Origin of the sequence: Providencia sp. wls1922, assembly GCF_009706505.1 — a bacterium.
Taxonomy (GTDB): Bacteria; Pseudomonadota; Gammaproteobacteria; order Enterobacterales; family Enterobacteriaceae; genus Providencia; species Providencia lanzhouensis.
This window is the reverse complement of sequence record NZ_WLUG01000037.1, coordinates 1-55,374: the sequence shown is the minus strand read 5'-3', so window position 1 is coordinate 55,374 and position 55,374 is coordinate 1. Positions and strand designations below refer to the sequence as shown.

General features: G+C 42.7%; 48 protein-coding genes. 26 read left to right on the top strand and 22 right to left on the bottom strand.

Annotated elements, in window-relative coordinates; translation table 11 throughout:
• Window positions 1-169: 169 nt before the first annotated feature.
• Both GKR71_RS02515 and rdgC read right to left on the bottom strand, forming a co-directional pair.
• Window positions 170-679, bottom strand: coding sequence for a GNAT family N-acetyltransferase (locus GKR71_RS02515; RefSeq protein WP_108479236.1), 510 nt, complete (start codon window positions 677-679; stop codon window positions 170-172).
• Between the two features lie 236 nt (window positions 680-915).
• Window positions 916-1,821: a recombination-associated protein RdgC gene (gene rdgC, locus GKR71_RS02510; protein ID WP_036953781.1), complete on the bottom strand. Its 906-nt coding sequence runs from the start codon at window positions 1,819-1,821 to the stop codon at window positions 916-918.
• Between the two features lie 176 nt (window positions 1,822-1,997).
• Here rdgC and mak point away from each other — a divergent pair, with 176 nt between their 5' ends.
• Together mak and GKR71_RS02500 are read left to right on the top strand one after the other, a co-directional pair.
• A complete protein-coding gene (mak, locus tag GKR71_RS02505) occupies window positions 1,998-2,906 on the top strand; it encodes a fructokinase (RefSeq protein ID WP_036953784.1) in 909 nt (302 codons plus the stop codon).
• Window positions 2,907-3,542: 636 nt separating this feature from the next.
• Complete coding sequence (locus GKR71_RS02500) at window positions 3,543-5,492, top strand: bifunctional 2',3'-cyclic-nucleotide 2'-phosphodiesterase/3'-nucleotidase (protein ID WP_181478013.1); 1,950 nt, start codon at window positions 3,543-3,545, stop codon at window positions 5,490-5,492.
• Between the two features lie 264 nt (window positions 5,493-5,756).
• Here the strand turns inward: GKR71_RS02500 and GKR71_RS02495 are convergent, their stop codons facing one another.
• From GKR71_RS02495 to sbcD, 4 genes are all read right to left on the bottom strand, one after another.
• Entirely contained in the window at window positions 5,757-6,056 is a 300-nt protein-coding gene (locus tag GKR71_RS02495) for a hypothetical protein (RefSeq protein ID WP_036953789.1), read from the bottom strand.
• Between the two features lie 451 nt (window positions 6,057-6,507).
• On the bottom strand, window positions 6,508-7,107 hold the full coding sequence (locus tag GKR71_RS02490; RefSeq protein ID WP_036953792.1) for a nitroreductase family protein: 600 nt from the start codon (window positions 7,105-7,107) through the stop codon (window positions 6,508-6,510).
• 216 nt (window positions 7,108-7,323) lie between these two features.
• Window positions 7,324-11,007, bottom strand: coding sequence for an AAA family ATPase (locus tag GKR71_RS02485; RefSeq protein WP_230085009.1), 3,684 nt, complete (start codon window positions 11,005-11,007; stop codon window positions 7,324-7,326).
• A 2-nt stretch (window positions 11,008-11,009) separates the two neighbouring features.
• Window positions 11,010-12,224 (bottom strand): exonuclease subunit SbcD, encoded by a 1,215-nt coding sequence (gene sbcD, locus GKR71_RS02480; RefSeq protein WP_154633902.1) that lies wholly within the window; start codon window positions 12,222-12,224, stop codon window positions 11,010-11,012.
• A gap of 333 nt (window positions 12,225-12,557) precedes the next feature.
• On the opposite strand from sbcD, the gene phoB reads away from it, so the two are divergent.
• The 3 genes from phoB (at window position 12,558) to brnQ (ending at window position 16,413) form a co-directional block, all read left to right on the top strand.
• A complete protein-coding gene (gene phoB / locus GKR71_RS02475) occupies window positions 12,558-13,247 on the top strand; it encodes a phosphate regulon transcriptional regulator PhoB (RefSeq protein WP_036953802.1) in 690 nt (229 codons plus the stop codon).
• 23 nt (window positions 13,248-13,270) lie between these two features.
• Window positions 13,271-14,590, top strand: coding sequence for a phosphate regulon sensor histidine kinase PhoR (gene phoR, locus GKR71_RS02470; RefSeq protein WP_036953805.1), 1,320 nt, complete (start codon window positions 13,271-13,273; stop codon window positions 14,588-14,590).
• A gap of 494 nt (window positions 14,591-15,084) precedes the next feature.
• Window positions 15,085-16,413, top strand: coding sequence for a branched-chain amino acid transport system II carrier protein (brnQ, locus tag GKR71_RS02465; RefSeq protein ID WP_036953807.1), 1,329 nt, complete (start codon window positions 15,085-15,087; stop codon window positions 16,411-16,413).
• 74 nt (window positions 16,414-16,487) lie between these two features.
• Here brnQ and ggt read toward each other — a convergent pair whose 3' ends face one another.
• The 3 genes from ggt to GKR71_RS02450 all read right to left on the bottom strand — a co-directional run bounded on the left by ggt (window position 16,488) and on the right by GKR71_RS02450 (window position 19,888).
• Window positions 16,488-18,254, bottom strand: a complete 1,767-nt coding sequence (gene ggt, locus GKR71_RS02460) for a gamma-glutamyltransferase (protein ID WP_154600150.1) — start codon at window positions 18,252-18,254, stop codon at window positions 16,488-16,490.
• 213 nt (window positions 18,255-18,467) lie between these two features.
• On the bottom strand, window positions 18,468-19,070 hold the full coding sequence (locus tag GKR71_RS02455) for a peroxiredoxin C (RefSeq protein WP_036953813.1): 603 nt from the start codon (window positions 19,068-19,070) through the stop codon (window positions 18,468-18,470).
• A gap of 206 nt (window positions 19,071-19,276) precedes the next feature.
• Entirely contained in the window at window positions 19,277-19,888 is a 612-nt protein-coding gene (locus GKR71_RS02450; RefSeq protein ID WP_154633901.1) for an acyl carrier protein phosphodiesterase, read from the bottom strand.
• 193 nt (window positions 19,889-20,081) lie between these two features.
• Here GKR71_RS02450 and queA point away from each other — a divergent pair, with 193 nt between their 5' ends.
• The 19 genes from queA (at window position 20,082) to GKR71_RS02355 (ending at window position 38,567) form a co-directional block, all read left to right on the top strand.
• Entirely contained in the window at window positions 20,082-21,164 is a 1,083-nt protein-coding gene (queA, locus tag GKR71_RS02445) for a tRNA preQ1(34) S-adenosylmethionine ribosyltransferase-isomerase QueA (RefSeq protein ID WP_154633900.1), read from the top strand.
• A gap of 75 nt (window positions 21,165-21,239) precedes the next feature.
• Window positions 21,240-22,367: a tRNA guanosine(34) transglycosylase Tgt gene (gene tgt, locus GKR71_RS02440; protein ID WP_036953825.1), complete on the top strand. Its 1,128-nt coding sequence runs from the start codon at window positions 21,240-21,242 to the stop codon at window positions 22,365-22,367.
• 216 nt (window positions 22,368-22,583) lie between these two features.
• The gene (gene yajC / locus GKR71_RS02435) at window positions 22,584-22,916 is read left to right on the top strand and encodes a preprotein translocase subunit YajC (RefSeq protein ID WP_006657183.1); all 333 of its coding nucleotides are present in this window, start codon (window positions 22,584-22,586) and stop codon (window positions 22,914-22,916) included.
• 27 nt (window positions 22,917-22,943) lie between these two features.
• On the top strand, window positions 22,944-24,791 hold the full coding sequence (gene secD, locus GKR71_RS02430; protein WP_071992161.1) for a protein translocase subunit SecD: 1,848 nt from the start codon (window positions 22,944-22,946) through the stop codon (window positions 24,789-24,791).
• A gap of 10 nt (window positions 24,792-24,801) precedes the next feature.
• Window positions 24,802-25,770, top strand: a complete 969-nt coding sequence (gene secF, locus GKR71_RS02425; RefSeq protein WP_036953831.1) for a protein translocase subunit SecF — start codon at window positions 24,802-24,804, stop codon at window positions 25,768-25,770.
• A 116-nt stretch (window positions 25,771-25,886) separates the two neighbouring features.
• Complete coding sequence (nrdR, locus tag GKR71_RS02420; RefSeq protein WP_006662792.1) at window positions 25,887-26,336, top strand: transcriptional regulator NrdR; 450 nt, start codon at window positions 25,887-25,889, stop codon at window positions 26,334-26,336.
• Between the two features lie 5 nt (window positions 26,337-26,341).
• Window positions 26,342-27,457, top strand: coding sequence for a bifunctional diaminohydroxyphosphoribosylaminopyrimidine deaminase/5-amino-6-(5-phosphoribosylamino)uracil reductase RibD (gene ribD / locus GKR71_RS02415; RefSeq protein WP_036953834.1), 1,116 nt, complete (start codon window positions 26,342-26,344; stop codon window positions 27,455-27,457).
• 102 nt (window positions 27,458-27,559) lie between these two features.
• Window positions 27,560-28,033 (top strand): 6,7-dimethyl-8-ribityllumazine synthase, encoded by a 474-nt coding sequence (gene ribH / locus GKR71_RS02410; RefSeq protein ID WP_036953837.1) that lies wholly within the window; start codon window positions 27,560-27,562, stop codon window positions 28,031-28,033.
• Between the two features lie 70 nt (window positions 28,034-28,103).
• A complete protein-coding gene (gene nusB, locus GKR71_RS02405) occupies window positions 28,104-28,520 on the top strand; it encodes a transcription antitermination factor NusB (RefSeq protein ID WP_036953841.1) in 417 nt (138 codons plus the stop codon).
• 129 nt (window positions 28,521-28,649) lie between these two features.
• Complete coding sequence (gene thiL / locus GKR71_RS02400; RefSeq protein ID WP_036953844.1) at window positions 28,650-29,621, top strand: thiamine-phosphate kinase; 972 nt, start codon at window positions 28,650-28,652, stop codon at window positions 29,619-29,621.
• A gap of 10 nt (window positions 29,622-29,631) precedes the next feature.
• Complete coding sequence (gene pgpA / locus GKR71_RS02395) at window positions 29,632-30,141, top strand: phosphatidylglycerophosphatase A (RefSeq protein ID WP_108479247.1); 510 nt, start codon at window positions 29,632-29,634, stop codon at window positions 30,139-30,141.
• A 759-nt stretch (window positions 30,142-30,900) separates the two neighbouring features.
• Window positions 30,901-31,440, top strand: a complete 540-nt coding sequence (locus GKR71_RS02390) for a fimbrial protein (protein WP_154633899.1) — start codon at window positions 30,901-30,903, stop codon at window positions 31,438-31,440.
• A 63-nt stretch (window positions 31,441-31,503) separates the two neighbouring features.
• Entirely contained in the window at window positions 31,504-32,232 is a 729-nt protein-coding gene (locus tag GKR71_RS02385) for a fimbrial biogenesis chaperone (RefSeq protein WP_154600155.1), read from the top strand.
• The gene (locus GKR71_RS02380; protein ID WP_230085008.1) at window positions 32,213-32,779 is read left to right on the top strand and encodes a fimbrial protein; all 567 of its coding nucleotides are present in this window, start codon (window positions 32,213-32,215) and stop codon (window positions 32,777-32,779) included. Before GKR71_RS02385 ends, GKR71_RS02380 begins: the two co-directional genes overlap by 20 nt.
• An 11-nt stretch (window positions 32,780-32,790) precedes the next feature.
• The gene (locus GKR71_RS02375; protein WP_230082534.1) at window positions 32,791-33,327 is read left to right on the top strand and encodes a fimbrial protein; all 537 of its coding nucleotides are present in this window, start codon (window positions 32,791-32,793) and stop codon (window positions 33,325-33,327) included.
• A 56-nt stretch (window positions 33,328-33,383) separates the two neighbouring features.
• Window positions 33,384-34,136: a fimbrial biogenesis chaperone gene (locus tag GKR71_RS02370; protein WP_108479251.1), complete on the top strand. Its 753-nt coding sequence runs from the start codon at window positions 33,384-33,386 to the stop codon at window positions 34,134-34,136.
• Window positions 34,127-34,876, top strand: coding sequence for a fimbrial biogenesis chaperone (locus GKR71_RS02365; protein ID WP_036953857.1), 750 nt, complete (start codon window positions 34,127-34,129; stop codon window positions 34,874-34,876). Before GKR71_RS02370 ends, GKR71_RS02365 begins: the two co-directional genes overlap by 10 nt.
• Entirely contained in the window at window positions 34,866-37,448 is a 2,583-nt protein-coding gene (locus GKR71_RS02360) for a fimbria/pilus outer membrane usher protein (protein WP_230085007.1), read from the top strand. Before GKR71_RS02365 ends, GKR71_RS02360 begins: the two co-directional genes overlap by 11 nt.
• 15 nt (window positions 37,449-37,463) lie before the next feature.
• A complete protein-coding gene (locus tag GKR71_RS02355; RefSeq protein ID WP_036953860.1) occupies window positions 37,464-38,567 on the top strand; it encodes a hypothetical protein in 1,104 nt (367 codons plus the stop codon).
• A 66-nt stretch (window positions 38,568-38,633) separates the two neighbouring features.
• On the opposite strand, the gene dxs is transcribed toward GKR71_RS02355, so the two are convergent.
• From dxs to xseB, 3 genes are all read right to left on the bottom strand, one after another.
• Window positions 38,634-40,499: a 1-deoxy-D-xylulose-5-phosphate synthase gene (dxs, locus tag GKR71_RS02350; RefSeq protein ID WP_036953864.1), complete on the bottom strand. Its 1,866-nt coding sequence runs from the start codon at window positions 40,497-40,499 to the stop codon at window positions 38,634-38,636.
• 174 nt (window positions 40,500-40,673) lie between these two features.
• Window positions 40,674-41,591 (bottom strand): (2E,6E)-farnesyl diphosphate synthase, encoded by a 918-nt coding sequence (gene ispA / locus GKR71_RS02345; RefSeq protein WP_036953867.1) that lies wholly within the window; start codon window positions 41,589-41,591, stop codon window positions 40,674-40,676.
• A gap of 3 nt (window positions 41,592-41,594) precedes the next feature.
• Window positions 41,595-41,846 (bottom strand): exodeoxyribonuclease VII small subunit, encoded by a 252-nt coding sequence (gene xseB / locus GKR71_RS02340; RefSeq protein WP_036953869.1) that lies wholly within the window; start codon window positions 41,844-41,846, stop codon window positions 41,595-41,597.
• Between the two features lie 223 nt (window positions 41,847-42,069).
• Between xseB and thiI the strand changes: the two genes are divergently transcribed.
• On the top strand, window positions 42,070-43,521 hold the full coding sequence (gene thiI, locus GKR71_RS02335; protein ID WP_154600158.1) for a tRNA uracil 4-sulfurtransferase ThiI: 1,452 nt from the start codon (window positions 42,070-42,072) through the stop codon (window positions 43,519-43,521).
• A 54-nt stretch (window positions 43,522-43,575) separates the two neighbouring features.
• On the opposite strand, the gene yajL is transcribed toward thiI, so the two are convergent.
• Both yajL and panE read right to left on the bottom strand, forming a co-directional pair.
• Entirely contained in the window at window positions 43,576-44,169 is a 594-nt protein-coding gene (yajL, locus tag GKR71_RS02330; protein WP_132496187.1) for a protein deglycase YajL, read from the bottom strand.
• Window positions 44,132-45,043, bottom strand: coding sequence for a 2-dehydropantoate 2-reductase (gene panE / locus GKR71_RS02325; RefSeq protein ID WP_036953879.1), 912 nt, complete (start codon window positions 45,041-45,043; stop codon window positions 44,132-44,134). Before panE ends, yajL begins: the two co-directional genes overlap by 38 nt.
• A 174-nt stretch (window positions 45,044-45,217) precedes the next feature.
• On the opposite strand from panE, the gene GKR71_RS02320 reads away from it, so the two are divergent.
• A complete protein-coding gene (locus GKR71_RS02320; RefSeq protein ID WP_036953882.1) occupies window positions 45,218-45,709 on the top strand; it encodes a YajQ family cyclic di-GMP-binding protein in 492 nt (163 codons plus the stop codon).
• A gap of 76 nt (window positions 45,710-45,785) precedes the next feature.
• Here the strand turns inward: GKR71_RS02320 and GKR71_RS02315 are convergent, their stop codons facing one another.
• The 8 genes from GKR71_RS02315 to ampG form a co-directional block, all read right to left on the bottom strand.
• A complete protein-coding gene (locus GKR71_RS02315) occupies window positions 45,786-47,147 on the bottom strand; it encodes an MFS transporter (protein ID WP_036953884.1) in 1,362 nt (453 codons plus the stop codon).
• A 350-nt stretch (window positions 47,148-47,497) separates the two neighbouring features.
• Window positions 47,498-48,385, bottom strand: coding sequence for a heme o synthase (cyoE, locus tag GKR71_RS02310; protein ID WP_036953887.1), 888 nt, complete (start codon window positions 48,383-48,385; stop codon window positions 47,498-47,500).
• A 12-nt stretch (window positions 48,386-48,397) separates the two neighbouring features.
• A complete protein-coding gene (locus tag GKR71_RS02305; protein WP_006657209.1) occupies window positions 48,398-48,730 on the bottom strand; it encodes a cytochrome o ubiquinol oxidase subunit IV in 333 nt (110 codons plus the stop codon).
• On the bottom strand, window positions 48,731-49,345 hold the full coding sequence (locus tag GKR71_RS02300) for a cytochrome o ubiquinol oxidase subunit III (RefSeq protein WP_036953890.1): 615 nt from the start codon (window positions 49,343-49,345) through the stop codon (window positions 48,731-48,733).
• Window positions 49,335-51,326 carry a cytochrome o ubiquinol oxidase subunit I gene (gene cyoB / locus GKR71_RS02295; protein WP_036953892.1) on the bottom strand — a complete coding sequence of 664 codons (1,992 nt, stop codon included), beginning with the start codon at window positions 51,324-51,326 and terminating at the stop codon, window positions 49,335-49,337. Before cyoB ends, GKR71_RS02300 begins: the two co-directional genes overlap by 11 nt.
• A gap of 4 nt (window positions 51,327-51,330) precedes the next feature.
• Window positions 51,331-52,323 carry a cytochrome o ubiquinol oxidase subunit II gene (gene cyoA, locus GKR71_RS02290; protein WP_036953895.1) on the bottom strand — a complete coding sequence of 331 codons (993 nt, stop codon included), beginning with the start codon at window positions 52,321-52,323 and terminating at the stop codon, window positions 51,331-51,333.
• A gap of 426 nt (window positions 52,324-52,749) precedes the next feature.
• Window positions 52,750-53,523, bottom strand: coding sequence for a nucleoside-specific channel-forming Tsx family protein (locus GKR71_RS02285; RefSeq protein ID WP_036953898.1), 774 nt, complete (start codon window positions 53,521-53,523; stop codon window positions 52,750-52,752).
• Between the two features lie 277 nt (window positions 53,524-53,800).
• Window positions 53,801-55,327, bottom strand: a complete 1,527-nt coding sequence (gene ampG / locus GKR71_RS02280) for a muropeptide MFS transporter AmpG (RefSeq protein WP_036953900.1) — start codon at window positions 55,325-55,327, stop codon at window positions 53,801-53,803.
• Window positions 55,328-55,374 lie beyond the last annotated feature (47 nt).

Sequence of the window (55,374 nt, the reverse complement as noted above, 5' to 3'; positions counted from 1 at the left end):
GGCTTCATTCGTTAGCCCTAGTCACATACTTGTGTATGCTCCTAGGGTCTAACGCATTTGCCGTCTTGCGATAGCACAAACTATTTAGCGTATTTCAGTGATACCCTAAAATATTAAAGCTACCTATCAGTCGTGAAATTACAACTGATTGTTATAGGTGATAGTTCGGTTACTCATCCTGCCAGCTCGCAATATCCAGCACAAGCTCGCACTCATCATCGATATAGCCACCTGTCGGAATAAAGCCAAGTTTCTGATAAAACTCAAATGGGCTCTCTTCTCCTTCACCGCAACTATTATACAGCCGTGGGTAACCTTTCTTTTTCAAGTAACGGATCACTTGAATTAACGCCTCACGACCAAATCCTAATTTTTGGTAAGGCTCGGCTATCATAAATCGCCATAGCATAATGCCATCGTATTCAAGCTCATCATCATCTAGCCCAGAATGCAGCATAATGAATCCTACAGGGATATCATCCGCATAAATGCCTCGATACCAAGCACAGTCAGAGAATTGCGCCTCAACCATGGAATAGGCATTATCTGCCACCATGCTACGCTGTGCTTCACTGAGTGTATGGCTCAGCAAACAGATTTCCGAAAAGTTTTCAGCTGTTACCTTCTGCAAGGAGACAACGGAATTTTCATCCACTTCTGGCTCGATGAACTCTATCATAACCATTCCTTCGCTCGAATATTGACCAAAGCTTCACGAGGAAGCTGCTTGTGTTGTTATTATTGAATAATCAAAATTGCTACTGATTTGTTACATGGATGTAATTTAATCAACCAGAGATCGAGGAGGCAGTCAATGACTTAATTGTGGCTATGCAAGCGGGGTCTAAAAAGAAAATGGCAACTTGCGTAAATGCCCGTTGCCATCGTGAAGTCAGGATAAAAAGCTAAATAATATTAATGTTCGGCTTCACCGCCCAGAACATCAATTAGGCGAGCGATTAAGGCGCTGAGTTCGCCTGTCATCAGAATATAGTCAGCATCAAATTTCTGAGCAAAATCTTCTCTAGGAATATCGTCATTTTGTTCTTTTAGTTTTTCACTGAATTTCAGTTTCTTCAGAGAGCCATCATCAGATAGCATAAACTGAACGCGCTCTTCCCAATCTAACGATAATTTAGTGACTAATTTGCCAGCTTCAATATGGGTGGCAATTTCGTCAGAAATTAGGTCTTGTTTCTTGCAACGGATGATCCCGCCTTCTTCTAAAATCGCTTTTAATTCCGCTTCATCCATAGCGGCAAAACCTTGAGGTAATGCACCAGAACGCACCCATTCAGTCAGGGTTAACTCAATTGGGTCTTTAAAGGTCAGGGGAACAACAGGAAGCGAGCCTAAGCTTTTACGTAATAACGCTAAATTATCTTCGGCACGCTTAGCACTAGCGGCATCAACAATAATTAGCTGATTAACGGTATCAATCCAAATGTAGGTTTTGCTGAATTTACTGAATGCGCGCGGAAGTAAGTCATGAACCACTTCGTCTTTTAGCGAGGCTTTTTCAGTTTTTTTCAGTTGGCGACCTTGGTCCGCTTCTAATTTTTCAATTTTCTCTTGTAATGCTTGCTTGATCACGGGGGATGGCAGCATCTTATCTTCTTTTTTGGCACAAATAAGAATTTGGTTATTTGCAGCATGGGTGAGTGCATCTGCGCCACGCATTGGTGGCACCCAGCCCGTTTTCATCATGTCTTGGCTTCCACAAGGGGTATAAGCTAGCGGCGCAAGTTGTCTTTCCAGATCATCCGCGGAGAGTGCCAAATCCCGATTCAGGCGATAGACCAATATATTCTTGAACCACATGAAAAACCTACCTTTGTCATTAAAAACATGTTTAGCAAGGCGGACATGATAGCGAATTGTCCGTTATTAAGCGAAAAAAAATGCCCGCCATTTTGCGGTGTTTTACTTTCTATAAAGGTCGTCTAATAATGTAAGCAGGCAATTAAATGAAAAATAGATAATAAGTGAGTGCCATTATGAGAATAGGGATTGATTTAGGCGGTACAAAAATTGAAGTGGTCGCGCTGGATGATGGTGGCAATATTCTATTTCGTCAGCGTATGCCAACGCCACGAGGTGATTATCAAGGCACTCTCGATGCAATTAAGCATTTAGTTGATGAGGCGGAAGCGGCAACGGGGCAAGTTGGAAGTGTGGGTTTAGGGATCCCTGGAACACTTTCTCCAGTGACGGGAAAAGTGAAAAATGCCAATTCTACGTGGCTAAACGGACAACCATTCGATAAAGACCTTGCTCAATGTTTAGGTCGCCCAGTGAAAATGGCCAATGATGCTAATTGCCTTGCTGTTTCAGAAGCCGTAGATGGTGCAGGGGCAGGCGCTAAAGTGGTATTTGCGGTTATCATCGGAACGGGCTGTGGCGCAGGGATCGCCATTAATGGGCAAGTTCATTCTGGTGGAAATGGCGTCGCAGGCGAATGGGGACACAACCCTTTGCCATGGCAAGATGACCAAGACCGACTATTTCTGGCTGACGAGAAATGTTATTGCGGGCTGAGTGGCTGTACAGAGCAATTTGTCTCCGGTACGGGATTTATGGCGGATTACAAAAAACTGGCCGGAGAATCCAAAACAGGCACCGAAATTATTCAATTGGCGCGAAACGGCAATAAACACGCGATAAAAGCCTTTGAACATTACCAAAATCGTCTAGCAAAAGCGTTAGCACAAGCCGTCAACATGCTAGATCCAGACGTCATAGTGTTAGGGGGCGGAATGAGCAACGTCGATGAGCTCTATGAAAATTTGCCAGAAAAAATTCGTCAATGGGTGTTTGGTAGGGAGTTTGATACGCCAATCAGGAAGGCGGAGCATGGGGATTCGAGTGGGGTGCGGGGGGCGGCCTGGCTCTGCTCTGAGGGTTAATGCTCGTCATACTTCACTCCGTAGCTGCGTTGGCTACGCTCGCTAACCCTAGTCACATACTTGTGTATGCTCCTAGGGACTAGTTTCACTTGCCGCCTTGCTCGTCATACTTCACGCCGTAGCTGTGTTGGCTACGCTCGCTAACCCTAGTCACATACTTGTGTATGCTCCTAGGGATTAGCCTCTCTTGCCGCCTTGCTACAACGCGAATTATTTAGAGCAATGGGTGAGGGGAAGGGCGAAAAAGATAAAAGAATAAAAGGAAAAAGAAAGGCAAAAGCAAAAGAAGGGCAAAAGTGAAAATGAGCTGGTGGGTTTGACTACTGATAAAGTGAGTGTCGGTGAGTTATTCGGGGAATAGCGGGTTTTATCGATAACTCAAATAATAGCGGTGATTTTTATCGGATAAATCTATTTTTGTGAGCTATATAAAAGTCGGGATTCATAAATGGACTAAAACCGTGATTTAGTCACAAAAAATGGTTACTGTTTGCAGGCATTATCATTAAAACTTGATATCCAACACACAGTGACAGGCTCAATTTCGGGTATGGTTGGGTTTTTACTCAATAACCATGAAATGAATCTGGACTTTATGAGAGGCATTCTCTCAAAAGGCAACAAAGGGGATTTAACGTGAAAAAGGCTCTAAAACTTTCATCTTTGGCACTGCTGGTGGCATTTAACGCCAACGCTGCCACGGTTGACTTGCGTGTCATGGAAACATCCGATGTACACAGCAACCTCATTGACTTCGACTACTACAAAGACAAATCTACTGAACAATTTGGCCTAGTACGTACTGCGACATTAATCAAAGCCGCGAAAAATGAAGCCACCAACGCTATCCTCGTGGATAACGGGGATTTAATCCAAGGCAGCCCACTGGCTGACTATATGGCGAACAAAGGCTTAAAAGAGGGAGAATCTCACCCTGCTCATAGCTTAATGAACACCATGGGCTACACCGTCGGTAACTTTGGTAACCACGAATTCAACTTTGGTTTAGATTACCTGAAACAAGCTATTGCAGGCGCGAAATTCCCTTACGTCAACGCCAATATCGTTGATGCTAAAACCGGTGAAAACTACTTCAAACCGTACATTATTGTTGATACGCCGGTAAAAGACCGTGATGGTAAAACACATACCATTAAAGTCGGTTATATCGGCTTTGTTCCGCCACAAATCATGATTTGGGATAAACCAAACTTAGAAGGCAAAGTGAAGGTGAATGACATCACTGAAACTGCTAAAAAGTTTGTGCCGCAAATGAAGAAAGAGGGCGCTGACCTGATTGTGGCAATTCCTCATTCAGGATTCTCACAAGAGCCATACAAAGCGATGGCAGAAAACTCTGTGTACTATCTCAGCGAAGTGCCGGGCATTAACGCTATCATGTTTGGTCACTCTCACGGTGTGTTCCCAAGTAAAGAATTTGCTGATATTAAAGGTGTCGATGTTGCCAAAGGCACAGTCAACGGCATTCCAGCAGTTATGCCAGGACAGTGGGGTGATCATTTAGGCGTGGTTGATTTGGTGGTTAACAATGACAGCGGCGATTGGAAAGTGGTTGAAGCTCAAGCCCATGCCCGCCCTGTTTATGATAAAGCCAATAAGAAAGCATTGGTTGAGCGCGATGAATCACTTGTGAAAATCATCCAAGAGCAGCATCAAGGTACCCGTGATTTCGTGGGTAAACTGATTGGTAAAGCCTCTGAAAACATGTACAGCTACTTGGCATTAGTTCAAAGCGATCCAACGGTTCAGATTGTGAATGATGCTCAGATGGATTACACCCGTAACTTTATCCAAGGCGACCCAGACTTAGCGGACTTACCAGTATTAGCGGCAGCGGCACCATTCAAAGCCGGTGGACGTAAAAATGCGCCTTCTGAGTTTGTTGAAGTGGAGAAAGGGGATTTAACTTTCCGTAATGCGGCGGACTTATATCTCTATCCAAATACCTTAGTGGTAGTAAAAGCAACAGGTGCGGATGTGGTTGAATGGTTAGAGTGCTCTGCGGGCATGTTCAACCAAATCGATGCTCAATCAACTAAACCACAAAGTCTGATCAACTGGGATGGTTTTAGAACCTATAACTTTGACACCATTAGCGGTGTGAATTACCAGATTGACCTAACTCAGCCAGCTAAATATGACACTGACTGCCAAGTGGTCAATAAAGATGCGAATCGTATCAAAAATGTGACTTACCAAGGCAAACCAATCGATCCTAAAGCGGCATTCTTAATCGCGACTAATAACTATCGTGGTTACGGCGGTAAATTTGCAGGTACTGGTGATGCGCATATTGCATTTGCTTCACCAGATGAAAACCGTGCAATTTTAGCGGCTTATATCGCTAAAGTGTCTAAAGAAAAAGGCGAAGTGGTTTCGAAGGCGGATAATAACTGGTCCTTCACGCCAATTAAAACCGATAAAAAACTCGATGTACGCTTTGAAACTTCACCAAGTGAAAAAGCTGCCGAGTTTATTCAGCAACATGCTCAATATCCAATGAAAAAAGTAGGTACTGACGATATCGGTTTTGCTATTTACCAAGTTGATTTAACCGCTAAGTAATAGCAGTCATAAAATATTGATAACCGAAAGCCTGTCACTTGTGTCAGGCTTTTTTTCATAGAAATGTATGTTCGATGACATTCGTATGAAAAAAAAGATTAGGGAAAGCATCATGGCGGAAAGGTGCATAGAAGAACAGAAAAATAGCTGACGGGCTATGTGCTAACAAAAGCGGATTAATATAGAAATAAAGTTCGGGGAGTTTAAACTTAAGAGTAAATGGCAGCTCCCCGAAATATTATGCTTATTAGATCTTCAATTAACTTATTCATAAGTCACGTTTAACATAGGTAATTTACTGTGTTTGTCATATTCAACTTTGACATACTCGGATTCGATTTTTTTACCATTTTTCAATGAACCTGATGCAGTGACTGTTTTACCATTACGATAACAATCCACATTTGCATGGGTTTGATTCACGATATTGACTTCACACTGAGGCTCATAGATATAACCACCAAATGAAACTGTACCTCCTGAAGATGGGTTGATATTATTTGCAAAAGAACAACTCGAAATGAAGATTGCCACTACAGTAGTTAATAAAGATAAACGTTTCATAGTCCACCCCCTTAATAACACTGACCACCATCCAATACTGCTTCTGTGCTCTTATTTTTAGTGTAGTTCAAATGCCGATAATGCAAAAATAAAAGTTTAGTCTATAAGTAAATACTATTACCCTGAGGATATAACATATTGATGTCAATCAAATTAAGGTTGTTTTTCAGTTTCATGTAAGTGATTAAAAATGCTATTTTTTATAAAATTGCGACCAATATATAAAAATGAAATATTATTTTTGAATAAGTGTGATTGATTTTGATTAATATTCCGAGGGTGTTTTTCTATTTGGGTAATTTGTGATAGTTGAGGGTTTTATATTGTTAATAATTTAATGAAATTCAAATGTATTATATAAATAAATATATAATGGTTTGGGTGAATAAATAAAATAAAGCCTCTGCAAATATTTGCAGAGGCAATAAAGATAATAACGATCAGTGATGAATTATTTGAATACTTTGAAACGAACGTCGTCGTCCATAAAGTCTTTATCACCAGCAGGTTGTTCAATTGAACCAAATACCATTTGAGCGCGTAAGATCCAATTTGCTGGGATATCCCACTCTTGTTGAACTTGATTGTCAATTAATGGGTTGTAGTGCTGTAATGATGCGCCCACATTTTCCTGAGATAATGTTGTCCATACTGCCAGCTGTGCCATGCCGCTCGCTTGTTCTGACCAGATAGGGAAGTTATCTGCATAGAGCGGGAATTGTTCTTGTAAGCCAGTGACGACATTTTTATCTTCAAAGAAAAGAACGGTACCGGCACCTGCTGCAAAGCTATTAATTTTTTGCTCAGTTCCCGCAAATGCTGCTTCTGGTACGATAGCGCGTAACGCTTCTTTGGTGATATTCCACAGTTTTTTATGTTCTGCACCAAATAGCACCACAATACGTGACGTTTGTGAGTTAAATGCTGATGGGGAGTGCTTAACCGCTTCTTTGATAAGCCCAGCCACTTTCTCTTCCGAGATTGGTAATGAATCGCCTAAGTTATAGATAGTGCGACGATTTTTAATCATTTCGATAAATGCGTTAGACATGTGTGTCCCCTTGCTTTTGTTTAGAGCACGGCAATTTATTGAACAACCTCAGAAGCCGTAACTTGTTTCGAAGTAAATTGTTTCGATGTGAACAACTATAAAGGTATCCCAACCAAATCATAGAAAAAAAATTTAACCTTAATGTTCAAATTTTTGCATGTTGTTATAAAAATTAAATAAATTCATTTGGTTATCTTTATTTTCTAGCCTATTGTATTAACTAACACGATAGTGACTTGGAAGTTCACTAAAGCCGAGTCCGTTAGTTTTTTTCACTGCAATTTGTACAGGAATTCGTTCTTTCATCGCTTCTACATGGCTAATCACACCAATGGTTTTTCCTGATGCATTTAGGCTTTCTAATGCATCTAGGGCGATGTCTAAAGTTTCAGCGTCTAGCGTACCGAAACCTTCATCTAAAAAGAGTGACTCTAATTGTGTTCGATGGCTCACCATGTCAGAGAGTGCAAGGGCTAGGGCGAGACTGACTAAGAAACTTTCCCCCCCTGAAAGGGTCTTCGTATCGCGAATGCTATCTCCTTGCCAACCATCAATAACCTGCAACTCGAGGTTGGCTAAATGGCTACGCTGTAGCAAATAACGACCATGTAATTTATCGAGTTGTTGGTTAGCGAGCGAGACTAAACAGTCTAGAGTTAGCCCTTGAGCATAGCGACGGAATTTATCCCCTTCGGCGGAGCCGATTAAGGTATTGAGATAACTCCAATCATCGTAGCTTAATTGGCTCTGTTCAATTTTATTCAATAACTCACGCTGCTGGTGACGTTGCTGCTGATCACGCTCAAGCTGGTTAATGATTTGCCCTTGTTGCTGGTTCAATATCTTGATTTGGCTCTCTAGTTGTTCGAGAGCTTGCTGAATTTTTTCCACAGAGAACTCAGTGAATTCCACTAAACGCTGTTGCTCATGATTTGCTATGGCTGACTGGCTTTCTTGGTAGCGAGTTTCCGCCTCCAGCCGCTGTTGAGTGACTCGCTGTTTAAGCTGCTCCAGCTCAATTTTCTCTTCAGTCGGCAGTAAGGCATTAAGGAACTGCTCTTGAGTATCGAAAGGGCTGCTACTGAGTGCAGCAACAAACTGAGTGTGAGCGGCTAACTGTCGTTGGCTTAGTTGCTTCAATTGGTGATCAAGTTCTTGGGCACTTCCGTTGAGTACAGCAATATTTTTATCTATTTCGCTAATTTTCTCTGAAAGTGAATCAACTTGATGTGTGTATTGAGCTTGTTTTTCTTGCATTTTTTGGACAAAAACAGCAACTGTTTGGCCATCTAACAGATTCTGGCGTTGCATATTTTTTTGTTCAATTTGCTGATTTAATTGCTCTAATTGCTGCTGTTGAGCAGAAAGTTGCTGAGTTAATTGCTGAGCATTAGCTGTTTCAGCTGCAAGCGTAGCCGTATCAACGTCAATATTTTTGGTGATTTGCAGAAAGGTGTTTTTTTGTGCTTCATAATATTGCCCGCGTTGCTCAATCTCTTGTAGCCAAGTATTAAATTGTGCTTGGCTTGGAAGAATGAGATTAAATGGCGCCAGCGAGGCCGTAAGCTGCTGTACTTGTTGTTCTAAGCGTTGTTGCAGAGATTGCTGCTCAGCTTGGTTTTCTTCTAATTGCTGGGAGTGATGCTTAAGTTTCTCATCAAGGAGAGATAACTCAGAAAACAGCTGTTTAGCTTGGGTTTGCTGTTCATAATATTGGTTTTTAGCATCTTGGTACTGACGCTCTAATTGTGCAAATTCATTGATGATGGTTTGCTGAGCGGTAAGCTTTTCTTGTAATTCAATGAGAAATTGTTCTACTGCAGATGCGTTTTTGGCTAGTTCAGGTGTAAGTGCTTGCTCACATGCTTTCAGCCATTGACGATTCAGGTTGTTGAACTGCTCTTGTAGCTGTTTTTGAGCCAATTCGTTATCTTGCTCGTGGCGCTTGTCTGCTTGCAATAAGGCTTGCAGCTCAGTAAATTTTTGTTTTTCAGTTTCAATTTGAGTGACCAGCATAGCCAGTTGTTGCTGAGTCTCATTGGGTATAACGGCTTGATATGATGCTAAAGCAGGGTGGTCCAATGAGCCACAAAGAGGGCATGGAGTCCCTTTAATGAGCTGTTGGCGTTCATGTTCTAAGCTGACAATCTTTTGTTCTAGCTGAAGTTTTTGCTCCAAAATTTGCCGTTGCGGCTGGAGCTGAGTCAGTCTATCTTGCGTAATGGTAATCTGTTGCGACAATTGGTTGATAGATTCGCTAAGTTGGTTTTGCAACTGCGTTTGTGACTGTAACTGTAGCTGTTTTTCCTCATGTTGAGTCAGTAAAACAGGTAGTATTTTCGCATGCTGCAAACGTTCTTGCTGCTGTGAAATTGCTGCTTTAATTTCCTCGATATTGTGCTTTTCTTTATATTCCTGAAACTGCTTTTCGAGCTGATTAAAGCGAGAATGCTGCTCTTCTAAATGGCTTTGAGCCTGTTGAGACTCTTTGGCTTTTTGCTGCTGAACCTGTTGTAGGGTTTGCCATTCTTGGTGGATAGCTTTCTGCTTTTGCTGATTTTGGGTTAGGCGTTCTGTGAGTTCATAAATAAATTTCCCTTGCTGTTGCCAGCTTCCGAGTTGCGCGACAATCTGGGCGTCATTTTGGTGTTCTTGCAGAAATAACTGGGTTTTATTCAACTCATTATTGGCATGAAGAATTTTCTGCTGAATATTTTCTACACTCGATTTTTTCTGTAAATATTCTCCATTTAGTTGATTTAATTGCAGGTCCAATTGGACTTTTTGTTGGTTAAGCTGCGTAAGTAAATTGTCGAGTGGTCGCACTTCGTTATCAATCATCGCCGTGGTTTTTTGTACCCAATCTTTATATTGATTTTGCTCCGACTGAGCGTGAGTGTATTGGGCGACCAATGGTAAGCGCTGCTTTTGAGCGGTTTCTAAAAGTAATGTGGTGCGCTGCTGTTTTTGGGTCTGTTCATCGAGTTGAGTTTGCAAGCTTTGTACTGCCAACCAATCTGGGCGTAAGGCTTCTGCTGGGGCGCTTTGTGCCAGCTTATGTAAGCGGGGTTCGGCGGCTTGATATTGTTGTAGAGCTTGCTGCTGTGCAATCTGTAATCGCTGGGTATTTTGTACCAATTGTTGATGTTGCTGGTGCCATGTTAGCGCTTGTTGATGGCGGTTTTTATTCTGATTCAGTTGCTGTTCTTGCGCTGAATATTGTTGCTGTTTTTCAACGAGTTCTTGATGTTCAGCTTCAGTGAGTAAGTTAATGCTACCGGCTTGCGCCCGCAGAATATCGAGATCGGTTTTAGCTTGTTTATGTTGGTTAAAAATATACACCGAAATCTGGCTGTAAATTTCGGTGCCAGTGATCTCTTCCAGTAAATCGGCTCGCTCTTTTTCGGTCGCATTTAAAAAGGCGGCAAAATCCCCTTGAGAGAGCAAAATGGATTTAGTGAAACGCCCAAAATCTAGCCCGGTGATTTGCACAATTTTTTCACGCACTTCACTGATTTTTTCTGCAATGATTTGCCCATCAGCGACGGTTGCTAGCTCAGCTTTTGCGTCTTGCAGGTTACCATTGGGTTTATTGTTTGCCCTGCGTTGGCTCCAAAATGCGCGATAAGCGACGCCTTTAACTTCAAATTCCACTTCAGCTAAACATTCACTCGTGTGGCGGGTCATTAACTCATTTTTGCTTTTTGATATCGCGCCTAACCGTGGAGTTTGGTGGTACAGTGCAAGGCAGATGGCATCCAATAACGTGGTTTTTCCCGCGCCAGTTGCGCCTGTGATGGCAAATAACCCATTGCTGGCAAAAGGCTCTTCTGTGAAATCAATCTTCCATTCACCTTTTAGGGAGTTAATGTTTTTCAGGCGTAAGCTTAAGATTTTCACAGTTATTCCCCCTGTTCATTGCGCAAGTTGGCGTAGGATTGCTTGAACAGCTGCAATAAACGCTGTTCTAACGCTTTGTCTTCCAATGACTCTTCTGTAAGTCGTCGAGTAAAGACTTCCTCGGCGGTCAGTTCATTTAATGTTTCATTCTGTGGAGTGAGGTTTTGACCAGTCTGCGCCTGCCGCGCTCGGCGTAGGCGAACAACTTCAACAGGGAGTTCTTGAGTAAGAGCTTCAATACGTTGTTGGATATCTCCTAGATAATCTTGAGTGGCGACTTCAATATCTAACCAAATAGGGAGCTCATTTTCTTTGACAGGTAAGGCCATTAATTGTTTTTGTAGTTCTTTCAAAGAGCCTTTTAAACTCAATAGTGGCTGAAAAACGGGTATTGGTAGTAAAGTAACATTGGCAAATTGGTGCTGATTAAATTCCACTAAACAGACACTTTTTTGTTGTTGTGATTCATCAAAGCTAAGTGCAATCGGAGAACCACTGTAGCGAATATGTGCTTGCCCACCAATCAGTTGAGGGCGATGGATGTGCCCTAGTGCAATATAATCCGCAGGTGGGAATGCGCCGGAAGGAAAAGCATCCAATGTGCCAATATAAATCTCACGCACGGAGTCTGTCAGCTCTGCACCAACAACGGTCAAATGCCCCGTGGCAATAATCGGGATATCTAAGTTCAGTTCAGTACGTTGCTCAACGGCTTTTTGGTAACAGCTTTGGTAGTGTTCATGAATGGCATTTTGTAATGAAAGTTGTTTCTCTTCACTGCTTTGCCCTGCAATGCTGACTTGGATATCTCGTGGTCGTAAAAAGGGGATCGCGCACACCAGCCCATTAGGGTTCCCTTGTTTATCTTTCAATGTGATGACTGGGGACTCGCTGTTTGATGTGATGACGTGAGTATTTAAATAACGTAATAACGCGCTGGATTCATTCAAAACAGAGACAGAATCATGGTTACCGCTCAAAATAACTAATTGGCAGCCTGTTTTTTGCAAATCAACAATAAACTGGTTGTAGAGTTCGCGCGCATAACTTGGCGGAGCGCCAGTATCAAAGACATCACCAGCCACAATCAGGGCATCCACTTGGTACTGTTTGACTTGTTCTATTAACCAACGCAAAAAGTGTTGGTGTTCAGCAGTTCGGTTTTTAGTGAAAAAATACTGACCTAAATGCCAGTCTGAAGTGTGGATGATGCGCATGAGCTAGCGGTTCCTGTAATTATGACGCTTTTACTATATTAATATTCTGATGCTTTATACTAATATTCAAACCATTTGGTTTGCTGTGTCACAGTATACTGTATATAGGTTCAGTGAAAGCAAAGGTATGGCAAATTAAACAGTAAAAATAAGAGAGTTGCGAAGCGCTTCGCAATGATAGCCAGATGTGGTGTTAATATTTCACTTACATGACATTAAACTGTTAATCTAATGATAGATCTTGATTGTGGGTTGAGATATTCATAATTCTGTCACAAAACTGACGCATAATGCGGTCACATTAAAAATCTCTTCTTATTTACAGGAACAATCATGGCAAGACGCATTCTAGTCGTTGAAGATGAAGCGCCCATCCGAGAAATGGTTTGTTTTGTATTGGAACAGAATGGTTTTCAGCCCACAGAGGCTGATGATTATGATTCTGCAATAGCGCAATTGGTTGATCCACTTCCTGATTTAGTGTTGTTGGACTGGATGATCCCCGGTGGTTCCGGTATCCAAGTCATTAAACATATGAAGCGTGATAGCGCCACGCGTGATGTCCCCGTGATGATGCTAACTGCAAGGGGCGAAGAAGAAGATCGCGTGAAAGGATTAGAAGTGGGTGCGGATGATTATTTAATCAAACCATTTTCACCAAAAGAATTGATAGCTCGAGTTAAAGCCATTTTACGACGTATCTCTCCAATGGCGACAGAAGACATTATTGAGATGAACGGGTTAGTTCTTGATCCTACTTCTCATCGCGTTACCAGCAAAGAAATTCCCATTGATATGGGGCCTACCGAATACAAGTTACTTCACTTCTTTATGACCCATCCAGAGCGAGTATATAGCCGCGAACAGTTACTCAACTATGTTTGGGGCGCAAACGTGTATGTGGAAGACAGAACGGTGGATGTGCATATTCGTCGTTTAAGAAAAGCGTTAGAGTTAGATGGGCATGATAAGATGGTGCAAACGGTTCGTGGTACTGGCTACCGCTTCTCTGTTCGCTATTGAGAAACCATTAGGGAGAAACATGAGTGCTTGAACGCTTATCCTTAAAACAGCTGATTTGGGGGCTGTTTTTATTTATTTTACCCGCATTGATACTGTCTGTTTTTATTGGGCATCTTCCGTGGCTATTAGTGATTTCACTGCTCGCAGCACTCATTTGGCACGGATATAACCTGCTAAAACTTTCAGATTGGCTCTGGTTGGATAGAAGTATGCTGCCGCCGGATGGCAAGGGGGGATGGGAGCCGATATTTTATGGTATCTATCAGATGCAGCAGCGCAATCGTAAGCGTCGCCGTGAATTAGGTCAGTTGATTAAGCGCTTTCGCAGCGGAGCTGAATCCTTGCCTGATGCGGTGGTAATTATGACCACCGAAGGCAATATTTTCTGGTGTAACCGCCACGCTCAACAGCTTCTAGGCTTTCGCTGGCCTGAGGATAACGGACAGCATATTTTTAACTTGCTACGTTATCCTGATTTTAGTCGTTATTTCACCGTGAAAAACTATGACCAAGCACTGACGATTGAGCTTAATAGTGGCGAAATTGTTGAGTTTCGGATCTTACCATATGCGAGTGATCAGCTTTTGATGGTGGCTCGAGATGTGACTGAAAAACGCCGTCTAGAAAAAGCACGTAGAGACTTTTTTGCTAACGTGAGCCATGAGTTACGTACGCCATTGACCGTTATCCAAGGCTATCTTGAAGTTATGGATGATCAAGAAGGCACTTCACCGATGAATAAAAAAGCGTTGTCGGTGATGCAAGAACAGACTCATCGAATGGATAACCTAGTGAAGCAATTGCTGCAATTATCCCGTATAGAGGTTGCCCCTCAAATTAATCTAGACGAACAGATTAATATGCCGGTCATTCTCAAGATGATTGAACAAGAAGCGATTAGCTTAAGCCAAGGGCGGCACGAGTTTGAATTCAGTATTGATGAAAAACTTCGAGTTCATGGAAATGAAGAACAGCTACGAAGCGCGGTTGCTAACTTAGTGTATAACGCCATAAACCATACGCCAGATGGTACGAAAATTAAGGTGAAATGGCAGCGAACCAGTAATGGTGCCCAGTTTAGTGTGAGTGACAATGGTCCGGGAATTCCAGCCGAGCACCTTCCTCGCTTAACAGAGCGTTTTTATCGTGTGGATAAAGCGCGTTCAAGGCAAGGTGGCGGCGGAACAGGATTGGGCTTAGCGATTGTTAAGCATGCGATTCAGCATCATAGTAGCCAGCTCTCAGTAACCAGTCAGGTTGGTAAGGGCAGTGAGTTTTCATTCACATTACCGCCAGTGTTTATTGTGTCAGACAAGAAAGTGAATACATTAAGCGCGAAATAATCAGAAAACCGAAACCTTGCTAATAAAATCATCATATTAGCAAGGTTTTTTGTTTTGTATTTCATCCTATATTGGTGCTATTTCTAACGCCTACGCTATATTTTCAATTTTATCCTGCAATTTTCTTCATCTTATTCTGTGAACATTTCTTCGGTATGGTTAAAAAATGTTTTATTGGTGATTTTTTAGCCTGAATATATACGGGATATTGCAATTTTACTGACAGTAATCACTGGTTCTTAAATTTAGTTTGGTGCATTGTTCTTGTTTTCGGGTTTGCTCTTGCCTTTTTTCCCTATAAAAGTTTTACTTGTCGCCAGTTATTGGCGATTTTTACTGTTTTTTGATGTTTAGTATTGCAAAGCTAACCAAGACATGCATTTTGTATTGTTAATGTAATGTTGATCAGAACTCTATTTCGTCATATATGTTCCAATAGGTTACGGATGAAGTGACCTATTTTTATTTCATAATTTACTAAAAATTAACATAATATGGCTCATCGTTTATCATCCAGAGATATCCTCGCCTTAGGTTTTATGACCTTTGCGCTGTTTGTTGGGGCTGGAAATATTATTTTCCCGCCAATGGTCGGTTTACAAGCCGGTGAACAAGTTTGGACTGCGGCACTTGGCTTCTTAGTCACAGGTGTCGGTCTTCCTGTTCTTACCGTCGTTGCATTGGCGAAAGTGGGGGGCGGTATTGAAGCGCTCAGCACGCCAATTGGTAAAACTGCCGGTCTGCTATTAGCTATCGTTGCATATTTATCGGTGGGGCCTCTTTTTGCGACCCCAAGAACGGCAACCGTTTCTTATAAAGTGGGTATTGCACCATTGCTGGGCGGTGAATCGGAAATATCACTGCTGATTTATAGCGCCATCTATTTTGTACTGGTAATCGGTATTTCGTTATACCCAGGTAAATTGCTAGATAGCGTTGGGCACATTTTGGCACCAGTCAAAATGTTGGCACTGGCAATTTTAGGCGTTGCTGCGGTTATGTGGCCTGCTGGAGAACCGATTCTGGCAACCCCTGAATACCAAAATATGGCATTTTCCAATGGCTTTATTAATGGCTATTTAACGATGGACACATTAGGTGCCATGGTTTTTGGTATTGTCATTGTGAATGCGGCCCGTTCCCGCGGTATTGAAAACTCATCATTATTAACTCGCTATACCATGTGGGCAGGTTTAATTGCTGGGGTATTATTAACTCTGGTCTATTTATCGTTGTTTAAACTGGGCGAAAATAGTGGATCATTGATTCCAAATCCAGCTGATGGCGCTGATATTCTTCACGAATATGTTCAATACACGTTCGGTAACTACGGTAGCTTCTTCTTAGCGGTGTTGATTTTTGTTGCCTGTATGGTAACTGCTGTAGGGCTAACCTGCGCATGTGCTGAGTTCTTCAGCCGCTATGTGCCAATCTCTTACCGTAAATTGGTATTGATTTTAGGCTTGTTTTCTATGGTGATTTCAAACCTAGGACTGAGTAAGCTGATTGCGTTCTCATTGCCGGTATTGGTTTCGATTTATCCACCTTGTATCGTTTTGATTTTAATGAGCTTTACGTTGAAGTGGTGGCGAAACCCAACCATCGTGATTGCTCCAACGATGTTAACAAGCTTTGTGGTCGGTTTGATTGGTGCAGTGAAAGCCTCTGATAACTTGAAGACTTATATCCCAGACTGGATGACGTCTATTCCATTATATCAGCAAGATTTAGCGTGGTTATTACCATCGGTGGTTGTGTTAGTGGTTGCTGCGCTATGTGACAGACTTATCACACCATCAAGTCAGCATCATAAGCACGCATAATATATTGTAAATTCCTAAAAAAATGCCAGTAGATGATAAATCCACTGGCATTTTTCATTTTAGTTATCGACTAACTAATTCACACCCACCGCACTGCCCGCAGGGCGGCGAACATCGTTAGATCCGTAAATAAAGCCTTCACGGACTTTGCCAGAAACGGCAGAGTCGTTGCCGGAAGATTTCGCACTCACACCCGCACCGTCAGGAATACCGATCATAATTAGCTCAGCAGCGCCCCATGGGGTCTGCTCTACCATTTTATAACCCATCTTATCGAGTAACGCTAAACTGTCTTTAGACACGCCGCGTTGCTCATAATAAACCTCATCAGGCAGCCATTGATGGTGAATGCGAGGGGCATTTACCGCCTCTTGTGGTGGCATGCCGTGGTCAATAATGTTTAGTGCAGTTTGCAAGGTAATTGAAATGATCCTTGAGCCTCCTGGAGAGCCGAGTACTAAGAAGACTTTGCCATCTTTAGTGACAATTGTCGGACTCATTGATGATAGTGGGCGCTTACCGGGGGCGATAGAGTTTCTTTCCCCTTGTACTAAGCCATACAGATTTTTCTCACCCACTTTGGTGGTGAAATCATCCATTTCATCATTCAGGAAGAAACCTGTACCTGGCGGAATCACTACAGAGCCAAATCGACCATTGATTGTATAAGTGGTTGAAACGGCATTGCCTTTGTCATCTACGACCGAATAGTGGGTCGTTTCTGGTTTTTCGTGAGGTCCTATTCCCGGTTGAACTTCAGTGGATGGTGTCGCTTTATTTGGCACAATCTCTTTGCGCAGATCAGCGGCGTATTGTTTGCTGAGTAGCTTACCTGTCGGGTTATCTACAAATGCAGGGTCACCTAAGAATGTATTGCGGTCCATATAGGCGTGGCGCATCGCTTCAGTCAGCGTATGAATGTATTCAGCGGAGTTGAAGCCCATCTCTTTGAGATCATAACCTTCTAAAATATTGAGGGTTTCACAGATAGTTACGCCGCCCGAACTTGGTGGTGGTGCAGAGATAAATTTGTAACCACGGTAGGTGCAGCTAACGGGAGTGGTATCTGAAATGGAGTAATCAGCAAAGTCTTGAGCTGTTAGGATCCCGCCATTTTTCTTCGATGCAGCTTCTACAATTTTAGGAATATCGCCTTCATAGAATGCAACAGGGCCTTTATTGGCGATTTTTTCCAGCGTGTTTGCCAAATCGGTTTGTACCAGCAAGTCTCCCGGTTGGTAAGCACTTCCATCCGGTTTTAAGAAGATCCGAGCTACTTCGGGATCTTGTTTGAAGCGTTCGGTCGTTGTGTCGAGCACATCGGTATCACCACGGGTTAGGACAAAGCCTTCTCGAGCCAGTTTAATCGCGGGCGCCATTACTTGTTGGCGGCTCATGGTGCCATATTTTTCAAGGGCATAATCTAAGCCTTTCACTGTACCCGGTACACCCGATGCGAGGTAGCCATATAGGCTGGCATCTTTGATAAGTTTGCCGTCTTTATCTAAATACATATCAGCGCTGGCGGCTTTTGGGGCTGTTTCTCGGAAGTTAATAAAGATATCTTTACCATCCGCAAGGTGCAGTGTCATAAAACCACCACCACCAATATTGCCACAGCAAGGGTTAACGACTGCTTGGGCATAACCCACTGCAACTGCCGCATCAACCGCATTTCCTCCGGCTTTTAAAATGTCAGCACCAATTTGTGAAGCAAGGTGTTGAGAGGAGACAACCATGCCTTTTGTTGCTTCAACGGCAGGTTCTGAAGCAGCATAAAGTTGACTTGAAGTTAGTAACGAAATCAGTAGTAAAGAAGGGCGCCATGCATTTTTTATCATTGGTATCTCCCGATTAAATGAGGAAGTAACGCGTAGATGTAATACAAATAAATAATTTGTTAAATATTTGTATCATCCAGATATAGCATGAATGGTTTGAGGGATTGAATAACAAAAGTGAAAAAGTGTTAACGCGGTAGGAAAAAATTTTAGATAGGGATAGATGCAAAAATGCCGGCATTAAGCCGGCACTTGAAAACTTAACAGGTCAAATTACAGACCAGTTGCGTTCTTAGTCAGGTAAGCAGCAACGCCTTTTGGAGATGCGTTCATGCCTTCTTTACCTTTTTCCCACTGAGCTGGGCAAACATCGCCGTGCTCTTCGTGGAATTGCAGCGCATCAACCATACGCAACATTTCGTCGATGTTACGGCCTAATGGCAGGTCGTTAACTACTTGGTGACGAACAACACCGTTTTTGTCAACTAAGAAAGAACCACGCAGAGCAACGCCCGCTTCAGGGTGCTCGATGCCGTAAGCTTTCATGATGTCGCGTTTGATATCAGCAACCATCGGATATTTAACTTCACCGATACCGCCGTTATCAACAGGAGTTTTACGCCATGCGTTATGAACAAATTCTGAGTCGAAAGAAACACCAACGATTTCTACGCCGCGTTTTTTGAATTCTTCATAGCGATGGTCGAATGCAATCAGTTCTGAAGGACATACAAAAGTGAAGTCCATTGGCCAGAAGAAGATCACAGCTGGGCGACCGTTCAGGTGTTTTTTCAGGTTGAAGTTTTCAACGATTTCACCATTACCAAGAACAGCTGCAGCAGTAAAGTCAGGGGCTTGACGTGTAACCAGAACCATAATGTACTCCTATGAGTTTTAAGGGTTTCTATCTCCGCAATCGAAATGGGGCATGCGGATAAATATAACCTAAGGATAAGGTTTTATCTTTGGAGAATAAAGACATTAAAACCAATTGATATGATAGCTTTTACCTATCAATGGTATCAATTTGGCAGATTAATATCAATAAGATAGTTTTATTCCATTAAAGTGCAAGTTTTAATTTATTCGGATGCATGTAATGTGAGCTCTTGGGCAAAAAGTTGCTGTTTTGCTGTCTCAATCATTTGTGGATAAAACTGAAAGAAAATATGTTCAAGCTCTAGATAATTAAGTAGAAAATCATCGAATGAGCCACTTAGAGCCGCAAGTTTAGGACGGCGTCTTGCCATGCCATTAAGTGACTTACCGATGTACGCTTTTTCTGCGTATCGTGTCAGCCATTGTTGAGGCCAGAGATACTCATTTAACTCCTGAAATTTTTCAGGGGTATGACACAAATCCGGTTCAATGGTTTGCCTGGCAAAATGCACAAAATCAGAGAGTGAATGTGAGGGAACGAGACGCTCCCAATGCCGAGAAAGAAAATGATCCCAGACTAAATCCAAGGTGATAGGTGCGACTCTGCGGTATTCTTCGCGAAATAGCTGACGAGCTTGTTTGACGAGCGGATGGGTATCGGTGGTTCTATCTACGGCTCTGTGCATACGGATCCCTGCAACAATTTCAGGAGAATAAGCTCCCGCAGGATTACCGCGTACGTAGTCTGCCATCATATTTCCCAATAGGGAGCTTTTGGCAAGATGGGCAAGATGAAGATGAGCAAGATAGTTCATATCGATACTATAAACGAAAAATGTCAGAAACGAAAAATTGAAAGAAAAAAGGCAGCCGACACATTCCGTGCGGTTTCAGAAAATATTTGTACAATATTGATTCTTTTTTATACAAAATGGCGCTTATTTCTTGCGCCAAAGGCAGTGCAGCACTAGACTAGTCGCCTTATTTTTTTAGATTGATGTCAATACAATGCGTGTATCCGATTTTACTTTTGAATTACCAGAAGAACTTATTGCCCACTATCCTCAGGCTGAGCGTAGCTCATGTCGCTTACTTGGTCTTGATGGTGCCACGGGACAGCTCACGCATGGTGTGTTTACCGATATTCTTGAAAAATTGGAGCCAGGGGATTTGCTGGTGTTCAACAACACTCGCGTGATCCCTGCCAGATTGTTTGGTCGTAAAGCGAGTGGCGGTAAAATTGAGGTTTTGATTGAGCGTATGCTCGATGAACATCGTGTTTTGGCTCATGTTAGAGCCTCTAAAGCACCAAAAGAAGGCACAGCGCTGCTACTGGGTGAAGATGAAAGTGTGAATGCGACAATGGTCGCTCGTCACGGCGCACTGTTTGAGCTGCGCTTTGATGATGCACGTGATGTATTAAGCATCCTTAACCAAATTGGTCACATGCCATTACCTCCGTATATCGACCGTCCAGATGAAGAGTCTGATAAAGAGTTGTATCAAACCGTGTATAGCCAGCGTCCGGGAGCGGTTGCTGCACCAACAGCGGGTTTACACTTTGATGAGCCTTTATTAGAAGCATTACGCCAAAAAGGCGTTGAGATGGCATTTGTAACACTGCATGTCGGGGCGGGAACGTTCCAACCGGTGCGTGTTGATTCCATCGAAGACCATATTATGCACTCTGAATATGCAGAGGTTCCGCAAGAGGTGGTCGATGCCGTGTTGGCGTGTAAAGCGCGTGGAAATCGTGTGATTGCTGTGGGAACAACGTCAGTTCGTTCACTCGAAAGTGCCGCGAAAGCCAGCGAAAACGCTTTAATTGCTCCATTCTTTGATGATACTCAGATATTTATTTATCCGGGTTATGAATATCAAGTGATTGATGCCTTGATCACTAACTTCCACTTACCAGAATCCACATTAATTATGTTGGTCTCTGCGTTTGCGGGATATCAAAACACCATGCAAGCCTATAAAGAAGCTGTTGAGCAAAAATACCGTTTCTTTAGTTATGGTGATGCCATGTTTATTACGCCAAACGCCAATGCTCGTTTTGAGCAAGTCGGCTCGGCAGAACAAGAATAAGTGGCGGCGTAGCTGCTTGCTTAGATTCAGTAACCAATAGCACCAGACTGTTTTTCTGATGCTAGGAGATAAAACGTGAAATATGAATTACAGACAACCGACGGCAATGCGCGTCGTGGTCGCCTGATTTTTGAACGCGGCGTGGTAGAAACTCCGGCGTTCATGCCAGTAGGAACTTACGGCACGGTTAAGGGAATGACTCCTGAAGAAGTGAAAGAAACCGGAGCTCAAATTTTACTGGGTAATACCTTCCATTTATGGTTGCGTCCAGGTCAAGAAATCATGAAATTACATGGTGACTTGCACGATTTCATGCAATGGCAAGGCCCTATCTTAACAGACTCAGGCGGCTTCCAAGTCTTTAGCCTTGGCGCAATGCGTAAGATTAAAGAAGAAGGCGTTCATTTCCGTAATCCAATTAATGGTGAAAAAGTCTTCTTAAGCCCCGAAAAATCGATGGAAATTCAGTATGACCTCGGTTCCGATATCGTGATGATTTTCGACGAATGTACGCCGTACCCAGCAGATTGGGATTACGCAAAGACATCAATGGAAATGTCATTACGTTGGGCTGCGCGTAGCCGTCAGCGCTTTGATGAATTGAACAATAAAAATGCGTTGTTCGGGATTATCCAAGGCAGTGTTTACGAAGATTTACGCGATATCTCAGTGAAAGGGCTGGTGGAAATTGGCTTTGATGGGTACGCTGTAGGCGGCTTAGCAGTCGGCGAACCAAAAGAAGATATGCACCGTATTTTAGAGCATGTATGCCCGCAAATTCCGGCAGAAAAACCACGTTACCTAATGGGCGTTGGTAAGCCGGAAGATTTAGTGGAAGGTGTACGTCGTGGTATCGATATGTTTGACTGTGTGATGCCGACACGAAATGCACGTAACGGGCATTTATTTGTCACCAGTGGCGTGGTAAAAATCCGTAATGCGAAGTATAAGTCAGACACATCACCTCTCGATGCAGAGTGTGACTGCTATACTTGTCGTCATTACAGCCGCGCGTATTTGCATCATCTTGACCGTTGTAATGAAATTTTGGGTGCACGACTCAATACCATCCATAATTTACGTTACTATCAACGCTTGATGGCGGGTATTCGCCAAGCGATTGAAGCGGGTAATTTTGAGCAGTTTGCTGCGGATTTCTATCAGAAGATTGGCAAAGCCCAGCCTTCATTAAATAGAGAGTGAATTTAAAGTGCGAAGTTAGCCCGAACTGTGTAGCATATCGGGCTGTACCCTTCGTTCTTGCAGCTGATTGTGGTTATTGGCATCAGCCAAAAGAATTATTTAGTGCAAATTATAGTTTTTGGTTCTAGTTACATGATGGTTTGATGTATTTTATGTAACTTGAACTAGTTAAAGTGTAAGTTTGAAATTGCTTTCAATAACAATGAGGAAAGTTGAATGAGTTTTTTTATTTCTGAAGCAGCGGCATCAGCAGGCGCACCCGCTCAAGGTAGCCCGTACTCTCTGATTATTATGCTGGTTGTTTTCGCGCTGATTTTCTATTTCATGATCCTGCGTCCACAGCAAAAACGTGCTAAAGATCACCGTAAACTGATGGAATCAATCGCTAAGGGTGACGAAGTTTTAACCACTGGTGGTTTAATCGGTCGTGTGACTAAAGTGTCTGAAACAGGTTATGTTGTTCTTGAACTGAGTGAGAACACTGAAGTAACTATCAAACGTGATTTCGTTGCTGCTGTTCTACCTAAAGGCACAATGAAAGCAATCTAATTCTGAATTTTCCCGAAGGGAACTGCCGTGCTAAACCGTTATCCTTTATGGAAGTATCTGATGTTGATCACTGCGATCCTCATCGGTTTGCTGTATGCACTTCCAAACCTATATGGTGAGGATCCGGCTGTTCAGATCACTGGCGTGCGGGGAACCGCCGCCAATGAACAAACGCTGATCCAAGTCCAAAAAGCTTTAGAAACAGACAAAATTCAGAGCAAATCTGTTGCTCTCGAAAATGGGGCAATTTTAGCCCGTTTCAACAACTCTGACGTTCAGTTACGTGCTCGTGAAGTCATCATGAATGCACTGGGTGACCAGTATGTTGTTGCATTAAACCTTGCACCTGCTACACCAAAATGGCTTGAAGCTCTCGGTGGTGAACCGATGAAGCTGGGTCTGGACTTACGTGGTGGGGTTCACTTCCTGATGGAAGTTGATATGGACACTGCATTAGGTAAATTGCAGGAACAAAACATGGATGGTTTGCGTAATGACTTGCGCCAAGCAGGTATTGCGTACTCTTCTATTCGTAAAGGCAGTGATTACAGCGTTGAAGTTCGCTTCCGTAACGCTGACGATCGCAGTCTTGCTGAGAAAACACTGGCGCGTAAATACCCAGATTTAGTATTTTCTGACGGCAGCGATAACACCATGATTGCTGTTATGACTGATGAGCGCTTACGTGAAGCGCGTAACTATGCCGTCTCTCAAAACATCACGATCATTCGTAACCGTGTTAACCAATTAGGTGTTGCTGAACCACTTGTTCAACGCCAAGGTGCGGATCGCATTGTTGTTGAATTACCGGGTATCCAAGATACTGCGCGCGCAAAAGAAATCTTAGGCGCAACTGCAACCTTAGAATTCCGCTTAGTGAATACTGGTGTAGATAGCGCAGCGGCAGAAAGTGGACGAATTCCGGGTGACTCAGAGCTTAAGTCTGATCGTAATGGCGTGCCTTATGTTCTGTATAAGCGTGTTGTCTTAACGGGCGACCATATTACTGATTCTACATCTGAAACTGATGAAAATGGTTATCCGCAAGTCAGTATTAGCCTTGATAGTGCCGGTGGCTCAATCATGTCTGACTTTACTCGTGACAACCAAGACAAGCTGATGGCAACCCTGTTTGTTGAATACAAAGACAGTGGTAAAAAAGATGCCGCAGGCCGTGCGATTTTAGTTAAAGATGAAAAAGTGATTAACGCCGCGCGTATTCAAGCTCGTTTCGGTAGCAAATTCCGTATTACGGGAATTGATAACGCGAACGAAGCGCGTCAATTATCTTTACTGTTGCGTGCTGGTGCTCTGATTGCGCCAATCCAAATTGTTGAAGAACGTACTATCGGTCCAACATTGGGTATGCAAAACATCGAGCAAGGTCTGAAAGCGTGTATCGCGGGTCTGTTGGCCTCTATCCTGTTTATGATTATTTACTATCGTAAATTTGGTCTGATCGCGAGTAGTGCTCTGATGGCTAACTTGGTCTTAATCGTGGGTGTGATGTCTCTGTTACCAGGGGCGACACTGACTATGCCAGGTATTGCCGGTATCGTCCTAACCCTTGCGGTTGCCGTCGATGCCAACGTTCTCATAAACGAACGTATTAAAGAAGAACTTCGTAACGGACGCTCAGTGCAACAAGCGATCCACGAAGGGTATAAAGGCGCCTTCTCAAGTATTACCGATGCAAACTTAACGACCTTAATCACCGCAATAATTCTGTATGCAGTGGGTACTGGTTCGATTAAAGGCTTTGCGATTACGACAGCGATTGGTGTCGCAACCTCTATGTTTACAGCTATTGTTGGTACACGTGCAATCGTGAACCTGCTATACGGCGGTAAACGTATTAACAAGCTGTCAATTTAAGGAGCACGTTGTGGCACAGGATTATACTGTTGAACAATTGAACTATGGTCGTAAAGTCTATGACTTTATGCGCTGGGACAACGTTGCCTTTAGCATTTCTATCATTTTACTGATCGCTTCTTGTGTGATTATCGGTGTTAAAGGTTTTAACTGGGGACTCGATTTTACGGGCGGTACCGTCATTGAAATCAACCTTAGTCAGCCTGCTGATTTGGATAAAATTCGTGATAGCCTGTCTAACTCGAACCATAAAGATCCATTAATTCAGAACTTTGGTAGTAGCCGAGACATCATGATCCGTTTACCGCCGGTTGAAGGCATAGCGGGTCAAGAGGTTGGTAAAGAGATCATTACTATCATCAATAAAAACGTTGATGAGCAAGCGACGGTTAAGCGTATTGAATTCGTGGGACCAAGCGTAGGTGCTGAGTTAGCACAAACAGGGGCATTAGCGTTATTAACAGCGCTTATCTGTATCCTGATTTACGTTGGCTTCCGTTTTGAATGGCGTTTAGCGGCAGGTGCCGTATTGGCATTGGCTCATGACGTGGTGATCACTTTAGGTATTCTGTCTCTATTCCACATTGAGATTGATATGACTATCGTGGCGTCATTGATGTCGGTTATCGGTTACTCCCTTAACGATAGTATCGTGGTATCTGACCGTATTCGTGAGAACTTCCGTAAGATCCGTCGCGGTACACCGTACGAAATCATGAACGTCTCTTTGACCCAAACATTGAGCCGTACCATCATGACATCAGCAACGACATTATTAGTGGTTCTGATGCTGTATCTGTTTGGTGGCGCGATGTTAGAAGGCTTCTCACTGGTTATGTTAATCGGTGTGACGATTGGTACGATTTCATCTATCTATGTGGCTTCTGCATTAGCACTGAAGATGGGTATGAAGCGTGAGCACTTAATTCAGGCGAAAGTCGAGAAAGAAGGCGCAGATCAAGAGTCTTTATTACCATAACGAATACAGACACTCGTGTATCATAAACACCCTGCGGATAAATAATCCTCAGGGTGTTTTTCATTTCAGGTCTGAGTTACACTATCTACCCTACAAAAATAGAATCAGGAATTCCTATGCATTGCCCATTTTGCTCAGCTGTAGATACGAAAGTGATTGACTCGCGTCTGGTTGGTGAAGGCTCACAAGTGCGCAGGCGCCGCCAGTGTTTGGTTTGCCATGAACGCTTCACTACATTTGAAGTGGCGGAACTTGTTATGCCTCGGGTAATTAAAAGTGATGACATTCGCGAGCCTTTCGATGAAGAAAAGCTCAACAGAGGCATGTTGAAAGCCCTAGAAAAACGCCCTGTCAGTTCTGATGCTATCGATCAAGCCATAATTTCTATTAAATCCCACCTACGAGCGACTGGCGAACGCGAAGTTCCCTCGAAGTTAATTGGTAATTTGGTGATGGATGAACTCAAAAAACTCGATAAAGTGGCTTACATTCGCTTTGCCTCGGTCTATCGTAGTTTTGAAGATGTACGTGAATTTGGCGAAGAAATTGCCAAGTTACAGGACTAATACCGATGCTTGAACAAGACCGTATCTACATGGCCCGGGCCTTTGAATTGGCAAAAAAAGGGCGTTTTACTACATCGCCGAACCCCAATGTGGGTTGCGTGATTGTGCGCGAAGGTGAAATTGTCGGCGAAGGTTATCATCAAAAAGCAGGAGAGCCGCATGCGGAAGTCCATGCGCTTCGAATGGCGGGTGATAAAGCGAAAGGCGCGACAGCTTACGTGACTCTTGAGCCTTGTAGCCATCACGGTCGCACCCCACCTTGTGCGGAAGCATTAATTAATGCGGGGATCTCCCGCGTAGTCGCTGCAATGCAAGACCCTAACCCTCAAGTGGCTGGCCGCGGCTTATTTATGCTATCCCAAGCGGGAATAGAAACTGCTAGTAATATTTTGTTGGAAGAAGCCGAAGCAATAAACCGTGGCTTTTTAAAACGTATGCGTACCGCATTTCCTTATATTCAATTAAAACTTGCTGCATCATTAGATGGCAAAACCGCATTAGCGAATGGGGAAAGCAAGTGGATTACTAGCCCTGCGTCGCGTAAAGATGTTCAAGTTCTACGTGCTCAAGCCAGCGCTATTTTAAGTACCAGTAATACCGTGCTTGCTGATGACCCTGCATTAACGGTGCGCTGGAACGAATTACCTGCGGATGTTCAAGCTCAATACCCAGAAGAAAAGCTGCGCCAACCTATTCGTATCGTGTTAGATAGACACAATCGCGTGAAACCTGAACACAAAGTGACGCAGTTAGACGGTGAATGCTGGCTAATTCGCCCAACGCCGGATACCACAGAAACATGGCAGGGAAATGTCGAACAGCTTGCTATTCCTGCTGATGATAATGGCATCGACTTAGTGATTTTGATGATGCAATTAGCGAAACGTAATGTGAACAGTATTTGGGTAGAGGCGGGTGCTAAGCTTGCAGGTTCGTTATTAAAACTCGGTTTAGTCGACGAACTGATCGTCTATATCGCCCCTAAATTACTTGGGGATACTGCGCGTGGGTTAGTGAGTCTCCCTGAATTAAGCGCATTATCAGATGCGCCTCAATTTGAATTTACTGACGTTGAGAAAGTCGGAAATGACCTTCGCGTCAGGTTACGGCCTGTATGGTAAATGTGTTTTTTTAGCGGTTTGCTGAAATTCACTCGTACGGTTACCTAAAGAATGTGATAAAATCCGCGCCCCGCGGGTTGTAATTAATATTTGAGGAAGATTATGAACGTAATCAAAGGTGTTGTTGCTGCGCCAAAAGCGCGTGTTGCTATCGCTATCGCTCGTTTTAACAACTTTATTAATGATAGCCTGCTGGACGGTGCTGTTGACGCGTTAGAGCGTATTGGCCAAGTTGCTCAAGATAACATCACCGTTGTTTGGGTGCCAGGTGCTTATGAATTACCACTGACCGTGAAAGCATTGGTTGAAACCAAAAAATATGATGCAGTTATCGCATTAGGTACTGTTATTCGTGGCGGTACTGCCCACTTTGAATTTGTTGCGGGTGAGTGCAGCTCAGGTCTGTCTCATGTTGCATTAAATAGCGAAGTTCCTGTGACTTTCGGTGTATTAACCACTGAAAATATCGAGCAAGCCATTGAGCGTGCTGGTACTAAAGCAGGTAACAAAGGTGCAGAAGCTGCACTGACCGCTCTCGAAATGATTAATGTGATTAAAGCTGTAAAAGGCAAATAATACGCGCCATATCTCGGGCTCTGTGAGTTCGAGATATGCTGTGTAGTTTTTTTTATTTAAGGGGAATCTTGTGAAACCTGCTGCTCGTCGCCGCGCTCGTGAGTGTGCTGTACAGGCCATCTATTCATGGCAATTATCCGGTAATCCTATTGCCGACGTAGAATATGAGTTTATTGCTGAACAGGACATGTCTGACGTTGACGTAACCTATTTCCGTGAGCTGATTTCTGGTATTGCAAACAATGCTACGAAGCTGGATCAATTAATGTCACCTTACTTATCTCGTCAGTTAGAAGAGTTAGGTCAAGTTGAGAAAGCGATTTTACGTGTAGCAATGTATGAACTAAGCTATAGAGAAGATGTACCTTTCAAAGTTGCTATCAACGAAGGTATTGAATTAGCTAAAGTTTTTGGTGCTGAAGATAGCCATAAATTTGTCAACGGTGTGTTAGATAAAGCAGCACCTGCGGTACGTCGTAAGAAATAAACATAATCAGGTTCCCTCCTGTAATACGTAAGTCATAATGGGTAGGCTGGGTTCCAGTCTATCCTAGTACTTATGTCTGGCTTTTCAGTTTATTGACGAGCTAGGCATAGCGAAAATGGAAAATCTACCATGTCATATGGCGAATTTGACCTCATCGCACGTTTTTTTAATCGCCAACCTGTAAACCGACGTGATGTTAACATCGGTATTGGCGATGATTGTGCGCTAATGACTATCCCTGAGAAACAGCAACTTGCTGTGAGTACGGACACCCTAGTTTCCGGTATTCATTTTCTACCCGATATCTCTCCCGCTGACCTTGCCTATAAATCCCTAGCTTCAAATTTAAGTGATCTTGCTGCGATGGGAGCGGATCCAGCTTGGGTCTCTTTAGCTATTACCCTACCGAGCGTAAACCATGAATGGTTGCAATCTTTTAGCGATATGTTGTTTGAACAACTGAATTACTATGGAATGCAGCTGATTGGGGGAGATACGACCCGTGGACCAATGAGTTTAACCTATACCGTTCATGGTCTTGTGCCAATTGGCAAAGCGTTATCTCGCTCTGGTGCACGTAATGGTGATTGGATTTATGTGACGGGTACTTTGGGAGATAGTGCTGCGGGACTTGCGATACTGCAAAACAGGTTACAGCCTGAAAGCCCTGAGCATAAGGAGTGGTTGATTGAGCGTCATTTACGCCCACAACCGCGTATTTTGCAGGGGCAGGCTTTACGCAATTTGGCTTCATCTGCGATAGATATTTCAGATGGGTTAGTTTCTGATCTCAACCATATATTAAAAGCGAGCGGTTGTGGGGCGAGGATCAATCTCGATGCGCTACCACAGTCCGATGCGTTGAAGCAGAACTGTTCTGTGGAGCAAGCAAGAGTTTGGTCGTTAAGTGGTGGTGAAGACTATGAGCTATGCTTTACAGTACCTGAAATGAATCGGGGAGCCTTAGAAGTAGCGCTTGCTCATACGGGGTCAGGTTTTACCTGTATTGGCCAAATCAAGCCTCAATCTGAAGGGATCAGTTATTTTTGTGATAACCAAGCTGTTGAGGTTGACCTCAAGGGCTTCGATCATTTTGTTTAGGAAAATGTCCATGGCAACCGCTCAAGAAAAAGCAGCAGCAAAAAAACGATTGAATATGCGTAATCCGTGGCACCTGCTAGCGACGGGGTTCGGAAGTGGTTTATCGCCAATTGTTCCCGGTACAATGGGCTCATTAGCCGCCATTCCATTTTGGTTGCTAATGGACAAACTCCCTGTATGGAGCCTCTGGGTTATTATCGTCGTTGGATTCTGGTTTGGGTGTTGGATATGCCAACGCACTTCCGATGATATGAGGATCCATGACCATGGCAGTATTGTTTGGGATGAGTTTATTGGAATGTGGATCACGTTAATGGCCATCCCTGTGGTGAGTATCCAGTGGGTTCTCACCGGCTTTTTGATTTTCCGTGTTTACGACATGTGGAAACCTTGGCCTATCCGTATCTTTGACCGCCGAGTCAGTGGCGGGTTTGGCATTATGATTGATGACATTATTGCTGCCATATTTGCCTATGTGACAATTTGGCTATTAGTGCATTATCAGGTGATGCCTTTTTGATTTGAGTTAATTCCCTCCTTCAAAGATAAAATATCTTTTTTAGATAAATAAAGTCCTAGTTAAATACTAGGGCTTTGTTCTTATCCTAAATTACTTTTTATTTTTACTTCTATTTTTTATGAATAAAGTTAAATTTATTTTTATTATGAAAAATAAAAAATTCGTTATTTGTAAAAATTAATTTCACTATAATTATGCTTTCATCATAGTTTCCTATTTATTAAAAAATGTAAAAAACAAAGAATCAATATTAACTCGAAATATGGGTGGTTATTTTATTTTTTATTTTTCTGTTATGAGAAAAAATAACTTAGTCAAATTAACGTATACGTGATGTTTGGTATATTTATTTTATTATTTAAGTGAGAATGATTTTCATTTATTTAAATGCGAAAATCACAAGTATGAATTATTTAGGTTGTTTTTGTTAATTTAATGTAATCAAAAGTTGATTAAAGTTAAGGTTTTTAATTGAATTTACTAATCATGGGTGTACTTTTGGGGTTTTATTATGAAATGGCAATTTACAGATTGTTACTGATATGACTCTTGAGGTGCGTATACCGAGTAAGAATATTCAAGTAGTATGCTTGGGAAATAACAAGCATGAATTAGTTTTTATAAAACACGCCTTAATTTATTTTTTAGAAAAATTAAATTTTTATTTGGCTTGTTATTTTTTAATAAAGTCATATCGGTTTTGTTTTGATAAAAATATATTTATTTCAATTTTATATTGCCTATTAATAAGGGTTTACTATGTTAATTAATAAAAAAAATCTGATCGTATTATCTATCGCTGCTGGCTTAGGCTTTTCAGGTGCAGCAATGTCAGCAACGAACGCACAAGTGACAGTAACTGGAAATATTGCTGCTGCGACATGTGATTTAAGCGTCACAAATACCAATATCGATTTAGGAACGTTTATCTCTTCAGATATTCAAACGGTTGGAACTATAGCTGGTAGTACTCATAATTTTGATATGAGCTTATCCAACTGCAGCCAAGAGTTTGATGGTGAAAGTGGTAAGTTCGTACAAATGTACGTGAAAGGTACTGCTTTAGCAGCGAATACTTCTTTATTTAACAATGTTGAAAAAGGAACTGTTGGTGTGGCAGTGACTGCTGACGGTAAAGAAGTAAAGCCAAATACAAACGTTCAATTAAGCAGCATTAAGTCTCTGGCTGAAGGCGGTTCTGCTGTGATCCCAATGAATGTGGCATTGAACTCAACTGTGAGCAAACCCGCTTCACAACGTATCGAAGCGCCGATTACTTTCTCTGTAAGCTACGAGTAAGTTTGTTGTGAAATGGCAGGTTTCTGCCATTTCACTTTGTAACGCATCACGAGAAGGTAAAACATGAAATTATTCACTTTACTCCGTACGCTCCCTATTTTTGCAACTCTGTTTTTTATTCAAATAGGAACGACATCTGCGGCTGGAGTCGGTATCAATGCCACTCGAGTTATTTTCAACCAAGGAAATCAGTCAGTCCCTGTCACTCTGCGCAATAGTACAGAGAAGGAAGAATATTTGGTTCAGGTTTATCTGACAAAAACCGCCAAAGGTGCGGCGCAAGACCAAACTTTAGATGTGCTTCCTCCTATGTTCTATCTGGCATCAAGCCAGCAGCGCGATGTTCGTTTAGTGGAAGGCGCAGGAGCATCTGTATTACCGAAAGATAGGGAATCAGTTTTTTATTTTCATGCTAGAGCCATTGCGGCAAGTGAAAAGAATGCTGGGCAGCAGAATGCAGCAATGAAAGGTGAAGTGAAAATTGCATTAGAGAGTGTGATTAAAGTTTTTTATCGCCCTAAAAACCTAACGTTAACGGTAGAGCAAGCTCAAGGTAGCCTGACATTTGAAGAGACAGCGAGCGGAATCAAAGTGATTAATCCATCGCCGTATTACATCACATTGTCATCATTGAGTGTGGGGGAAAAAGCGGTGACGTTAAACCCTGAAATGAATAACACCATGATAGCGCCTTTTAGCAGTATGGATTACCCAACCCCGGTGAAAAAAGGCAAAAAAGTCTGGGCTGTCATCAATGATCTTGGGGGACGAAGTGAGTATTCACAACCTTAAACTGGGACAGTATCGATGGGCGCTTTTCGCTGGGATATTTTCCATTGTGGCGATACCTGAAGTGAATGCAGCGAATACCCTAGAGTTGACCGCAGAAATTGACAATGCAGGAGAGTGCGATATTGCGGTTAGCCCTTCATTGATTGAATTCAAACGACGTCCTTCTGTGGGCGAATTTGCGGCGAATGATGCGGTAGATATCCAGCTATTAAGCTTGTCGTATAAATGTACGGGCTATGAAACCAATGCTCGCCCTGAAATAAAAGTGACAGGGAATACAGCTGCCGATACCAATTTGTTTTTAACAGCTGATCCAAAAGGCGCCAAAGGCGTTGGTTTTATGCTGAAAGATGGCGCGGTGAAGGAGCTTTCTGGTTATTACAATGCAGGAAAAACAGTCGTTAATGGTGATTCTGTGCTTCTACCCGTAGGGGATAATGATGGAGAAAAACCTTTTACGGTAGGGTTTATTCGCCAAGTCGGTAATAACACCGTCACTGCAGGTGCTGTGAAAGCGGCCATTTTATTCACTGTTGTGATGCCATAAATGGAGGTGATATGAACAAGTATTCATATTTTCTTATGGCTTCATTATTCGTTTTTACAGGGGAAATGTTTGCTGCCTCAAATTCGGTGAGTATTAACTTTGATGCGCATTTATATCGCAGAACGTGCGATGTAAACCTCTCCGAAAGTGTGGTGGCTTATGGAAAAGTGAAACCTCAAACCATTGTTGATAATGACTTAGGTACCAGTACCGCTCTGAATCGTAATGTTATTTTAACCTTAGCTAACTGCTCAGGACTGGGAACATTAAATGGTAGCAAAGTCATTGTGACTGGTCCTAGTCAAGTCATGAACGGGGAAGCCCTGTTTAAGGAAAGTGGCTCTTCAGGCGGTGTGGGGATTCGATTAAAAGCAGATGGAAAAAATAAGGTCAGTGGAGATTCAGTTTGGGATTTGTCTACGACCAGCAATCAAGGAAGTCAAATTACAGTGGTCACGGCACTTTCATGTGGAAATTGTCAAAACATTCAGAAAATTCAATTAGGCACATTTAAAGCCACCATGATGTTTACCGTTTTAGCTTATTGAGCCGTTTATTGAGTGATAAATCTATTAATAATAAAAATAACGGAATACTTTCAAAAATGTTTAAGAAAACAGGTGCATTATTTTTCATTTCTCATTTATTGGTGCTGTTAATTAGCATTAACGTTAATTCAGCACAAGCGGGATTACGTCTAGAAAAAAGTCGTATTATTTGGAGTGATTCCGACACTCAGCAATCAGTGGCATTAACCAATGACAGTGATGACATTTATTTAATTCAGTCCGGTGTATTTAATACACCAACGGGCACTCAAGAATCGCCACTGTTTTCTGTTATTCCACCTTTATATCGTTTAGATGCGAATAAACAGCAAACGATGAAAGTCTTATTACAAAGCTCTCCAGAATCATTGCCTCAAGATAGAGAGTCAGTTTTCTATTTTAGCGCGATTGCTATTCCTGGTGTTTCTCCTGAATTAACAGAAAATGCAGCGGCGCAATTATCTATCGGTACTCGCTTAGTCATTAAGCTATTTTATCGTCCCGTTAAATTTACTCAGTCGCCAGATGCTGCCGTTGCTAATTTGCAATTTCATACATCGCCGAAAGGTTTATGTGTAGCGAATCACTCCCCTTATTTTATTACGCTCAGCGAAGTCAAAGTGGGTAATCAAGTGTTTGCTCAATTCGCTGGCACGATGGTGGCACCTTTTAGTCAGCAGACATTGGCGATTTCAGAATCCATTTCCGTACAAACTCCGATGCGTTGGCAAGCCATCAATGATTACGGTGGTGACACTGCGCCTTACTCCGGTTCTGTGAAGGAGAATAAGGGGCTGTTATGTCAGTAATGAAATCGCTGTGTGGGTGGATTTTAATGATGACGCTAAGCCATGCATTTGCCTCAGAGACAAATGAAGGTTTTCATTTTTCACCTGAACGTTTGGTCTATTTGGAAAGTAATACCAAAGGGATCTCTGCGGGTCTACAAAATGGTACCTCAAAAGCGGCATTGATCCAGGCGCAGGTTGTACCGACAGATCTTCAAACCGGTTTACCTTTGACTGAACATCAAGGGGAAAGTCATGAGGCTTTTTTGATTACGCCGCCATTACATAAATTAGATATCAATGAGCGTTTTAACTGGCGTATTCAGCGTGTTAATGATGGAAAGCTCGCTACCGATAGAGAAACTGTTTTCTACGTTGCACTGAAAGTGATCCCAGAATCTAGCGCGAATGATAAGGCCTCATCACAATTTATTTTGGCGCCAACTATTTATTTAAAAATGTTGTATCGCCCGAAACAAATTGAAGAATTGCGTTTAGATGCTCAAACCGCAAAGTTAGACGTCACTGTGCAAGGCAGCAAAATCACGATTACTAATCCAACGCCACTCTCTATGACATTAGCCAGCCTGTCAGTGGGGGATTATGAGGTGCCAGTAGAAAAGTTCACCCATGGAATTGCCCCTTTTGGGCAACAGGTTATTTTTCTCGAAAAAAATGTATCAGGTACGATTACATGGCGTGTGTTGAATGAATACAGCATACCTACAAAGGTTGAAGTGAGAGGCGAGAATGAAAGCTAAAATGCGTGATGGCGCTTTTACCGTCTCTCCAATTGCTTTGGCTCTGGCATGTTGTTTATCCATGGGGAATGCGGTGGCAGAACCTTATTTTGATCCGACACTATTAAATCTACCTGAAGGAACTAGCGTAGATAGCATTGATTTATCTGCATTTACGCGCTCTGAATCGGTAACGGCGGGGCGTTATATGGTTACACTGAGGATCAACAAAGAAGATCAAGGGCAAAAAGAGATCTATTTTTCCGCAGATACGGCGGGAAATATTGTGCCGGAAATTACACCTGCGTTATTAGATGAATATGGCGTTAATGTTGAGAGTATTTCAACATTAAGATCCTTACCAAAAGATGAACCGATTGCGTCTTTAGAGGCTGCTCTACCAGATTCTCAAGTTCAGTTTGATATATCTAAGTTGGATCTCAATATCAATATTCCTCAAGTTGCCATGCGTCATAAATCGCGTGGTGCGATAGACCCGAGTTTATTGGACCAAGGGGTCACTGCGTTTTTGTTTAATTATCAAGTCAATGGAAGTAAACAAAAGCACAGTGGCTCCAGTGCAAGTGGTAAAAATACCAATGATTCGTTGTATGCCAATATTAGCGGTGGTTTTAACTTGGCGGCGTGGCGCTTGCGTTCAAACTTTCAGTATATGGAAAACAAATCCAAGAGCAATGGCTACAGCACCAGTCATCGGGAAAGCGAGTTTTCGCGCATAACGGTTTCACGGGACATTCAGCGTTTAGATTCTGAGTTAGTGATTGGGGAAACCAGTACACTCAGCGATGTCTTTGATAGCGTTCCATTTAAAGGTGTTCGCTTGTTATCGAATGAACTCATGCTGTCCAAAGGAGATCGTGGATTTGCTCCGGAAATTCGTGGTGTTGCAATGTCTAACTCGCGGATCATCATCAGACAAAATGGCAATATTATTTATCAAACCTATGTGGCACCAGGACCTTTTGTCATCAATGATATTTATCCAACGGGAACGGCAGGGGACTTAGAGGTTTCTGTTCAAGAGGAAGATGGAACAACGCGAGTATTCACTCAAGCATTCTCTTCATTGCCCGTCATGCAACGTGCTGGCGGAGTTAAATATGAAGTTGCTACGGGTAAATATGATGGAGGGATCACGGACGGTTCCAAAGAGCAGCAGTTTATTATGGGAACGCTGATCTATGGTTTACCGAAGTCAATCACTCTGTATACAGGTTTACTCGGGGCAAATCATTATTGGAGCGGAATGGTTGGAACTGGGATTTCACTCGGTAGTTTTGGTGCGCTTTCCATGGATATTACCCACGCACAAGCCTCAATTAATCATGAAAGTAAGCAAGGGCAATCTCTTCGTGTTCGCTATTCTAAAAACTTATCAGAAAGTGGCACATCCGTTGATTTAACCGCACTGCGCTACTCAACGAAAGAATACTACAGTTTTGCGGATTTCAACCAAGTGGGTTATCAGTTAAAAGAGAACGTTGCACCGTGGCTTAATGGTCGCCAGCGTAGCAGTTTCCAAACCTATATTAACCAATCTCTGGGTAAATGGGGTTCTATCTATTTACGCGGAATGCGCAGTGATTATTGGGGTAAATCTGACACAGTAACGACGCTAGGTATTGGTTATAACGGTTTTTATCGTGGTATCAACTATGGCATTGATTACAGCATTAGCCGTACCGAAGGTAATGGAAATTGGCCTGAAAATAAGCAAGTTAGTGTGAATATGAGTATTCCATTCAGCATTTTCAGTGAACACAAGAATATTGAGAACATTAATAGTACGTTCCAAGTGAGCCATGATAATTCAGGGCGCACTTACCAGCAGGTCGGTATTAATGGCCAGTTATTAGATAACAAGCTGAGTTATCAGCTGACTGAAAGTGGCGATAATCGCGATCAAAAAATGACAAGCTCGGTGAATGTGGGCTATCAAGGCAGTAAAGGGTATTACGGTGGCGGATATAGCTATGGTCGTGATAGCCAAATGATGTATGCCAATGCATCAGGTGGAATAGTTATCCATTCAGGTGGTGTTTTGCTAAGTCAGTATTTAGGTAATTCGGCAGCCATAGTTTATGCCCCAGATGCAGCGGGAACTAAGGTGAATAATGGCTCAACGGTTATCGATGCCAATGGCTACGGTATTATTCCGCATTTATCAGACTATACGCAAAATATTGCAAATTTGGATGTGAATACATTACCTGAGAACGTTGAAAGCAAAGAGAATGCGCTGAACCTTTACCCAACTAAAGGGGCAATTGTGAGAGCGAACTTTAAAACCTTAAAAGGGTATCAAGCGATGATCACTTTGCAGCAACCAAACAACGTTCCAATGGGCGCAATCGCCTCGTTGCACCAAGATGATAATACAGATGATGCCATCATTTCAGGCATTGTAAGTGATAACGGACGCGTTTATTTAAGTGGATTGCCAGAGTCAGGGCAGATAGTTATCAAATGGGGTAAAAGTGGTTCCGAGCGCTGCGAAGCGCCTTTTAATATGGATAAATCCACAGAAAATGCCTATTCATCATTACGCAATTTAACCCTGTCATGCCACTAATTGGATGAATATTTTATGAAAATCAATGTAATAAAGAACAAGATATTAGTGGGATGGAAAAGCTTACTACTGAGCTGTGTGTTAACTTTTATGGCGAGTATACCCAGTTTTGCCAAAACAGTGACGGTTATGAATGGACGTGGATTGATTGGTGTTTATGGTGAATATAATACTTCGCTAACGGGGATGACGAACCCACCCGCTTGGAATGAAAAGGCTAATTTTTACTATGTACAGTTTTATAATAATTTTAATGGAATCATAAACTACTGTGTTGATCGTGGGGGGTTAGTCATCAATATTGATGGTGTCAGAGGGATGCCTATTGCTGGCGGTGAGATGATCATGGTACCTGAATTTGTGTTTGTTGATGAAAGAAGAAACTACTCAAACAATAGCTACCTCGATACCATCACTGGGCATTTTAATGGATGGGGATCTGGTACCAATGAGCAGTTAGGTATAGGAGACTGCCTCTGGTCCCCCAATCAAAGTACGCCAACACCGGCAATACGCCATACCGTTACCGCAACAGGGCGTATGTTGATTTATGGAACGGGTAACCAACGTAGTGGCACCTACCGATTAGATGATGATATTGGCATTGTTATTCAAAATCCTCAAAATAGAACGACTGCCAGGCAAATTGTTCCCAAAACAGAAAATATTATCGTGACGGTATCAGGGCTAACTTGCACATTAAATACACCATCTTATGTTAATTTTGGTTCTCATAGTGCAAGTAGCAAAAGTAATGAGTTGCTTTCTACTATGCGAAATAACATGTCGGTGCAGTGCGATCAAATTGCGAATAAGATCGCCGCGACGATTTCGTTATCAGGCAATGTGAAGCCGCAGTACTACGCAGGCAATAATCTGGAAGTGAACTTATTGAATGCTCAACAGCAAGCCGGTGCGTATGTCAAAATGTACGTCATGGTTAATGGTAATAAAACACCGATTACCTTAGATCAGAAGCCGATTGATTTAGCTAAAATTACCGCACTACAAACCAATGTTAGCTTTAATAATGAGCTAGTGTATGAGCTTTATTCTCGTGGTAATAATGTGGCGGGTAAGGTGAGTGGCAGTGCAGAATTATCAATAATTATGCGCTAAAAGTAAGATGAATTAGTCCGTGATTTAAGGCGTTACTTTTGTGGTAACGCCTTAATTTTTTATAAGTTACTTATTTTGGTAAGTATTGATGGAACTCACGATCCCTGCAGCATCTAAACCGAGATCTGCTAGTAACTCATCTTGGGTACCTTGGGGGATAAAGAAATCCGGTAGGCCCAAGTTCAGAACTGGTAGAATTTTCTTCTCGCTCATCAGGAATTCATTCACACCGCTGCCTGCACCGCCCATAATCGCATTTTCTTCCAGCGTTACGATTAGGTCATGGGTATTGGCCATTTCTAGGATCAGCGCTTCATCTAATGGTTTCACAAAACGCATATCCACGACGGTGGCATTGATTTGTTCTGCGGCTTCTAAGGCGTTACTCAGTAATGTCCCAAAGCTGAGGATCGCCACTTTTTCGCCTTGGCGGCGGACAATCCCTTTACCAATTTCAAGCGGTGCTAATGGCATTAGCTCAGCCCCTGTACCTGCGCCACGAGGGTAGCGAACCGCGGTAGGACCTTCTTGATAATGGTAGCCAGTGTGCAGCATTTGACGGCATTCATTTTCATCACTTGGCGTCATGATCACCATTGTTGGGATGCAACGTAAGAATGAAATATCGAATGATCCTTGGTGAGTTTGACCATCAGCACCGACGATACCGGCACGGTCAATGGCAAACATCACTGGGAGTTTCTGGATGGCCACATCGTGGATCACTTGGTCGTAACCACGTTGTAAGAACGTCGAGTAAATTGCTACGATCGGGTTATAACCCCCAATGGCAAGACCTGCGGCGAAGGTGACAGCATGCTGCTCGGCAATCGCGACATCAAAATATTGGTCTGGGTACTCTTTCGAGAAACGCACCATACCAGAACCTTCACGCATCGCTGGGGTGACGGCCATAAGTTTATCGTCGTCTTTAGCTTCTTCACATAACCAATCCCCAAAAATTTTGGAGAATGTCGGTCTGGTATCTTTGCTTTTTGGTAACGTAAAAGTGGCAGGGTCAAACTTAGGTACGGCGTGCCAGCTAATTGGGTCTTTCTCTGCCGGCTCATAGCCACGACCTTTTTTGGTCATAATGTGCAGGAATTGAGGTCCTTTTAACTCGCGCATATTTTTTAACGTTTGGATCAGCGCAATCACATCGTGTCCGTCAACAGGACCAATGTAGTTAAAGCCTAATTCTTCAAACATGGTGCCAGGCACAACCATGCCTTTGATATGTTCTTCCGTTTTCTTGAGTAACTCTTTGATTGGCGGAATATTCGAGAAAACTTTCTTTCCACCTTCACGCAGCGTGGTATATAGCTTGCCGGAAAGTAAATGGGCTAAATGGTTATTCAGCGCGCCAACGTTTTCTGAAATCGACATTTCATTGTCGTTGAGGATCACCAGCATATCGGGCGCAGCATCCCCAGCATGGTTCATTGCTTCGAAAGCCATACCCGCAGTAATGGCGCCATCACCGATAACACAAACTGTTTTGCGGTTTTTATCTTCTTTTTCCGCGGCGATAGCCATACCTAAACCGGCACTAATGGAGGTTGAGGAATGACCAACACTAAGAATGTCGTACTCGCTTTCAGCACGCCATGGGAATGGATGTAACCCATTTTTTTGACGAATGGTGTCGATTCTGTCACGGCGCCCAGTTAAAATTTTGTGCGGGTACGCTTGATGACCGACGTCCCAAACAAGATTATCAAACGGGGTTTTATAGACATAATGTAGAGCAACAGTTAATTCAATGGCGCCCAATCCAGAGGCAAAGTGACCGCTCGAGCGACTGACGCTATTTAATAGAAATTGTCTCAGTTCATCACAAAGCTTTGGCAAGCTTTCTTTTGGCAGAAGGCGCAGTTCATCAGGCGTCTCTGCCAGTGCCAGCGTTGGATATTTCGCGGTATCTATACTCATTAGGTGCTCACTACTTAAATTAATTAGGGCGATGCCTGTTAACGTCGAGCGGTTGCTGACCGTGCTTTTTTTGTGTTGAACGTATTTTATAAGTCGTCACAACGGCTCTAAGTTACTCAGGTAATCAATGTTATAATTATCAGTCTTATCTATACCAAAAGGCAAAGCATATTGTTAGCTTTTGCGCTCAATGACAAAATTGGCTAAAGCTCTCAATAACTCTGTATTGTAACCTTGAGATTGCAATGATTCTAAAGCCGCGATCGCATCTTGATAGAGCTCTTTGGCTTTTTGTTGGGCAGCTTCAAGACCTAACAGTGATGGATAAGTGCTTTTTTCATGTTGTTCATCAGCACCTTGGCGTTTGCCTGTCACTGCGCTGTCTCCGATAACATCTAGAATATCGTCTTGAACTTGAAAGGCAAGCCCAATAGATTCGGCGTATTTATCTAAACTAGCTAATGCTTGATGACCTTTATGACCTGCGGCATAGGCGCCGAGACGAATAGCGGCTCGAATTAACGCTCCAGTTTTATGCTGGTGGATACGCTCGAGCGAAATTAGATCAACGCGCTTGCCTTCAGCATCAAGATCCAATGCTTGTCCACCGCACATCCCCGCTAAACCGCTGGCATAAGCCAGTTCTGCAATCATCGCAATACGGTCTTTATCGGACACATCAGGCATAGGGGCGCTGGAGAGTAATTGGAATGCGAATGTTTGTAAGGCATCTCCGGCGAGTACGGCATTACCTTCACCAAACTTTATGTGACAAGTTGGTTGCCCGCGGCGCAGGTCGTCGTCATCCATGGCAGGTAAATCATCATGGATCAGCGAATAAGCATGAATGCATTCTACAGCGGCAGCGGGCGCATCTAAGTTATCAAGGCTAACGCCCAGCATTTCACCGACGGCATACGTTAAGAAAGGGCGTAAGCGTTTACCACCAAGTAAAGTGCCATATTTCATGGCTTGCGCTAATGGCAAATCAGCAAAAGGGAGCGCATCTAATGAGGTTAATAAGTATTGATTAACTCTGTCATGAGCTTGGCGTTGCTGGCGCACAAAGGTGTCTGGGTGTTGTTCGGACATAATTTATTCTGTATCAGGTGAGAAATCGTCGAGGGCTTTATTTTCGTCATCGCTCAGCAAAATTTGTACACGTTGTTCTGCTTGCTGGAGGACTTTTTGACCTTGCTTAGCAATTTGGACGCCTCGCTCAAATTCGTTTAAGGCATCTTCCAAAGGCAGCTCTCCTGATTCTAGGCGAGCGACAATTTGCTCAAGCTCTTGAAGGGAGTTTTCAAAACTAACAGTGGGAACTTGCTGAGATTTTTCTTTAGCCATAATCGTTAATCACTAATGTTAAATCACTTAAAAGTGGGGGGAACTTTAATTATTGTGCAGACTAACTTAGTCTCGCAATGGTTACAATTTATTATTGGTGTTTTTAGATTCAGTACGCAAGATAGTGCTATAATACGCCTCTTTATTGACAACTGGTAAAGTGCACGACAGTCACTTTTTCGCAACGTCCGTTTGCCCCACTAACCAAGAACATGCCACGACTATGAAGTTTATTATTAAGTTATTCCCAGAAATCACTATCAAAAGCCAAACAGTTAGACTCCGTTTTATTAAAATTCTAACCAGTAATATCCGCAATGTATTGAAGAGTCTTGGCGAAGAGATCTCGGTTGTCCGTAATTGGGATAACATTGAAGTGCGTGTTAAAGGGGAATCAAAGCACGACGAAATTTGTGACATGCTGAGCCGTATTCCTGGTATCCACCACATCTTAGAAGTTGAAGAGAAGCCTTTTACCAGTTTACACCATATTTTTGAAATGACACTGGAAGCCTACGGGGCATCGGTGGAGAACAAAACGTTCTGTGTGCGTGTGAAGCGCCGTGGTAAACACGAATTTTCATCCATTGATGCAGAGCGTTATATCGGCGGCGGCTTAAATCAGCATATTGCCTCTGCAAAAGTGAAACTGAAAGATCCTGATACCACCGTACATCTGGAAATTGAAGATGATAATTTGATTCTCGTGAAAGCGCGTATCGAAGGGATCGGCGGTTTCCCAATTGGTACACAAGAAGATGTACTGTCACTGATTTCAGGTGGTTTTGACTCCGGGGTTTCCAGCTATATGTTAATGCGCCGTGGTTGCCGAGTGCATTACTGCTTCTTTAATCTCGGCGGTGCTGCCCATGAAATTGGCGTAAAGCAAATTGCTCACTATTTATGGAACCGCTTTGGCAGCTCCCATAAAGTGCGTTTTATTGCCGTTAACTTTGAACCTGTTGTGGCTGAGATTTTAGAGAAAGTCGATGACGGTCAAATGGGTGTCGTATTAAAACGTATGATGGTACGTGCGGCTTCTAAAGTGGCTGAGCGCTATGGCGTTCAAGCTATCGTAACGGGTGAAGCACTGGGACAGGTTTCTAGCCAAACGCTAACTAACTTACGTTTAATTGATAATGCGTCAGATACCTTAGTGTTACGTCCGCTGATCTCTCACGATAAAGAACACATTATCAAGTTAGCTCGTCAAATTGGTACGGAAGATTTCGCGAAAACCATGCCGGAATATTGCGGTGTGATTTCGAAAAGCCCAACCGTGAAAGCGGTGAAAGCACGTATTGAAGCGGAAGAAGAGAACTTTGATTTTGGTATCTTAGAGTCTGTCGTTGAGCAGGCACAAAACATTGATATTCGCGAGATTGCGCAAGAAAGTCTTGAGAAAGTACCTGAAGTTGAGATGGTTAGCCAACTTTCGGCAGATAATGAAGTTATCTTAGATATTCGCTCAATCGATGAGTTTGAAGATAAACCATTGAAGGTCGAAGGAATTGAAATTAAACATATTCCATTCTATAAGCTTGGTACGCAGTTCGGTGATTTACCTAAAGAGAAAACGTACCTGCTGTATTGCGACCGTGGCGTGATGAGCCGTCTGCAAGCGTTGTACTTGAAAGAGCAAGGCTTTGAGAATATTAAGGTTTATCGCCCGTAAGTTGTCAGGTGATATTGAACAAAAAAGCGAGCTGATTAGCTCGCTTTTTTGTTTCTAATCTTCCAGATAATCATTAATGCCCGGTGGCAAAACGAGTTGTGAGGCGACATTGGCAGCGGTTTCTCGCCCTTGCAATAATTCAATCAATTTCAGTGCAAAGTCAAAGGCTGTCGCAGGGCCTTGGCTAGTCAGTAAATTTACTCGCTCATCAAAATAGACGCGTTTATCGACCCATTTATGGGCTGGAATTTTATCCCGCATGCTTGGAAAACCAGTCATGTTTCCGAGAGGAAATAGCTGGTGGTATTCCAAAACTAATGCAGGGGCGGCACAAATGGCTGCCACAATTTTTCCATCTAAATGCATGCGCCTGACTTTCTCAACCACCAGTGGGCTATCACGAAAAGCTTCTGCACCGGCTAGACCACCGGGTAACACGATGGCGTCAAAAGGTTCGTCCGCAACGCGGATGATGGGCAGGTCAGCAACGAGTTTAATACCTCGAGATGCGGTTATCTCTAACGCTCCGTCTTCCGTCACACTGGCTAATGTCACCTGTATTCCGGCACGAACCAGTAAATCGGCAGTAGTGACTGTTTCAATTTCTTCACTACCATTGGCGATGCATATCAGCACGGAGGTTGTCATAACTTTGTTCTCTATTTTTAATTAAGTGGTACAAACGGTCATTCTCAGGGGTAGCTAAGCCATGAGCTCGGGCTTTTTTGATTAAGAAGCCCGTGATGTAATCAATTTCAGTTCTGCGATGATGACGCACATCTTGCAGCATGGATGAATAGTTTTCTGAGGTTTGATGAATAATGTCATAGACGCGCTCAGTCATCTCTTCTTTATCTGTATGCAATCCCTCGGCAACCATCACTTGGCAGCATTCATCTATGACCCGAACAATCTGTTCTGGATAGTGAATGATTTGCCCATTGGTACAATTGTGTTCCGTGGAAAGCGGGTTTATCACGCAATTAACCACCAGTTTTCGCCAAATAGTATTAAGGATTTGATTATGCCATGCCACATCCGGTAGGGCTTCATGCAAAATATTGGCGATAGGGTAATAAGCTTCTGCTTGAGAGTTGACGGCGCCGATATGAGTGATGCCGCTAGCAATATGAAAAACTTGGTTGTTATCTTGCCATGCCGCATGAGTTGTTACCCCACTCAAAAATGGATGGCGTAATGTGCCTAACTCTTCCAATGTGCCTAATCCGTTATGCAGTAGGAGAATAGGGCTAGTTTCAGGAATAATGGGCAGCAGGGGCAATAAGGCATCCGAAACTTGCCATGCTTTCAAACAGACGATCACTAATTCGCTTGTGTGTAGATGCTGATGATTATTGCAAGGAATTAATTCGCGGAAAATTTTATCGTCAGGTCCATTAACATCAACAAATAAGTCGGATTGAGCAACTCGCAGCCATCCTTGAACATCGTGTCCTTGTGAGGAGAGGGCGGCTAACCAAAGTTTACCAATAGCACCACAGCCAATCAGGGTTATTTTCATCGATTTTCCCTACTATCTGAGAGCGGTTGATTTGGATTAATAACCGCCATCATAGCGATTTTAATAGGATATCCAAATAATTAGTTGTGTTATACAAGTGAGCCAATCTGACAACATGGAGTGTCATGGGCAAATAAGCTATTATAAGCCAATTGATTATAGGAGAGCGTTAAAATGCCATCATTTGATATTGTATCTGAAGTTGAAATGAGTGAAGTCCGCAATGCGGTAGAAAATGCTCAGCGCGAACTTACTAGCCGTTGGGATTTTAAAAACATCACTGCAAGCTTTGAACTGAACGATAAAAATGAGTCTATCAAAGTGACCAGTGAATCCGATTTCCAAGTTTTACAACTGCTTGATATTTTAAGAGAGAAAATGGCAAAACGGGGAATTGATGGCGCAGTGCTGAATGTCCCTGAAGATATTGTACATAGTGGTAAAACTTACAGCGTGGAAGTGACTTTAAAACAAGGCATTGAAGCGAGTATGGCGAAGAAAGTTGTTAAGCTGATTAAAGACAGCAAGTTGAAAGTGCAGGCGCAAATTCAAGGTGAACAAGTGCGTGTAACGGGCAAAGCGCGAGATGATTTGCAAGCTGTTATGGCGTTAGTCCGTGGCGGCAATTTAGGTCAACCATTCCAGTTCAATAACTTCCGCGACTAATTGATAAGCGTGTTTTAGTTATTGAAAATAGCCCGCGATATTGCGGGCTATTTGTTATTTATAAGATTACATATGATTAAGCATGAACAATGGCTTCAAGCTCTGCTCGGTTAACCACTTTTTTATCAATCTTGATATAAATACTCATCTCTTCAGCAATCACAACCACATCAAGCACACCGTTCATGGCTTTTAACTGTTCCTGAAGCTTACTGATATTTTTAAAACGATGCGGGAGAACCATGCGAATACTGCTGACGTAAGGCGGTTGTTTCATGGTTAAGCTGATAACGAACCAGATAACGCAAAGTAGTAATCCGCCGATAAATACGGTACTGGCCCCTTCAAATTTATACAACCAACCGCCCAGAATTCCGCCTAAGGCTACTCCTAGAAATTGGCTGGTGGAGTAGACGCCCATGGCTGTGCCTTTGTATCCGGCAGGCGCTTCTTTACTGATCAGGGACGGCAAAATGGCTTCCATCACGTTAAATGCAATAAAGAACAGTTGGATCCCTAAGAAGATAATCCAAAGTTGGCGACCTGATTGCCATAAAACAATTTCCGCAGCCGCTAAGAGCAAAATGCAGAACAGAAAAACCTGCTTCATCTTGCGCTGTTTTTCCGCGTAAATAATAAAAGGAAGTACGCAAACAAAGGCGACTAACATGGTGACTAAATACGCTTTCCAGTGATCTTTTGCCAAGTAACCGGCATCGGCCATGATCAAGGGGAGGGCGACAAAGCTGGACATTAACAGTGTATGTAGGCTTAAAATCCCAACATTCAGCTTGAGAAGTTGAGAGTTAAGTAAAACGGCTTTTAAATTGCTTTTAACAAAAGCAGATTCACGGTTTACAACATGGTGAGTATTGTTAGGTACCACAAAGATAGTAACGAAAATAGCGCCGACGGCTAATAAAGTGATTCCCCAAAATAAACCGCTTAAACCAACGGCATGGGTTACAATCGGTCCTAAAACTAAGGCAATAGCAAACGTTACGCCAAAGCTTATACCTAAAAATGCCATCGCTTTTGTACGATTTTGCTCACGGGTCAAATCCGATAACAAGGCCATAACGGCAGCAGAGATAGCGCCAGCTCCCTGTAAAGCTCGACCAATAATAATGCCCCAAATAGAATCGCTTAATGCGGCAATGACGCTGCCCATAATAAATATCAGCAACCCAAAAATAATCAGTGGTTTGCGACCAATACGGTCAGACATTAAACCAAAAGGAATTTGAAAAACAGCTTGGCTAAGCCCATAAATACCAATCGCCAAACCAATCAAAAACTCGTTAGCGCCCTGTAAATGCATCCCATAGCTGGTGAGGATCGGGAGCACCATAAACATGCCAAGCATGCGAAGGGAGAATACGGATCCTAGTCCCCAAGTTGCTCGGAGTTCTAAAGCTGTCATTTTATTATCGTTCATAAATACTCGTCATATTTCGGGTTGTAGCTGTGTTGGCAGCGCTCACTAACTCAGGTCACATACTGGTGTATGCTCCCTGAGATTAGTTTCACTTGCCACCTTGCTACAACACGAACTATTTTGAGTATTCAATTTCTATTCTTTTTATTTCGGGCTGTAGCGGTGCTGGTATTAATTTAATTTAAATCAATGAGTTAAGTTAGTTTGCTATATGACAATATTGGTTTATTAATAGCAGGCGGCTATTTAACCATAAAAATCATCACAAAAATATTCGCAGACAAAGAAAAACGGCGGGAAGTTTGCACTCCCCGCCGTTTGAACACATTTATTGTCAATGATGCAATAAATTATCGGACTAACGCTATAACAGTATCGCTTGTAACGGTTGGGTCAACTGACATCATCACACTTAGCGAAGTAATCGCAACGATGGAGAAGATGAACAGTTTACGCGCCCAAACTCGGTCGTCATTTTCGGTTTTGAAACCAGAAATTGCCATACCAAGCCACCATAAGCTAACCGCAGCGCCGACAACCAGATATTTATAGCCCGCGTATCCGCTAATCGCTAACATTAATGTTGCGACCATAAACGCAAGGATATACAAGAATATATGAGTCTTAGCGACAGATATGCCCTTGATCACCGGTAACACCGGAATGTTTGCGGCTTTGTAATCCTTAAAGCGGAAAATTGCGATGGCATATGAGTGCGGCATCTGCCACAAGCTGAATATTAACAGCAGGATTAAGGCTCCAGCGTCAAATTCATTTGTGACAGCGCAGTAGCCGATAACCGGTGGTGCTGCGCCAGATAGGCTGCCAATCAACGTGCCATAAACTGACTTACGCTTCATGTACAGGCTATACACGCCCACGTACACAATGAAACCAATGAGTGCAAGTAGCATTGCCAGTGCATTGGCTGCTACGAGTAGCAGCACCATACCAGCAATACCTAATGCAGCAGCGTAAATCAGGCTAACTTTCGGGTCAATCAGCCCTTTAACTAAAGGGCGATTCTTAGTTCTTTCCATGATACGGTCAATATCACGGTCGATGTAGTTGTTAAATACACAACCAGAAGCCACGACCAATGATACACCCAGCAAAGTCGCAATAAACAGCGGGTAGTCAATTGACCCTTTAGAGGCCAGCAGAAAACCGCCGATCACAGAAATCAAATTTCCGAATATAATTCCTGGTTTGGTCACTTGCAGGTATTGCTTAAACATATCGGCAACTCTTTAGTCGAGCATCATATTGATGTTCAGGTTGTACATAATCCACAGAGAGCCAATAACAACGATACCGATGATTAGCATAGTGAACAGGAATGCAATCAGGTTCCAGCGCTCATCTGATGATGTATTCATGTGTAAGAAACAAACAAGGTGTACAAGGATTTGCACAACAGCCATTCCAACAACAGTTGCTAGAATAACGCCTTGTGAAGCTGTTCCATTCATCACCATCCAGAAAGGAATTACAGTCAGGATAACTGACAGAATAAAGCCAATCAGGTATGTCTTAACGCTACCGTGGCTTGCTCCAGTATGAGCATCTTTTGCATGACTCATTTAAATAGCCCCCAGAAGATAAACAACGGTAAATACACAGATCCAAACAACATCTAAGAAGTGCCAGAACAGGCTCAGGCAGTTCAGACGGGTTTTGTTAACCGCAGTCAGACCACGACGACAGTTTTGGATAATCATCAGAATGATCCAAACCAGACCACAAGTTACGTGGATACCGTGAGTCGCAACTAATGCGAAGAAAGCAGATAAGAAGCCACTGCGATCTGGGCCGTAGCCTTCAGCGATCAGTTCGTGGAACTCATAAACTTCCATAACAACGAAGCCAAGACCAAATAAGAAAGTAATGAACAGCCATAAGTTAACGGCAGCCACTTTCTCTTTGTGCATTGCAATCATTGCAAAACCGTAGGTGATACTACTGAATAACAGTAAGAATGTTTCACCTAATACGAACTGCAAACTAAAGATGTCTTTACCAGCAGGACCGCCAGCAGTGCCATCAGATAAAACCACGTAAGTTGCAAACAAGCTAGCAAACAGGATCAGGTCACTCATTAAGTAGATCCAGAATCCGAATACTTTTGTTGCACCCGCATCGTGGTGCCCATGCTCTGCATGGGCTACATTATGATTAGTCATTGTATTAGTTGACATCGTTCACACCTGCCTTACGTAATTCTTCAAAGTGCTTATTCTCGATTTGTTCGATTTCAGCCACAGGTACGTAGTAATCAACATCTTCGTCGAAGCTTTTTGCAATCCAAGTAACAATCATGCCACCGAAACCAACGATTGCCAGCCACCAGATGTGCCAGATCATTGCGAAACCAAAAATTAAGCTAAATGCAGCGATGATAACGCCAGCGCCTGTATTTTTCGGCATATGAATTTCTTCATATGAAGTAGGTTTCTTATGAGCGATACCTTTCTCTTTCATATCCCACCAAGCATCGCGAGTTTGAATCTGTGGTTCAACAGCGAAGTTGTAGAATGGTGCCGGAGAAGAAGTTGCCCACTCCAGAGTACGTCCACCCCATGGGTCACCGGTTAAATCACGGTTTTCATGACGGTCACGGATACTCACGATAATTTGGATAACTTGGCAAGCAATACCCAGAGCAATCAGACCAGCACCACACGCAGCTGCAACCAGCATACCGTGATAGGTTGGATCAATATTTTGGCTCAGACGACGGGTCATGCCCATAAAGCCAAGGATATATAACGGCATGAATGCTAAGAAGAAACCAGTGATCCAGAACCAGAAGGCACGAACACCCCATTTCTCATTCAGCGTGAAGCCGTAAGCTTTCGGGAACCAGTAAGTCATACCAGCGAAGCATCCGAATACTACACCACCGATAATAACGTTATGGAAGTGAGCAATCAGGAACAGGCTGTTGTGCAGAACGAAGTTCGCACCTGGAACCGCTAAGAGAACACCAGTCATACCACCCACAGAGAAGGTGATGATAAAACCGATAGTCCATAACATTGGTGATTTGAACTCGATACGACCTTGGTACATGGTGAACAGCCAGTTGAAAATCTTAACCCCTGTAGGGATTGCGATAATCATTGTAGCGATACCAAAGAAGGCGTTAACGTTCGCACCTGATCCCATCGTAAAGAAGTGGTGTAACCAAACGATGAAGGACATAACGGTGATAACGATGGTTGCCCACACTAATGAGGTATAACCAAACAAACGCTTTTTCGAGAAGGTTGCTGCAATTTCTGAGAACACACCGAACACTGGCAGAACAAGGATATACACCTCAGGGTGACCCCATGCCCAAATCAGGTTGATGTACATCATCATGTTGCCGCCCATATCGTTAGTGAAGAAATGGGTGCCCAGATAACGGTCTAATGTCAGTAACGTGATGGTCACTGTCAGAATTGGGAATGCTGCAATAATCAGGATGTTAGTACAGAATGCTGCCCAGCTAAATACTGGCATTTTCATCATCGACATACCCGGTGCACGCATGCGGATAATGGTCGCGAAGAAGTTAACACCTGTTAATAGCGTACCAATACCGGATATCTGGAGACTCCATATCCAATAATCGACCCCGACCCCCGGGTTGTACTCCAAGCCGGACAGAGGAGGGTATGCTAACCAACCAGTTTGTGCGAATTCACCTACCCCTAATGAGATGTTGATTAATACAACACCTACTACGAAGAACCAGAAGCTCAGTGAGTTAAGGAATGGGAATGCAACGTCACGGGCACCAATTTGCAGAGGAACAACTAAGTTCATCAGACCAACAACAAATGGAGTTGCCATGAAGAAAATCATGATAACGCCGTGCGCTGTAAAGATCTGATCATAGTGGTGAGGGTTTAAGAAACCTTCTTGACCCGCTGAAGCCAGCACTTGCTGACCACGCATCATGATAGCATCCGCGAATCCACGGAATAACATCACCATCGCAACGATGATGTACATAATACCAATTTTTTTATGGTCAACAGACGTTAACCACTCTTTCCACAGCCATTTCCATTTTCCGAAATAGGTGATTGCACCAACTAAGCCAAGTCCACCGAGGACAATGGCAATCAGTGTAATAACGATAATCGGTTCATGAAGTGGAACTGCGTCCAGTGTTAATTTTCCAAACATGCCCTTATTCCTCAGCGCCTGCATGAGCGTTATGGCTCATATGCATTGAATGACCTGTAGATTCTTGCGCTTGAGCAGTGTTGCCCATGTGCATAGAATGATTTGCTTCATTATTCGCATCTACAGGAGCGTGACCTTTATGGTGCTCATGACCAAACTTCATAATGATGTCTTCATAAAGTTTAGGTTTCACGCTAGAGAAGTAGGTAACAGGAACGTTCATGCTAGGTTTAGCAACTTCGTCGAATGCCTGCATCGTATCCATAGTTTTTGGTGATGCTTTTACTTTCTGTACCCACTCATCGAAGCCTTGGCGATCTGCTGTAGCAATAGCATTAAACTTCATATCTGAGAATCCGTGACCGCTATAGCTTGCTGAGAAGCCTTTATAGGTACCTGGTTCGTTAGCGATTAAGTGAAGTTTTGTCTGCATACCCGCCATCGCGTAGATCTGTCCACCTAAAGATGGGATGAAGAATGAGTTCATCACAGAATCAGACGTGATTTTGAAGTTTACAGGAACACCAGTAGGGAATGCGATTTCATTGACTGTAGCAATGCCTTGATCTGGATAGATAAAGATCCATTTCCAGTCAGCTGAAATAACTTGAATGGTAACAGGTTCCTGATCACTAACTAATGGCTGATACGGGTCCAGCTCATGAGTCGTTTTCCAAGTGATAGCACCTAGAATAATGATAATAATGATAGGAACTGTCCAGCAGACTAACTCAATTTTGTTAGAGTGAGCCCAGTTAGGACGGTAGGTAGCTGACTTATTGGATTCACGATATTTTACAGCGAAGATAATCGCCATAAAAATAACAGGAATCACAACAAGGAGCATCAAACCAATTGCAATAAGAATCAGTTCTTTTTGTTTTACGCCAACGGCGCCTTTCGGATCCATCAACACCATATCACAACCGCCTAATAATAAGGCTGCTGCAACAAGTGAGATTGCTCCAATGCTTTTTTTGTAGTTCATAAGTCTCATCCACGACCCCAAATGACAAGAATCTAATTGTCGTTTCATCAGTGCGGGCATTTTACGGTAAGGTTGTGCGAGTGTAAATGATTGTAAGGTAAAGAAACGGAATTGTTAGCTCTTTATGTTAATATGATCACATGTAAAGCTTTTGCTTCTAAAAAGTTAAAATTGCTGCTAATTATAGGTATGTTTTGATAAAACAGTATGAATACTAAATTATCTTGGTAATTTTTCAAAGAAAAATATATACAAAATTGACAAAAAAATGTGAAAACTGCTTGGGTTGTTAAGATATTCCGTAGGGGAAATTACTGATTATATTGCCGATAAAGTGAAATTGGCTACTTTACCGGCAAAATAATAAAGAAAAATTGTTACATTTTTGAAACTAAAGGAAATATGTTAAAAATATAAACAATATTTCCTTAGTCACTAGAAGTTATACTTTAATGTATAAATGATTGCATCTTGGTAGAAATCATCACCTAACTTATTGTCAGCATAACGATATTGAATACCAGCAGCTAAATTTGGTGTGGCGTTCCACCAGAAAGCTAATGCGCCGTTCACGCCATCACGCCCACCGTTGCCATAACGCTCATGACGTGCAAATTCCATTTCATGCCAGTTAGTGATCATGAAATCTTCTTGGAACATTTTGAAGTTATAACCAGCAACCCAACCAACTACATAGCCGTTATTACCGGAATAATAGGTTTGGTCAACATAGTGCAAAGCCACGAAAGGTTTGAACCACAGATCACCAATCGAGGTGTTATAACCGATACCATAAAGTGTGTTGACTTCGTGGAAGTTGCCGCCGTGTTTGTCACCCGGTAAAGACCAAGTACCATAAACGTGGCCGTATAAGTTGAACCCAGTATCTGCGATATAGACGCGAGCTGTTGTTTTCAGCGTATAACGCTGGTTTTTGCCTGGATCTTCATGCTGTTTATTAAATGGGTTTTCAACGTCAAAGAAACCATATAATTCACCCCAATTGAAATTAGCGCCACCTTCTAATTCGAAGTAAGCGAAATCTTCCTTATGGGTTGTATTTTTAGATTTATTTTCTGTATGACGGGACCAGTCGAGATAGTTCACGTTGATATCTGCGAAACCATTCTGATACCCAAGAAAATTTTCAGCATTTGCGGTCCCTGCCAATGATGCTAGAGCAGCAGCACAGAGTAGTGTTTTTTTCATAAGACATTATTTTCGTTTATGTATTAATAAAAATTAGTTGTTACGCAAATTTTTAGCTTGTCAACTAACCATCCTCAAACATGTGAGATATTAAGCTTTCAATTTGTAATTAAAAAATCCCTTTCAGAAAATGAGTGATTCAAATCACGTTTTTATCGATCTTTAAGCGATATTTGCAAGAGAGATCTAATTTGCGAAAAAAGGAGAGATTCCCCAAATTAATTAGTTTAACTTGGGGAAGTCGTGAGCTGAATAGAATGGGAATCAATCAAAAACATCAGAATGATTTATGTTTTATGGCTTTGCGGACAGCGAGGAAGTCGAGGGTTCCACCAACAATAAGGCTGATAGCACCAATGGCTATACCAATGTTAAATATGAGATTCTGATAAGTTGGGAGCGCTAACCACAGGGATATATGGGTAGTAAACAAGTAAACTTTCACCCCTGCAAATGATGTGATTAGTAAACTAATTAACCAAACCGTCAGTATACATGCTGCTGCCATTAGCGCATAAACCGCGATTTTATATTCTCGAGGAAAAAACTCTCTACGTTGAAATTCTCCCGTATCTTGGGTGTATAACAACGAAGTTCGGCAAGCGAGTAGCAATAAAACCCCCGGTACTGCAACGCCGATGGAAATTAAGTAGAACATGGGCCAGCCATAGGTGCTGACAAAAATACTTGCGACGGGGCCGATATAGACACGGCCTACAGCGGATAATGCTGAAAGCAAGGCGAATTGAGTGGCTGATAAAGACTTATTACATAATGTCATTAATAAGGCGACAAATGCCGCAGTTCCCATTCCTGAAAAGATATTTTCGAGGAATATAATAGATCCCATGCTGATAATATTTGGCGGTGTTACTGCGAGGAACCAGTAGCCGATATTCGAACCACCTTGAAGTACACCGAAGACGAATAATGCTCTAAATAGGCTCATATTCTTCATCAGATAACCCCCAAATAGGGCTCCGATGATTGTCGCCGCCATACCAACGGTTTTATTTACTGTACCTACTTCGCTTAAACTAAAGCCAAGGGCATTGAGTAAAAAGTTAGTATTTAGCGCCATAACGAAAGCGTCTCCCATCTTATAAAAGATAAGAAGCAGTAAAATCAGCCATGCATTATTGCGGCTAAAAAATTCGGCAAGTGGCTCATAAATAGCATCTTTTAACGAAGTTGGTGGAGCGGTATTTTCTTGAGGTTCTTTCGCAAAAAGTGTTGCGAAGATCCCAATAAACATTAGCCCTGCCATGAATAAATAAAGTTGCTGCCAAGTGAGGAATTTATCAGCAAGCCAAAGTGCTAATCCCCCAGAAACCAACATACTGATGCGATAGCCCATGACCGATGTTGCTGCACCAATACCTCGCTCTTCTGCACTTAATAAATCTGTTTTATAGGCATCAAAGACAATATCTTGGGATGCGGAACAGAAGGCTACAGTGACCGCTAGCGCAGCTAACCACCAAAGGTGCTCCGACGGATTCATAAAACTCATGCCTGCAATGCTAATAACAAGCAAAATTTGCGTTGTTAATAGCCACCCTCTACGTCGCCCTAAAAATGGGGGGGTATAGCGATCCATCATGGGGGACCATAGAAATTTTAAAACGTAGGCCTGACCGACGAGAGAAAAGAAACCGATGGTTTTAATGTCAATTTTTTCAACGGTTAACCAAGCTTGTAATGTTCCAGCGGTTAATGCCAAGGGCAACCCTGAGACAAATCCCAGTAAAATTAAGGTCACATTATTGGGCAGTGTAAATCTGGGTAGTGTAAAACGTGGCATTATTCCCTCATCGCCTGATGCTGGTGTATTACGTTGCGCGAAGAATG

Coding starts and splice junctions, on each gene's coding strand:
- GKR71_RS02365 (WP_036953857.1), top strand. CDS start 34,127: ATGTCAGTAATGAAATCGCTGTGTGGGTGGATTTTAATGATGACGCTA.
- thiL (WP_036953844.1), top strand. CDS start 28,650: ATGTCATATGGCGAATTTGACCTCATCGCACGTTTTTTTAATCGCCAA.
- GKR71_RS02450 (WP_154633901.1), bottom strand. CDS start 19,888: ATGAACTATCTTGCTCATCTTCATCTTGCCCATCTTGCCAAAAGCTCC.
- GKR71_RS02515 (WP_108479236.1), bottom strand. CDS start 679: ATGATAGAGTTCATCGAGCCAGAAGTGGATGAAAATTCCGTTGTCTCC.
- sbcD (WP_154633902.1), bottom strand. CDS start 12,224: ATGCGCATCATCCACACTTCAGACTGGCATTTAGGTCAGTATTTTTTC.
- yajC (WP_006657183.1), top strand. CDS start 22,584: ATGAGTTTTTTTATTTCTGAAGCAGCGGCATCAGCAGGCGCACCCGCT.
- GKR71_RS02390 (WP_154633899.1), top strand. CDS start 30,901: ATGTTAATTAATAAAAAAAATCTGATCGTATTATCTATCGCTGCTGGC.
- GKR71_RS02490 (WP_036953792.1), bottom strand. CDS start 7,107: ATGTCTAACGCATTTATCGAAATGATTAAAAATCGTCGCACTATCTAT.
- brnQ (WP_036953807.1), top strand. CDS start 15,085: ATGGCTCATCGTTTATCATCCAGAGATATCCTCGCCTTAGGTTTTATG.
- GKR71_RS02495 (WP_036953789.1), bottom strand. CDS start 6,056: ATGAAACGTTTATCTTTATTAACTACTGTAGTGGCAATCTTCATTTCG.
- ggt (WP_154600150.1), bottom strand. CDS start 18,254: ATGATAAAAAATGCATGGCGCCCTTCTTTACTACTGATTTCGTTACTA.
- phoB (WP_036953802.1), top strand. CDS start 12,558: ATGGCAAGACGCATTCTAGTCGTTGAAGATGAAGCGCCCATCCGAGAA.
- GKR71_RS02455 (WP_036953813.1), bottom strand. CDS start 19,070: ATGGTTCTGGTTACACGTCAAGCCCCTGACTTTACTGCTGCAGCTGTT.
- thiI (WP_154600158.1), top strand. CDS start 42,070: ATGAAGTTTATTATTAAGTTATTCCCAGAAATCACTATCAAAAGCCAA.
- dxs (WP_036953864.1), bottom strand. CDS start 40,499: ATGAGTATAGATACCGCGAAATATCCAACGCTGGCACTGGCAGAGACG.
- GKR71_RS02360 (WP_230085007.1), top strand. CDS start 34,866: ATGAAAGCTAAAATGCGTGATGGCGCTTTTACCGTCTCTCCAATTGCT.
- mak (WP_036953784.1), top strand. CDS start 1,998: ATGAGAATAGGGATTGATTTAGGCGGTACAAAAATTGAAGTGGTCGCG.
- cyoA (WP_036953895.1), bottom strand. CDS start 52,323: ATGAGACTTATGAACTACAAAAAAAGCATTGGAGCAATCTCACTTGTT.
- nrdR (WP_006662792.1), top strand. CDS start 25,887: ATGCATTGCCCATTTTGCTCAGCTGTAGATACGAAAGTGATTGACTCG.
- GKR71_RS02375 (WP_230082534.1), top strand. CDS start 32,791: ATGAACAAGTATTCATATTTTCTTATGGCTTCATTATTCGTTTTTACA.
- pgpA (WP_108479247.1), top strand. CDS start 29,632: ATGGCAACCGCTCAAGAAAAAGCAGCAGCAAAAAAACGATTGAATATG.
- GKR71_RS02305 (WP_006657209.1), bottom strand. CDS start 48,730: ATGAGTCATGCAAAAGATGCTCATACTGGAGCAAGCCACGGTAGCGTT.
- GKR71_RS02320 (WP_036953882.1), top strand. CDS start 45,218: ATGCCATCATTTGATATTGTATCTGAAGTTGAAATGAGTGAAGTCCGC.
- GKR71_RS02300 (WP_036953890.1), bottom strand. CDS start 49,345: ATGTCAACTAATACAATGACTAATCATAATGTAGCCCATGCAGAGCAT.
- GKR71_RS02385 (WP_154600155.1), top strand. CDS start 31,504: ATGAAATTATTCACTTTACTCCGTACGCTCCCTATTTTTGCAACTCTG.
- ispA (WP_036953867.1), bottom strand. CDS start 41,591: ATGTCCGAACAACACCCAGACACCTTTGTGCGCCAGCAACGCCAAGCT.
- rdgC (WP_036953781.1), bottom strand. CDS start 1,821: ATGTGGTTCAAGAATATATTGGTCTATCGCCTGAATCGGGATTTGGCA.
- ampG (WP_036953900.1), bottom strand. CDS start 55,327: ATGCCACGTTTTACACTACCCAGATTTACACTGCCCAATAATGTGACC.
- xseB (WP_036953869.1), bottom strand. CDS start 41,846: ATGGCTAAAGAAAAATCTCAGCAAGTTCCCACTGTTAGTTTTGAAAAC.
- ribD (WP_036953834.1), top strand. CDS start 26,342: ATGCTTGAACAAGACCGTATCTACATGGCCCGGGCCTTTGAATTGGCA.
- GKR71_RS02285 (WP_036953898.1), bottom strand. CDS start 53,523: ATGAAAAAAACACTACTCTGTGCTGCTGCTCTAGCATCATTGGCAGGG.
- GKR71_RS02315 (WP_036953884.1), bottom strand. CDS start 47,147: ATGAACGATAATAAAATGACAGCTTTAGAACTCCGAGCAACTTGGGGA.
- yajL (WP_132496187.1), bottom strand. CDS start 44,169: ATGACAACCTCCGTGCTGATATGCATCGCCAATGGTAGTGAAGAAATT.
- queA (WP_154633900.1), top strand. CDS start 20,082: ATGCGTGTATCCGATTTTACTTTTGAATTACCAGAAGAACTTATTGCC.
- GKR71_RS02355 (WP_036953860.1), top strand. CDS start 37,464: ATGAAAATCAATGTAATAAAGAACAAGATATTAGTGGGATGGAAAAGC.
- GKR71_RS02370 (WP_108479251.1), top strand. CDS start 33,384: ATGTTTAAGAAAACAGGTGCATTATTTTTCATTTCTCATTTATTGGTG.
- cyoE (WP_036953887.1), bottom strand. CDS start 48,385: ATGTTTAAGCAATACCTGCAAGTGACCAAACCAGGAATTATATTCGGA.
- panE (WP_036953879.1), bottom strand. CDS start 45,043: ATGAAAATAACCCTGATTGGCTGTGGTGCTATTGGTAAACTTTGGTTA.
- ribH (WP_036953837.1), top strand. CDS start 27,560: ATGAACGTAATCAAAGGTGTTGTTGCTGCGCCAAAAGCGCGTGTTGCT.
- cyoB (WP_036953892.1), bottom strand. CDS start 51,326: ATGTTTGGAAAATTAACACTGGACGCAGTTCCACTTCATGAACCGATT.